The organism is Thalassospira sp. CH_XMU1458 (genome assembly GCF_037027205.1).
GTDB classification, from domain to species: Bacteria; Pseudomonadota; Alphaproteobacteria; order Rhodospirillales; family Thalassospiraceae; genus Thalassospira; species Thalassospira tepidiphila.
The window spans coordinates 1,378,853-1,436,523 of sequence record NZ_JAYMDW010000001.1; the positions used below are offsets into that span (position 1 = coordinate 1,378,853).

Sequence of the window (57,671 nt, forward strand, 5' to 3'; positions counted from 1 at the left end):
TTCCGTATTCAAGGTTGGGCCGACGCGTTGGCGCCGGGATCAATTGGGTTGTTCAAGCAGGCTGTCGGCCGCGGCACGCGCCTCTGCCGTCACGGAATGACCGGCCAGCATACGGGCGATTTCTTCGCGCCGCGCACCATCGACAAGGGCATCGACGCGGGTCACCATGGTGCCTTCTGCCTCGCGCTTGGCAATATAGAAATGCGTGCGACCACGGGCGGCGACCTGTGGGCTATGGGTGATCACAAGGATCTGGCGTTCCTGAGCCAGAAGATGCAGGCGCTGACCAATGGCCGCTGCCGTCGCGCCACCGACACCACTGTCGACCTCGTCAAAGACCAGACTGGGTACGGCAGAGACACGCGCAAGCACGACCTTGAGTGCCAGCAGGAAGCGCGAAAGCTCGCCCCCCGATGCGATTTTGTTGAGCGCGCCCGGGGGGCTTCCGGGGTTGGTCGCGACCGTGAACTGCACCCGGTCAATGCCGTCCTGACCCCATTCTGGTTCTTCAAGTTCGGCAATATCGGTCACAAAGCGCGCCTTTTCCATGCGAAGCGGCGGCAATTCGGCATTGATCGCGCCATCAAGCTTGGCGGCCGCTTCCTTGCGCGCCGCATGAAGCTTTTCGCCCGCTTCGATATAGGCTTTGCGATATTCGCTTACGGCGGCGGTCAGACGGCTCAGTTCCTTCTCGCCGAATTCAAGCTGATCGATCTGGGACCGGAAATCCTTCATCAGCGCATTCAGCCCATCGACCGGAACATTGTATTTGCGGGCGGCTGCGCGCAGGGCAAACAGGCGTTCCTCGACATTTTCCTGATGACCGGTATCAAGATTAAGATCAGCCAAGGTGGCCGAGATCGCCCTGTTGGCTTCTTCAAGCTCGATCGCGGCACGATCAAGGGCTTCGATAATCGGTTCAAACCGGCCATCGGCCTTTTCAAGTTCACGTTCAAGGCACCGCTGTGCACTGCGAAGGGCACTTTCGGCACCCTTGCCACGCGAAAGTTCCGTGCCGGCATCATTCAGGGCGGCAACCAGCTTTTCACCATGCATCAGGAATTGGCGTTCCTCGGCAAGGCGTTCTTCTTCGCCTTCTTCGGGGGAGAGCTTTTCAAGCTCATCGACGGCGTGGCGCAGCCATTCCTCTTCCTCGCGCGCCTTGTCAATTCGGGCGCGGGCGGCATTGAGTTCCTTTTGGGTTTCACGCCAGGCGCGCCAATGGTCGCGCACGGTCATGGCAAGGTTGCCAAGATTGCCGTGGGCATCAAGTGTCGCGCGGTGGGTGGTGGGATCAAGAAGGCCGTGCTGATCAAACTGGCCCTGAATTTCGACGCAGTAATCACCAACATCACGCAGCAGCCCGACCGAGACGGACTGGTCATTCACATAGGCGCGCGACCGGCCATCTGACGTTACCACCCGTCGGACAACAAGGTCTTCGCCCTCAAGATCAATATCCTGATCTGACAGCAGTCCGAAAACCGGGTGGCCCTGCGGCAGATTGAAGGTTGCGGTGACACTGCACTTATCGCAGCCATGGCGGACAAGGCCGCTATCGGCGCGCGCACCCAGGGCGAGGCCAAGGGAGTCAAGCAGGATCGATTTACCGGCACCCGTTTCACCTGTGAGCACGCTGAGCCCGTCGTGAAAATCGAGATCCAGTTTGTCGATAAGGACTACATTCCGAATGCTGAGGCGTCGAAGCATTGCTGGGTACTGATGTTGTTAACGGAGCAGCAGACAGGTACAGCCAAACTTGTTTGTGAATGTGCAGAGTGCCCAATCCCGCCCTGCCTTGCAAGCCTTGCGAAGGCGAAACGACATTCAATCATGTCGTCCCAAGGGCGTTTGATCAAAACGCAGTGATATCAGACATTAACCGCAAGTTGTTCTTTTTTTGTTCTATCTTGTCGCAAGGCGGATTGTCAAGCAAACCCTTGGCCTTGCGAGGGTTTGCTTGATTGAAATCAGAACAGGCTGGATATGGCGTTGGTCGTGTCATCCCACCAACTGCTGTCTTCGCGCTCCGGTGCGTCTTCACCAAGCATGAGACTATAGGACTCGCTGTAATATTCACTGCCCGGGAAGTTGTGACCAAGCACGGCCGCGGTCCGTTTGGCTTCGCCTTCAAGACCAAGCGCGAGATAGCATTCGGTCAGGCGTGCAAGGGCTTCTGGCACGTGGGTGGTGGTCTGATAATTTTCGATCACCGATTTGAAACGGTTGATTGCCGCCAGATATTCGCTGCGGTCCTGATAATAGCGCCCGACATCCATTTCCTTGCCCGCAAGGTGATCGACCGTCAGGTCCTTTTTCAGCTTGGCATCGCGAGCATATTTGCTGTCAGGGAAGCGGCGAATGACGTCGTCAAGCGCATCCATCGCGTGCTGGGTCATCTGCTGATCGCGGCCGACGTCGGAAATCTGTTCGTAATAGGACAGCGCCTTGAGGTAATAGGCATATGGCACATCCGGGTTGGCCGGATGCAACGAGATAAAGCGATCCAGTGCGTTGATCGCATCATCGTATTTGTTGTCCTGGTAATAGGCATAAGCCGACATCAGGGTCGCCTTGGTCGCCCAGACCGAATAGGGGTGCTGACGTTCGACTTCGTCAAATGCCTCGGCCGCCTGTTGGTATTCCTTGGCGTCAAGCAGATCCTGCGCGCCGTTATACAGTTCGGAAACCGGACGTTCTACATATTCCGGCGCATCATTGCTTGAACATGCCGCAAGCATCAGCGACAGGCCGAGAGTTGCAATGACGTGTTTGGCGCGAACGGTACTTAGCACTGTGACGTATCCTCGAAATTTTTGACGCACTCACCGTAAAATCCGCCGGACTATATCATGCGAAGGGCGTGCTTGGGCAAGTAGTTGTGTCGTCAAATGCCGACTTTTATTCCATGTTAAATGCTGTGACACGGATCAGAACACTGAAAACCAACGCCGAAAACAAAAAAGGCGACCACGCGGGCCGCCATTTTCATAATTTGGATACCAGTGACGCCTGATTTCAGGCGGTGGCAAGCATTGGCTCGGAAACGCCGCGCAAGGCCGCCTTGGTCAGCGGAACAACACGATAAGCGTCTTCGTCGGCCAGCAACGCCTGCAGCAGCAGATTGTTGACATGGTGACCAGATTTGTACGCGGTGACCTTGCCCTGCAACTGGTTGCCGGCGGTATAAAGATCGCCCAGCGCATCAAGGATCTTGTGGCGGACGAATTCGTCTTCGTAACGCAGGCCTTCCTCGTTCATGACTTCGTCACCGGAAAGAACAACCGCGTTATCAAGCGAACCACCACGGGCAAGACCGGCAGAACGCATGGCTTCAACTTCATGCAGGAAGCCAAAGGTGCGCGCACGTGCGATGTCGGCCACAAACACACCGTCATCGAACTTTACGGACATGCGCTGGTTGGCAATGGCCTTGCTGGCGAAATCGATTTCGAAATCGATCTCGAACCCGTTGGCCGGTTCAACGCGTGCGGTGCAGCCGTTATATTCGACTTCAACCGGTTTCAGGACTTCAATGACCTGACGCGGGGCATCAAGTTCTTCGATGCCAACGCAATCAATCAGGAAGTTAAACGGGGCGGAACTGCCATCCATGACCGGAACTTCGTCGGCATCGATATCGATGAGCACGTTATCAATGCGCGTACCGGCAAGGGCGGCCATCAGATGTTCGATGGTCCCGATCTTGATGCCCCGGGCTGCATCACCAAGGCAGGTGCAAAGACGGGTATCGATCACGCCATCGTAACGTGCCGGAAACAGCGGCTGGTCATCCAGGTCCGTGCGGCGGAATACAATGCCATGATCGGCAGGGGCAGGGTGAAGGGTAATGCGAATCTTCTGACCGGAATGCAGACCAACACCGGCACAGCCGATAGAGGCTTTGAGCGTGCGCTGGAGCACATAACCGTCGCCGGAAAAGCCAGTCTGCGTGATAGCAGAACCAAGATCGGCAATATTGTTCACAGGAACCCCCAAATCAGGTCAGTCAGTTTGTCATCAATCAACGTCAAAGCATGTTCAAAGCCACCTTCAAATTGGTTGGCCCCTGCTTTGTTAGTTTGGAACACTACTGTTGATCGAACAATCACTCAAATCACTCTTTGTTACGCTTTGTAAACTTCATAGTACTTTGAAATTAATAAATAAAATGCATTTCTGCTGGGTATTTTGAGCCGGTTGTAACCGTTTGGCTTACGGGCTTTGGTCACAATTGCCGAATTACAGCGTCATCCAAGCTGGTGCGTCCAAAAAAAAGGGGAAGGCATTAAGCCTTCCCCATCTTCGCGCGGAGATCGTCGTCAGTTGGCCTGACGACGAAGGAAGGCCGGAATTTCAAGAAGGTCGTCAGACGCGCCTTGCGCCTTGCCCCGGGAAGCAGGCTCCTTCTTCATGACATGTTCGCTGTCCTCGCCAAGCGGCATCTCGGTCTGGCGTGGCGCAGGAGCCTGCGGCTGCGAGACTTTCGGCTCCGCATAGCTATGCGGTTCCTTGGCGGTCTTGTTCTTGCCAAACAGGCTGCTCAGAACAGAACGCGGCGAGGTTGCATTCTGGGCATCAGCTGCCTCGAATACGTCCGGGCTGTGCTGAGCATGCTCGGCTTCGCTTGGCGTTACAGCACGCGGCGGAATGAAAGCCATGTCGCCGTTGCTGGTGGGTTTCTGGACCGGCTTGTCTGCACGCAGAACGGGTTTCGGTTTCAGGACCGTCTGGCCCATTTCAATCGACCCGGTTTCCTGTGCTTCGGCCTGATGGCTGATTTCCGGCTGCTGTGCGCTACCGGTTGCAGCAAAGCGATCAGCAGGAATGTGATCAACCGACGCACCACCCGCATAGTCACCAGCACCCGTGTTGTGGGCAGCAGCGGCTGCTGCGTTGCCTGCGCCATGTTGTGCGAAGGACGGTGCCGCGGCAGGCTGTTCTGCCGGTTTCTGGGAAACAGGCTGTGCAACAGAAACAGTGGTCGGTTGCGGACGGCGAACTTCTTCGGCGTCTATACCGGTTGCAACAACAGAAACGCGAAGCGCACCTTCGATGGTCGGATCGAAGGTCGAACCGAAGATGATGTTGGCTTCGGATGCAACTTCCTCGCGGATGCGGTTGGCGGCTTCGTCAACTTCATACAGCGCCATATCCATGCCGCCGGTGATGTTGATAAGAACCGCACGGGCACCCTTCATCGAGGCATCTTCAAGAAGCGGATTGGCTATTGCAGCCTCGGCAGCCTCAAGTGCACGTTTTTCACCCGATGCTTCACCGGTGCCCATCATGGCTTTGCCCATCTCGCTCATGACAGTGCGGATATCGGCAAAGTCAAGGTTCACAAGACCCGGGACCATCATAAGGTCGGTAATCGAACGGACACCGTTGCGCAGAACGTCATCAGCCATCTGGAAGGCATCTGCGAAGGTTGTTTTTTCATTCGCGACCCGGAACAGGTTCTGGTTCGGAATGATAATCAGGGTGTCGACATACTGCTGAAGCTGTTCGATACCCTGTTCGGCGGTGCGCATGCGGCGCGTGCCTTCGAAATGGAACGGCTTGGTAACAACACCAACGGTCAGAATGCCGGCTTCTTTGGCCGCACGTGCAATGACCGGGGCTGCACCGGTACCCGTACCACCGCCCATACCGGCGGTGATGAATACCATGTGGCTGCCTTCAAGCTGCGCCTGAATTTCTTCAATGGATTCTTCGGCGGCGGCACTACCCGCATCCGGACGTGCGCCTGCACCCAGCCCCTGGGTAATCTTGCGACCAAGCTGCATCTTGCGTGTTGCTTTTGCTTGGGTCAGGGCCTGAGAATCGGTGTTGGCAACAACAAAGTCACATCCTTCAAGTTCGGATGCGATCATGTTGTTAACGGCGTTGCCGCCGGCACCACCGACACCGATAACGGTGATCTTTGGTTTTAGGTTTTCTTCCGTTTCAGGAACGGAAAAACTGATTGTACTCATTGTTTGCTCTTCCTCTCCGCGCTTTAGAGCTGAGGGTCCTACACAAGCCTTCCCTTTGCCTGTGCGTGCCAGAAATACTTCGGGCACAAAGACCTCCGAGTCCGTTTTAGCTGGCAAAGAGTTATTGCCTTCTTAATGCGGCTAAAAGTTTTCGGGAAAATGGATAAAAAAAGTGCGTTTGGGGGTGCGAACTAGAAGTTCTCTTTGAACCAGGCACCCAAACGGCCCCAACGCCCACCCGATTGACGGATTTGCGCCATGGCTTCGCTCAGGGGGTCGTTCTGTTGTGCAACAGCGCGCAACAGCAGCCCCGAACAGGCCGAAAAAGCAGGTCCGGCGGTGGCTTCGGCAAGGCCCGAAACACCGTGCGGCAGGGCAATCGTGGCCGGACGTTCAAACATCTGACTGGCCAGATCGGCAATCGCGTTCAATTGGCTGGCACCACCGGTCAGAACGATGCTGCGACCACCGATTTGCGACAAGCCGTGTTCTTCCAACTGATCGCGGATCAATTCGAACGTTTCTTCAAGTCTCGGCTTGATGATGTTGATCAGCATCGAGCGCGGCACATGATTGAAATTGTTTTCGTCTTCATCGCCGATGGTCGGAACCGCGAGGATTTCCTGATCATCGGACGGCGAGGTCAAAGCACTGCCATGCAGGGTTTTCATGCGTTCGGCATGATTAAGCGACGTATTGAGCCCATAGGCGATATCGCGCGTGACATGAGCACCACCGACCGGGATCGAGGTGGTGTAGACCACCTGACCGGCATTAAAGACCGCCACACTTGTGGTGCCTGCGCCCATATCAATCACGGTCGCGCCCAGATCGCGCTGATCGGCTGTCAGGGCCGACAGACCCGATGCCAGCGGGGTGACGACCGTTTCCTCAATCGCAAGGTGGCAACGCGCCAGAAGGGTGCCAAGATTGCGCAAGGGTGCGGTTTGCGTTCGTACAAAATGCAGATCAAGACCAAGGGTCGATCCATACATGCCGCGCGGATCATTCATGGTGTTGGCACCGTCAAGGCGGAACCCCAATGGGACAGTATGGATCAGCTCATCACCGGCCTGACGCAGAAGGGCTTCCTTCTGATCATTGAGTTTTCGGATCTCAAGATTGCCAATCGGGCGGGAGCCAAGCGGAAGCTCAACCGTGTGGGTTTCGGATTCCGGTCGACCGCCAGACAGATTGACAATGACTGAGTCGATGGTCTGACCCGCCATTTTTTCAGCGGCGTTGACCGCGGCAAGCACGACTTCCTGTGCGGCATCAAGATTGGAAATTGATCCACTTTGCAGGCCCTTGGACATGTTGTGACCAATGCCGATGATTTTCGGCGGTTGGTCCTTTTCACGTCGTGCAATAAAGCAGCAGACCTTGGACGTTCCAATGTCCAATGCCGCAATCAATCCTGATCTGGTTTTGCCGCGTGCCAATTGAATGCTCTGAATTTTTATGGGTTATGTGGTCGGACTTTTTTTGACCGTACCTTATTAAGCCTGTTTTCGACCAAAAGCGGTTGCAATTTGGTTAAGGCAGACCGTCGCATAACGCATCTTCATGCGAAACTACGCAAAGAAGGTGGAAAAACAATCATGATATTGCGCAAGTCAGTGCTTTATGCGTCTGAAACGGGGCGCAGGATGGGGAGGGTATCGGGGCGGTCAGTTCAGACCGCGCCCTCCTTCTTTGGCGGATTACGCCTTTGTTCTGCGGCACCGGGTGTGAGGCGGACAAATGTGCGGTCGGGCAGGCGCAAATCAACAATCAGAACATCGCGATCAAGGATGCTGTGTTCGCGATCAAGGACTTCGAGGCGCTGCCATGCCTTTTCCATGTTTTCCTCAGGCAGGCGAATGAACATGCCGTTGGCAAGCTGGATGTTCCAGCGACGATGCCCGATGCGCTGGGCACCGGTGATCTGTTCATAAAGGTGCGGAATGGATTGCAGGGTGGTCAGCATTTCCGCCGCACTTTTCGGTGCATCGTCACCGACAAGAACTGGCAGATCAAGGTAATCACCAAGTTCGTAATTCTGAAGTTGCTCGCCATCGCCATCGATCAACACATGGTCGCGGCCCTCGGTTTGCCAGATCGCCAGTGGTTTGCGTTCAACAACCGAGACGATGAGGGTGTCGGGCAACTGGCGTTCGACGGTAGCACTTCGGATCCATGAAAGCTCTTCGATGCGTTCGCGGGCGGCGTCGACATCAAATGTAATGATCGGCGTGCCCGGTTTCTGTCCGATGGCCGCCAAAAGGGCATTCGGGTCGGTTTTTTCGCGACCTGAAACTTCGATATTCTTGACCGTCATGCCAAACGCGGCAGAAAGCCGAACACTTTCCTGCGTCGCCAGTCTCATCCATTTATCGGCCTTGCCGGTATAAACAAGGGCTGTCGGAACAATCACGATGGCACCAATGAAGCCGGTCCACCACATGACCCGCGCGATCTTTTTGACGTTGGTGCCAACGCTATGTTGTTTATCAAGCTTCTCGCGCCGTTCGCGGGCCTGTTCTTCTAGCGTTCGCACGATGCATCCTCCACCATCCATGCAACGATGTCGGCAAAGCTCATGCCGTCATGGCGTGCGGCATCCGGGACCAGTGATGTCGGCGTCATGCCCGGTTGGGTGTTAATCTCAAGGATTACCAAACGGTCGTTTTCCGGGTCATAGCGGAAATCGGCGCGTGCCACACCCCGGCAGCCAAGCGCCTTATAAGCTTCTTCGGCGTGACGTTGCAGACGATCGCGCAAATCGCCTTCGATGTCGGCAGGAACGATATGTTCTGAGCCGCCCTGGGCATATTTGGATTCAAAGTCATAAAATGCGTGATTGCCGGTCAGGATTTCGATGACTTCCATCGCCTCGCCGTCCTTGACGGCAACGGTCATTTCGCGCCCGGGAATGAATTCTTCCTGCATGACGCCTTCACCATGGACCCAATCACGGGCCAGCATGTTTTGTTCTTCCTCGACCGTCAGGATGATTTCAACCCCGACCGAGGATCCCTCGTTATTGGGTTTCAAAACATAGGGCGGCGGCAATGCCTTGCCAGATGCGATGTCTTGGCGCGTGACCCAGACATGACGGGCGCAGGGAATTTCGTATTCGGCAAACATCGCCTTGGCGGACATCTTGTCCATAGCAATTGCCGATGCCCGAACACCGGAATGGGTATAGGGGATGTTCATGATTTCAAGCAGGCCCTGAACCGCGCCATCTTCGCCCCAGCGGCCATGCAGGGCATTGAAAATCACGTCCGGTTTGGGATCAAGGGCCGCCAATTGATGGGCGAGATCACGGTTTGCGTCGATTTCGGTGACTTTATAGCCCTTCTCGCGCAACGCCTTGGCGCATTCGCGCCCCGAGGACAGGGAAACTTCCCGTTCTGCTGACCAACCGCCCAGAATGACAGCGACATGTTTGTTCATGCGTCTTTTCCTATGATCGAGTGGCCAAGGCGTTCGCCAATGCGCCGGATTTCCCAGCGCAGCTCAACGCCGCTGTGTTCTTTGACCCGCCTGCGGACCTCTTCGCCCAACTGTTCAAGATCAAGGGCGGAGGCATCGCCCTTATTGATCATGAAGTTGCAATGCTGTTCGGACATCTGCGCGCCACCGATGGTAAGTCCCCGGCATCCGGCGGCATCAATCAATTCCCAGGCGCGATCAGGCACCGGATTGGCAAAGGTCGATCCACCGGTGCGTGATTTGATCGGTTGCGATTCCGCGCGCGCCTTCTGGATTTCATCCATGCGTTTGGCGATGTCTTCGGGATCACCGGACGATGCGCGCAAGATTGCGGATGTGAAAATCCAGTCTTCCGGAAGCCCGCAGTGGCGATAGGTCATATTCATTTCATCTGGCGTGACGGTGTGAATGTTGCCGCTGCCGTCAATTGCGGTTGCCGATACAAGGACATCCTTGATCTCGGTGCCATAGGCCCCGGCATTCATGCATAAGGCCCCACCGATGGTGCCGGGAATTCCAGACAGAAATTCCAGACCGGCAATGCCGTTCATCTGTGCGGTTTGCGCAACATTGAGGTCAAGCGCGCCGGCACCGGCGTGAACCGCGCCATCTTCAACCACCACGTCGGTAAACGGGCGACCAAGGCGGATGACAACCCCACGAATGCCGCCATCGCGCACCAAAAGGTTCGAGCCAACGCCGATCACGGTTACTGGCATATCCGCCGGTTTGCCTTTCAGGAAGGCGGCAAGGTCGGCTTCGTCTTCTGGGCGAAACATCACGTCTGCCGGGCCACCAACCTGAAACCAGGTGACTTTGGCAAGTTGTGCGCCTTCGCGCAGCTTGCCACGCACCTTGGGCAGGCGGTCGATCAGGGGCGTATGGTGTTTCGGCGTGCTCATATCTGCCTCAGTTCTTGATCGCTTCAAGTTGGGCGGGCAGGGCATTTGCCCATGCGCTGATGGAACCAGCACCAAGGCAAACAACAAGATCGCCCGGCTTTGCTTCGGCTTTGATGACTTCGGCCAGTTTTTCCGGCCCTGCAAGTGCGCTGACATGGCGATGGCCACGGTTGCGCAGGCCTTCAACAAGGGCATCACGCGATGCGCCTTCAATCGGGCTTTCACCGGCTTCGTAAACGTCGGCAACAATCACACTGTCAGCATCGTTAAAGCAGGTGCAGAAATCTTCAAACAGGTCATGCAGGCGCGAATAACGGTGCGGCTGAACCACAGCAATCACGTTGTTCTGGGTTGCCTGACGGGCGGCCTTCAGCACCGCCTTGATTTCAACCGGGTGGTGACCATAATCGTCGATAATGGTGACACCATCGACTTCACCGGTTTTGGTGAAGCGACGTTTAACGCCGGTAAAGCCATCAAAGGCGGATACGATTTTCTCATCCGGGATGCCAAGTTCAAGCGCGACCGTGATCGCCGCCAACGAGTTCGAAACGTTATGATCGCCTACCATCGGTAAACGGACATCCTTGATCACGCGTTCTTCGCTATCGACGCGTTCGCGGATCACGACATCAAATACGGTGTCGCCGATATTGGTGCGCACATTAACCGCACGGACATCGGCCTGCGGCGAAAAGCCGAACGTGAAAATGCGGCGATCCGTGACGCGCCCGATAAGGGCCTGGACTTCGGGATGGTCGATGCACAGAACGGCAAAGCCATAGAACGGGATGTTCTGAACGAAGTTCTTGAAGGCTTCGCGCAGTTGATCGAAATCTTTCCAGTGATCCAGATGTTCCGGGTCAATGTTGGTCACGACTGAAATCGTCGACGGTACTTTGACAAAGGTACCATCAGACTCATCGGCCTCAACCACCATCCAGTCGCCTTCGCCAAGGCGGGCATTGGTGCCGTATGAATTAATGATCCCGCCATTGATCACTGTAGGATCAAGGCCAGCCGCATCCAGCATGGTCGCAACCAGCGATGTGGTCGTGGTTTTGCCGTGCGTGCCGCCAATCGCAATGGCGGCCTTAAGACGCATCAATTCGGCCAGCATTTCAGCACGACGCACGACCGGGATCATCGCGGCACGCGCGGCAACGACTTCGGGGTTGGTCGGCTTGACGGCGGTTGAAATCACAACAACCTTGGCGTCTTCGACGTTTTCTTCCTTGTGGCCGACAAAGACCTTGATGCCAAGGGCGCGCAGGCGCTGCACATTGGCATTGTCTGAAATGTCCGACCCCTGAACGGAATAGCCGAGGTTATTGAGGATTTCGGCAATACCGGACATGCCGATGCCACCAATACCGACAAAGTGGATGGTGCCGATGTTGAGCGGCAGGGTGTTCATTGAGAGTCTCCTCGGTCTTGCGTCATGTTTTTGTTATCCGGGCTTCCTGCCGGGTTCAGGCCCAGCATATCAAGCACCATGTCAGCCAAACGCTCTGCGGCATTGGCGCGCCCACTGCTTTTGGCGGCTTTTGCCGCACGGGTAAGCGCCGCGGAGTTGGTTAAAAGTTTTGCCAGGCGATCTGTGACGGCCTCACTGCTAAAACGTTCTTGTGGCATCAGCCACGCACCACCAGAATCTTCGATCTGCTGGGCATTGTAACGCTGATGATCATCAATGGCATGGGGCAGGGGTACGAGAAAACCAGGACGTCCAGCCGCGGTCAGTTCCGCCACAGTCGACGCCCCCGAACGGGCAATTACCAGATGGCAATCGCGCAGGCGTTCGGGGATATCACTGATGAAGGATGCCAGGGTCACGTCGATTTGCGATCCGTCATAGGTCTTGCGTACCGTATCGATATCTTCTTCTCGCGCCTGTTGGGTAACAATCAGGCGTTTGCGGATGGCCTCCGGCAGGTTGACCAGTGCGGTTGGCAGAACTTCCGACAGGATGCGTGCGCCTTGTGATCCGCCCGTGATCAGAAGGCGGATCGGACCGTCGCTGGTCGGGGCCTCGTACTCGGTTGCGGCAAGGGCTGCGACCTCGGCACGGACAGGATTGCCCGTCCAGATCACTTTGGCCTCGTCACTTGATGCAATCATCGTGACCTTGGCAAAGGATGTCGCGATGCGCTGTGCGTTGCTGGCAACAAGACGGTTAGCACGGCCCAAAACCGCGTTTTGTTCATGAATGGCATAGGGAATGCCAAGCCACTTGGCCGACATGGTCGCCGGGATAGAGGCATAACCACCAAAGCCGATCACGGCCGCGGGTTTGGTCTTTTTGATCCGTTTGCGGGCCTTGAGCGTGCCAAGGCCAAGCCGGGCGGCCCCGATCAGGCGGCCTTTGATGCCTTTGCCGGCAATGCCGCCGGCCGGCAGGATGACGGTTTCGACGCCGTCAACGCCCTCGGTATAGCGTGCGGCACGGGCATCGGTGAAAAACAGGACCTTTGCACCACGACGCACCAGCGATTTGGACAAGGCAACAGCCGGAAACATATGCCCGCCAGTGCCACCGGATGTTACGGCGATCACCTGACCTGCGAGCGGTGTCTCGACGGCAGAAAGTTCTGGGTTAGCGAAGTCAGTCATCTTGTCCACATCTAAAACGACGGCAGTGCGGGGAGGGTCCCCGACAGTTACCCCCATCAGAACCCGACAAAGGTTAATATCCCTTCAAACCGGGCGTGGAATATCACCTGATTTTGTCGTTTTGATGCAGAAAGTTTTAAAGGGGTGATGGCAATTATTCGCCGGGTCGTTTTCGCGTTAGTGCCAGAACAAATCCCATGCCAATCGCAATCCCGATCGTGGCCGACCCGCCATAGGAAACAAACGGCAACGTCATGCCCTTTGGCGGGACCAACTGCAGGGTGGAAGCCATGTTGATCACGGCCTGCAAGCCGAACTGAACCAGAATGCCGGTGACGGCCAGAACGACAAACAGGTTGCGTTCCCCCATCAGGCGCGAAAGACCGCGCATGATGATGAAGGTAAAGACACCGACAACCAGCACACAGAACAGAAGACCGAATTCCTCGCCAGCGACGGCAAAGATGAAGTCGGAATGGGCATCCGGGATGGAGTTCTTGACCCAGCCTTCTCCCGGGCCACGGCCCATGATGCCACCACTCATGAAGGCTTCCATGGATCGTTCGATCTGATAGCTGTCACCAGATGCCGGATCAAGGAAGCGGTCCACACGCGACTGAACGTGCGGCAAGATCAGATAGGCCGTAACGGCCAGTCCAACGGCGCCAAGCCCAAGACAGAACACCAGAATGATCGGAAGTCCGGCAAGGAAGATCTGCACCGACCAGATCGAGGTGATGACAACGGTCTGACCAAAGTCCGGCTGGATCATCAGAAGGAAGATACAAACAGCCAGCATCAGGCTTGAAACGATATAGCCCGGGAAATTGGGGTTGAGACGCCCTTCGGCAAACATCCAGGCAATGACAACCGCAAAGGCCGGTTTGAGGAATTCGGACGGTTGCAGGTTGATCCCGGCAACGTTGATCCAGCGTACTGCACCCTTGATGTCTGATCCGATGAACGGGGTGATGATCAGCAAAAAGAGCACACCCAGAAACATGAAGGACGCCAGACGCCGCACCCATTTCACCGGCAACAGCGAAATGGCAAACATGCAGACTGTCGCCATGCCAAGGAAAACGAACTGGCGGGTGACAAAGTGGAAACTGTCAACATTGATGCGATCAGCAACCGGCGGACTTGCCGACATCACCAGAAGCGCGCCAATCCCCATCAGAAGGATGATGGCCGCCAGCAACCAGCGATCGACCGTCCACCACCAGATCCCCAGAACCGAGGTATCGGCACGCGAAAAGGCGATATTCGTGTTATGACCAAACAGGGACTTCATGCGTTTGCCTTCCCGGTCATGTCACCACTCGCCAATGCGTTGTACAGATCGCGGAAGGCATCGCCGCGCGCCTCAAAGCTTTTAAACTGATCAAACGATGCGCAGGCCGGGGTGAGCATCACCACCGGTTTGTGATCACCGCTGGACTTGGCGTCGGCAAAGGCCATTTTGGTTGCGACATCAAGGGTTTCGCATTTCTCCCATGGCAGATCATCACCAAGGGTTTCGGCAAATTCGTTGGTCGCGGCACCGATCAGATAGGCTTTCTTGATGTGGGGATAGAATTCCTGCAATCCCTCAATTCCGCCTTCCTTGGGTTTACCACCGGCAATCCAGTAGATGTTGTGATAGGCCGAAAGCGCCTTTTCTGATGCCTCGGCATTGGTGGCCTTGCTGTCATTGATAAACACCACGCCATCAATGGTGCCGAGCAATTCCTGTCGATGTGCCAGACCCGGGAAGGACATGATCCCGTCAATGATCCGGGTGGCATCCACACCGCGCGCACGGCAGAGCCCATATGCAAAGGCAATGTTTTGCCAGTTGTGGCGTCCGGGCATCTGGTTGACGGTCGCAAGGTCCAGAATACGGGTTTGCGCGCCGGTCATGTCATCAATCAGCCAGCCATCCGCATCAACATAGATGCCGTGATCGACCGGTTGCTTGACGGAAACCTCGATGATGTGCCGACCGCCTTCACGGGCCAGTTCAACCGCCATTTTGGTACACGGCTCGTCATCAATGGAAATGATCGCCCATTTCGGCCCCTTTGCACGGGCAAAGATCAGGTGCTTGGCGCCGATATAGCCATCCAGTCCGCCATGACGATCCAGATGATCCGGCGTGATGTTCAAAAGCGCACAGGCATCAAAGGCCGCATGTTCCAGCAGTTCAAGCTGATAGGATGACAGTTCAAGAACCAGACAATCATCGGCGGTGGAGGGTTCAAGCCCTAGGGCCGCATTGCCAAGGTTGCCGCCCGCCTGCGTCTTGATCCCGGCCTGCCCGATGATGTGGGCGGTCAGTGCTGTGGTGGTTGATTTGCCGTTGGTGCCGGTGATGGCAAGTGTGGGCACATCAGGCTGCGCCACACAAAGCAACTCGACGTCGCAAATGATCGGTTTGCCCGCACGGCGTGCCTTTTCAGCCGCCGGATGCGGGGTCGGGAAGGTGGACGGAATACCCGGGCTGATCACCAGCATGTCGGGTTCTGTCCAGTCACATTCCGCCAGATTAATCGGGGCAAGGCCAAGCGGTTCAAGCTGTTCACGTGATGATGCGTTGTCATCCCACGCCCAGACGATGGCACCTGCATTGATCAATGCCTTCACACTGGCAAGTCCGGATTTCCCAAGACCCAGAACCGTGATGGTTTTGCCGCGCAGATGTGAAAGATCAATCAATTCAGTATGTCCTTAACGAAGCTTCAGGGTTGCAAGTCCAACCAGGGCAAGGATCACAGCAATGATCCAGAACCGGATCACGATGGTCGGTTCCTGCCAGCCCTTTTTCTCGAAATGGTGATGAAGCGGGGCCATGCGGAACACGCGTTTGCCAGTCAGTTTGTAGGACCCGACCTGAATGATTACCGACAGGGTTTCCAGAACAAACAGGCCACCAATGATCGCCAGAACCAGTTCGTGCTTGGTGACAACCGAAACCGCACCCAAAGCACCACCAAGGGCAAGGGATCCGGTATCCCCCATGAATACCATCGCAGGCGGCGCGTTGTACCAAAGGAATCCAAGGCCGGCACCAACCAGGGCGCCAAGGAAAATGGTCAACTCACCAGAACCGGCAACGTAATGGACCTGCAGGTATTCGGCGAACTGAACGTTACCGATCAGATAGGTAATCAGCGCGAAGCTGGCCGCGGCAATCATCACCGGCACAATCGCCAGACCATCAAGGCCATCCGTCAGGTTCACCGAGTTCGAAGCACCGACCATGACAAACATGGCAAACGGCACAAAGAACCAGCCCAGATCCAAAAGGAAATTCTTCAAGAACGGGAAGGCAAGTGCGGTCGAAAGCGGATCGGCGGTGTTATACGAAATCCACCATGCGGCAAGGGCCGCGATGGAAAACTGCCCAAGAAGTTTGAGCTTACCCGGAAGGCCTTTGGTGTTGCGCTTGGAAACTTTCAGGAAGTCATCAAGGAAACCAAGGAAGCCATAGCCGATGGTGACCAGCAAAACCGCCCAGACATAAGGGTTGGTGAGGTCGGCCCAAAGCAGGGTGGCAATCGATGTTGACAGCAACAACAAAAGCCCGCCCATGGTCGGCGTGCCTTTTTTGGTCAAAAGGTGGCTTTCAGGGCCGTCTTCGCGGATCGGTTGGCCTTCGCTTTGTTTGGAACGCAACCAGTTGATCAGGTGCGGGCCGATCACAAAGGCAAGCACAAGCGACGTGATGATCGCACCACCCGTACGGAAGGTGATATACCGAAACAGGTTCAGTACCGGCATCTGATCAGCAAATTGATAAAGCAGATTATAGAGCATTGCTCTGGTCGTTCCTTTTGCGACTTATCCTGTTGCGGTTGTGGATTATTCCACCACGCCACAGGATTTTAAGGCCGATACAATTTTCGAAACGTAAATGCCAAGCGATCCTTTGACCAAAACCACATCGCCATCGCGCAAATCGGCCTTTATTGGCTCAATTGCGTCTTCGGCTGTGTCAAAATGGCCAGCATTTCGTTCGGAAGGCAGGGTTTTATCGAGTTCAGCCATCATCGGCCCAACCGAGTAAACCCGATCAATTTCAAGTGCGGTCAGCGGTTGATGCAAATCGGCATGCATTTTGGGTGCGATATCGCCGAGTTCGCGCATTTCGCCCAGAACGGCAATCCTGCGTCCGCCGTCACCCGGTTTGGTCTGTGACAGGACCTTAATCCCCGCCATCATCGAGGTCGGATTGGCGTTATAGGCATCATCAATCAGGGTAAAGGTTCCATCGCCGGAGGGCAGCTTGACCGTGTGTGTTTCACCACGACCGGCAGGCGGTGTAACATCCGCCAGATCCTGCGCGGCACGTACCGGGTCAGCGCCAATCGCGTCAACACATCCGAGCACCGCAAGCGAATTCAGAACCCAGTGTTCACCGGGGCAGCCGATGAAATATTCAAGGTCGCGTCCACCGACACGTGCGCGGACGGCACTGCCATCGGTGACGATGTTGGCTTCAAACAGGCGATAGTTCGCCATGGCATCGGTGCCAAAGCACTTGATGTTGCCAAGGCCAAGTTCCTTGGCACGCCGGGCAAGGGCGAAGTAATGCATGTTGTCGCGGTTCAGAATGACCGTGCCATCCTGATCAAGGCCATCGAAAATCTCGGCCTTGGCCATGGCAATTTCGGCTTCGTCCTTGAAAAATTCGGTGTGGGCGCCGACCACCGTTGTGATCACGGCTACACTTGGCTTGACCATTTTGACAAGCTTGCTGATTTCGCCCGGATGGTTCATGCCGATTTCAAAAACACCAAAGTCGGCATCGGCGGGCAGGGTTGCCAGAGTAATCGGCACGCCCCAATGATTGTTGAAGCTGGCCGGGCTGGCATGGGTTTTCCCCTGCTGGGACAGAACGTATTTCAGGGCTTCCTTGGTGCCGGTTTTGCCGACACTGCCGGTGATGGCAACGATTTTGGCTTTGCTGCGCGCTCGTCCGGCAAGGCCAAGGCGCTCAAGGGCTGCCATCGTGTCATCAACCAGCAGAACCTTGTCGGTATCGGTGATGCCTTTGGCATCCGAGACCATGACGGCATGTGCGCCGGCATCAAGGGCGGCCTGGGCGAATTTGTGACCGTCGAAATTCGGGCCTTTAAGGGCGATGAAAAGATCGCCTTCGCTGACTTTGCGGCTGTCAATCGAGATGCCGGTTACCGTCCAGTCCCCTGTGGTTTTGCCACCGGTTGCACTCGCGGCATCCTGTGCGGTCCATAAAACAGCCTGCGTCATAACGTCACTTTCTTTTCGCTCAGACCATCACGGCCAAAGCGCCGTAACGGGAATTAAGGTCAGTTGCCACCCGCAAGAATGCTGCGGGCAACGGATGCATCATCGAATGGAAGGACCGTATCACCGACAACCTGGCCTCTTTCATGGCCTTTTCCAGCAATAATCAGCACATCGTTGCGCTGAAGAATGCCAATGCCGCGTTTGATCGCTTCGGCGCGATCACCGATCTCGACGGCACCTTCGCACTTGACCTTGATCGCCGCCCGAATGGTGGCCGGATCTTCGCTGCGCGGGTTGTCATCGGTGATGATGGCAATATCGGCAAAGTCGTGGGCAACCTGTCCCATCAACGGGCGTTTGCCGACGTCACGGTCTCCACCGGCCCCGAATACACAAACAAGGCGGCCTTTGCAATGCGGACGGACGGCCTTGATCACGGTTTCAAGCGCATCTGGCGTATGGGCATAATCAACAAAGACCGGTGCGCCAAAGCTGGTTTTGCCAACCAGCTCAAGACGACCACGCACACCTTCAAGCTTTTCAAGCGCAAGGACTGCCTGATCAAGGTCAGCACCCGATGCCACCACGATGGAAAGGGCGGCCAGTGCATTCATCACCTGGAAGCTGCCCATCAGCGGCAGGTGGATGTTGTATTCGCCCTTGTTGGCAGCAAGGCTGATCTGGGTGCCGGTGCTGTCAGGGGTTGCCTTGATCAGTTTGATGTCATCGGCATTCTGGCCATAGGACATCACATTGATGCCGCGCTTGGCGCAAAGTTCTTTCAGAAGGCCGAACTGTTCGACATCGGCATTAAGCACTGCCGTGCCGTCTGCGACCAGAAGGTCCGAGAACAGGCGGGCCTTGGCGGCAAAGTATTTTTCAAACGTGCCATGATAGTCCAGATGATCACGCGACAGGTTGGTAAAGGCGGCCACCGTGACCTTCACGCCATCGAGGCGGTATTGATCCAGCCCGTGCGAGCTTGCCTCCATCGCGACATGTGTAACACCAATGCCACACATTTCATCAAGGCTTTGGTGCAGGGCAACCGGATCGGGCGTGGTCAGCGATCCGGGGATCTTTGCCCCAGCGGCCCGAATGCCAAGCGTTCCGATCGATCCCGACATGTTGCCAAGGATCGTCCAGAGCTGCTCGGTAAAGATCGCCGTGGATGTTTTGCCGTTGGTACCCGTGATCGCCGCGATGTTTGCCGGCTGCTTGCCATAGAAACGGGCGGCAAGCTGGGCATAACGTTTGCGCGGGTTTTCCACCGGGATCAGCGGAACCGTGGGGGCTGCCGGTCTTGGCGTTCCATCCTTTGCAAGGATGGCCGCGGCACCAAGCTTGATCGCATCGGCGATATACTTGGAACCGTCATCGCGTGCACCGGACAGGGCGGCAAACATATAGCCATCCTTCACGGTGCGTGAGTCTGCTGTCAGGCCCGTGATATCCGGGTCCTGTCCTTCGGCATGTTTCAATGCCGCTTGATCACCTGCCATGAGCTCAGAAAGACGCAAGTTTGCGTTCCCCCTTGCGAAGTTCGATCTGCAGCGCTTGCTCAATCTCCGGCGCCTTCGCATTCGCCGGTTCAATGCCCAAAAGGGGAGCAATACGTGTCACAACCTTGCCAACTGCAGGGGCGGACACCCAACCTGCTGTGGCAAATCCATAAGTTTCTTTAGTGCCTTTGGGCTCGTCCAACGTCACCAGAACCACATATTTCGGGTCCTGCATCGGGAAGGCGGCGACAAAGGTCGACATGCGGGCGTTCTTGACATAGCGCCCGTTCACGAGTTTTTCCGAAGTCCCGGTCTTCCCGCCAAGGAAGTAACCCGCCACTTCGGCGTTCTTGCCAGAACCGTCGGTTACGACCAGTCGCATCAGGCGACGCAGCAGTTCCGACGTTTTCTGGGAAAATACACGTTCGCCTGCCGGTGCGCCGTCCTGTTTGAGGATGGTCGCAGGGCGGCGAATACCACCATTCACAAGGGTGGAAATGCCACTGACAACCTGAAGCGGGGTCACGGCCAGACCATGACCGAATGAAATCGTCATGGTGTTGATGTCGCGCCACGGATTGGGCACAAGCGGTCCGCCAACTTCAGGAAGCTCGATCTGCGGTTTGTCGAGCATGCCAAGCTTTTTAAGGTATTTTTGCTGGGTCTCGCCGCCAAATGCCATTGCCATGCGGGCTGACCCGATGTTCGAGCTGTGAACAAGGATTTCCGGCAGGGTCAGCCAGCGATTCTCGCCGTGATAGTCACGAATGCGGAACCCGCCAATTGCCAGCGGTTCAGTCGCGTCATAGACCGAATTCAGCGTCGATGTGCCGGTTTCAAGCGCGATGGCCGTGTTAAACAGCTTGAACACCGAACCCATTTCGTAAACGCCAAGCGTGGATCGGTTAAAGCGTGCATCGGCTGGTGCCTGGCCCGGGCGATGGGGGTCAAAGTTCGGAAGCGATGTCATCGCAACGACTTCGCCGGTATAGACATCCATCACAAGGCCTGCCGCACCAACCGCGCTGTAGGTTTCCATCGCGTTTTCGACTTCTTCGGCAAGCGCGTATTGCACGCGGGTATCAAGCGAAAGTTCCAGTGGGCCGTTATTGATGCGCAATTCGTTGTCAAATTCGCGCTCAGCCCCGGCGATGCCGTTATTGTCGATGTCGGTGAAGCCCAGAACATGTGACAGAAGACGCCCATGCGGATAAACGCGGCGTTCTTCACGCTGGAAATTCAATCCCGGAATGCCAAGCGAGTTGACGTCATATTGCTGTTCCGGCGTCAGGTTACGGCGCAGCCATACGAATGCCTTGCGCGAACTCAGATGACGGATCAGTGAATCGCGGTCCAGATCAGGCAATACGGTCAACAAAAGGTCGGCGGACTCAACCGGGTCCTTGACGACACGGGCATCGGCATAAAGCGAATTGGTCGGAAGGTCGGTCGCCAGCAACATACCGTTGCGATCAACGATATCGGCGCGCTCGGTCTTGAGTTCACGGGTATCGGTTCCGGATGCGACAGCCGGTTCATTGCCCTGACGCAGAACCGATGCATCAATCAGGCCATAGGTGATCCAGCAAAAACCGATGATGAACATCGCGCCGGTGATAAAGATACGGTTGCGCGCGGTTTCAAGCGCAAGACGTTCGCGCTGATCCGGGCCCAGTTCCGGACGGTCGCCACGCAGCCAGTATGAAAAACGGGTCAGGCTCATTGTGCGCCTCCCGTTTCGGTCGCGACGGACGGGGCATCAATGATCATGGTATCAGCCGCCTCGTCATACATCAGATCACCCGGACGGGCGCGCGGGACGGGCATGAAGGCAACCGCCTCGCCAAACTTGTTGATGCGATACTGATGCAGATCGGCGTCTTCGGGCAGATCGTCGATGCTTGCCATCTGAAGCACGTCAATCTGGGCAAGGCTCAGATACTGTCTGGACAGGCGTTCGATACGTTCCGGATTGTTCAGATAGCTCCATTCGGCCTGAAGAACATGGATGCTTTCCTGTTCGGCCAGAATGTCGGACTGAATATCTGCATAACGTTTTTCAAGACGTTCGACCTGATGGCTGACCCAATAGGTGCCGGTGCCGATCAGGATGGTCAAAACAAGGCCAATGATGGTTACCGCACGGGTCATTTGCGACCTCCCTGCGATGTAGCCGGTTGGTCGTTGCGCGCAACAGCGCGCAGTTTTGCCGAACGTGCGCGCGGGTTGGCGCGAATTTCATCTTTCTGACCGGTGACGGCCTTGCGTGTAATTGTCGTAAAGGTCGGAATGGCGACTTCCGGTTCACCGGGCAGGCGACGTGACATCTTGTTTGGATCGCCAGAGCGTTCCTTCATGAATGTTTTGACCTGCCGGTCTTCAAGCGAATGGAAAGTCACAACCACCAGACGGCCACCCGGTTTCAGCAGCGTTTCAGCGGCATCCATGGCGCGTTCAAGTTCGCCAAGCTCATCATTGACGTAAATACGCAGCGCCTGGAACGTCCGTGTGGCGGGATCAATGCCGTCCTTGGATTTGCGCACCACAGAACGCACGGCACGGGCGAGCTGGGATGTGGTGGTAAAGGGTTCCTCTGCGCGCATTTCGATAATCTTGCGCGCGACCTTGCGCGATGCGCGTTCCTCGCCATAGCGGTAAACGACGTTGGCGATGTCTTCTTCTTCGGCGGTATTGACGAAATCGGCCGCCGTCGGTCCAGACATCGACATGCGCATATCAAGCGGACCGTCTTCGCGGAACGAAAATCCGCGATCGGCCTGATCAAGCTGCATCGACGAAACGCCAATATCAAGAACGATACCATCGACCTGCTGCGCACCTGCCGCCGGGACAAGTTTGGCCATATCGCCAAAGCAGCCCTCGACCATGTGGAAGCGGCCGTCATATTCGGCTTCAAGCTTTTTGCCGGTGGCAACAGCGGTCGGGTCGCGGTCGATGCCGTAAAGTTCGCAGTTGGCAGAGTCAAGAATGGCGCGGGAGTAACCGCCTGCGCCAAAGGTACCGTCAACCATGATCTCGCCGTCACGCGGTGCAAGGGCTTCTAGGACCTCGCGGAGCAGGACCGGCTTGTGCGGACGATCTTCAGTGGCAAAGCTTAGGTCATTGCTGCTCATGATGCGTCCTCCTCCGTTGCGGTGCCGGGACGTGCACCTCTGGGGAGTTCAGTCATCGGTTTGAGCTTCAATGTCGCACCACGGTTAAGCGTGCGGGTCCGGCTGGCTTCTTGCAGGGGCTTGAAGATGTCAGGGTTCCACAGGCGGAAGGTGCGACCACGGCCGACAAAGGCGACCTGATCTTCGATGCGGGCGAACTCGATCAATTCTGCGGGCAGAATGATGCGGCCTTCGCCGTCGTAAGGAAGCATATGCGAGGAGCCAAGGATGGTGTCTGCCAGATCGTCGGCCTCGTCAGAAAACATGTCGAGTTCATCAAGCGATGCGGCAATGCGCTCCATATGGCTGTGGCTGCAGCCTTCAAGTGCGCTTTCCTTGTGGGATTGATACAGGTAGATGCCGGCGAATTCTTCGGTATCGAGGGCCGCACGGAACCGTTTGGGGACGGATACGCGTCCCTTCCGGTCCAGCTTGTGAATGTGCGTCCCTGTGAACAGCACTTCGCCATTCCCCTGATCAAAAAACCGATCTCAGAACACTGGCCCTCATGGGCTGTCTTGCGACTGTCGTGTGTCTGAAATGGATATGCCCCGCGTGGCACGGAATTTGTGCCTCTTTATGGGGTACCATGGGAAATCATGGGGGTCAATGGGATTTGATGGGCAAGAATGTGACGTTTTGGCACTTCCCGAGGGTTTCCGCGGTATATGCAGAAAGGCTGAAATCGGCCAAAAATGCGAGAAAACCGGCGGCGATCCATCTTCTGCCCATAAAATCCCAATTCCGTTCCATGGGGACCCATGGGAAGACCATCGAAAAACCGGATTTTGGGTTTTGATGGACCAGTTCAAGAATTGGATCTGAATGGGGTTGTCGAAGACAATTTGCGATTTGATGGCCAATCGGGTTTGATGCGCGGGCAAACTCCTGCAAAATGTCGAAATGATCTCTGATGGTTTTGATCGGCCATCACGAATGAAAATGTCCCCGAATGGGGCGTGGTCCTCTGGCGCGGGGCAGCGTCAGTGAAACGAAGGAAGCGATTGTTGCGGATAAAAGCTGCCATTCTATTAATGGGTTGTGCATTTTCCTGGACCGTTTTGGTTCCCGGGCTGAACACCGTTACGGGTGGGGTGGCCACGGCACAGGGGCTCAGTCTTGACCCGGCCGGTGGCGGATCAAATTCGCCCGAAGTTTCATCACCACAGATGCGTGAATTGCTGCCCTTGATCATGCAACAACTGCAAAACAATCCGGAACTGATGTCGCAGTTTGGACTGGGCGGGCTTTCGGGGCTAAATGGCCTGAATGGGGATGGTTCTGGTGCAGGTGCCAGCGTTCCCAGTATGACAGGCGACGGTGTGTCGAACATCCCCGGATTGAATGAGGCCATCGCAAAGGCGCTAGCCCAGCAAAATGGGGGCGCGGGCGTCGCCCCATCGGGCATTCCAGAACAGGTCAAAGTCTATCGCGAACAATACCACCCGGTTGATATCGACCAGGATGGTCGTATCAGCGCGGATGAGGCTGCCGCATATGCCAGCTGGATGTTCCGGCGGCGCGATATCACTGGCGATAATGTTTTGGTGGCGCGCGAATTTGCCGCGGTTGAAAAATTGCCGGGTTCTTCGGATGCCAATCGACAAAGATTGCGCACCGAAAGCCGCCGACTTGAATTGCTGTTTCCGGAATTTGATGCCGATGGCGACAAGATGATCAGCAAGGAAGAATTCATGGCGCAGGTGCATGCGACCTATGATGAAAAGCGCGGAGCGGAAGCGGATATTGATCCGTTTTCGTTCCAGACGGTTTTGCCATTCTAGGGCTGCGTTACTTGGAAACGCATTCATCACATGACAAGCATTCAATAAACTGGCATCCGTAACCATCGGCAAGCAGGAAGAGACGGAGAGGCTCATGGACACCAACGAATTCTTTGCCCCGGTGCGCGCAAACACCGACAGCGGCAATACCGCCAGTCCGGCTGCTTCTGATAGCGCCGTCGGTGACAGCGGGCAGGCAGCCGAGGCCGCAAACACGCCTTCTGAACAATCTGCCGCCAAACCGGCTGCTGCCAAGGCCGAACGTCTTCCGGTTTGGGTCGATTTGCATGCCCCGACGCCCGATGAAATTCACGAGATCGAAGAACGTTTTGGCATTGAAATACCGACGCGCGAAGAAATGCAGGAAATCGAACTTTCATCGCGCTTGTATGACGAAGACGGTGCGTTGTTCATGACGGTTTCGGTTCTGACCAAGGCAACCACCGATGCGCCGCAAACCACGGCGGTGACATTTATTCTGGTCAAGAAAACCCTGATCACTGTGCGTTATGCCGATCCAGTACCGTTCAAGACCTTCATCCGTCGTGTGAAACGCAGCCCGTCGCTTGCCAATAGCGCCGAGGCCGTTCTGTTTGGTCTGCTTGAACAGATTGTTGATCGACTTGCCGACCTGATGGAGCAAACGGCGACCGATCTTGAAGGCCTGTCCAATCAGGTCTTTATCAGCCCCGACGAGAATAGCTCGGATGCGGATCACCGCGAAACCCTGCGTCAGATCGGGCGTACCGGTAACCTGTCGGGCAAGGCCAAGGACAGCCTTTTGAACCTGCATCGCCTGGGATTGTTCCTCTCAACGCAGGCGCGGCTTAAAAAGGATGCCAAGGCGCGGCTCAAGATCCTGTCACGTGACATTGTCTCGATTACCGAGCACGCCAATTTTATCGCCAACAAGGTGACCTTCCTGCTTGATGCGACACTTGGCATGATCAGCCTTGAGCAGAACAACATCATCAAGATCTTCTCGGTCGCCGCCGCCGCCTTCCTGCCGCCGACCCTGATTGCCAGCATCTATGGCATGAACTTCGAATTCATGCCGGAACTGGGGTGGGAGTTCGGCTATCCGGTCGCAATCGGCCTGATGGTGCTGTCAGCCGTCCTGCCGCTGCTGTATTTCAAGCGCAAAGGATGGCTTTGAGCCAAATGGCGAAATGCGTGGGGCTTCTGTCCTTTTAGACAGTCTTTGCGCTGCTAGATTGGCCAGCACATTCACCAACCATCGGAGCCCCACAAATGAGCAAGACCGCCCTGATCCTGATTGATTGGCAGAAGGGATTTGATGACCCTGAATATTGGGGTAATCGCAATAACCCCGACGCCGAAGCCAACGGCGAAAAACTGCTCGCACACTGGCGCGCCAAAGGTTGGCCTGTGTTTCATGCCAAGCATAATTCCACAGAGCCGCAATCGCGCCTGCATCCCGACCATCCCGGTAACGCTTTCAAGCCGGGTTTTGCGCCCAAGGATGATGAGCCGGTCTATGGCAAGAACGTCAATTCTGCCTTGATCGGCACGGACCTTGAGGCCGATCTGCGTGCGCAAGGCATTTCGAAACTGGTTCTGTGCGGGATAACCACGGATCATTGCGTGAACACGACCACCCGCATGGCGGCCAATCTTGGATTTGATGCCACCATTGCGGCGGATGCCTGTGCGACCTTTGATCGCAGCTTGCCAGACGGGCGGGTTTTCCCGGCCCAGATGGTTCACGATGTTGCACTCGCCAGCCTGAATGGCGAGTTTGCAGCGGTGAAAACAGTCGCGGAAATTATTGCGGACTAATCGGCAATTGACTTGCGTTCGCAACTAAAGCAGTTTCTGCCCTCGTTTCTCGCCAAAGGTAATCTGCAATGACCAAAATCGATACTCAGGAAAAGCTCCGCGCCATATACGGAGAGCCGCTTGGACTTGCTGTCAGCAAATGTTTGCCGGCACTTGATCCGCACTGCAAGCACTTCATATCGCTTGCGCCCTTTGCGGTCATTTCCTCGTCAGATACCAATGGCAATGCAGATGTCAGCCCGCGTGGTGATGGCCCGGGTTTCATCAAGGTTGTTGATGACAAAACGCTGGTCATGCCGGATCGTCCGGGCAACAACCGGGTCGATACCCTGTCAAACATCGTCGACAACCCGAAAGTCGGGATGCTGTTTTTCGTGCCGGGCGTGAACGAAACGCTGCGCATCAATGGTGTTGCTGAAATCAGCACCGACCCGACTTTGTTGGGGCTGTTTGCCGATACGCCCAAGGCACCGATTGCCGCGATCAAGGTCACGGTTGAGGAAGCCTTCCTGCATTGCGCAAAGGCGCTGATGCGTTCCAAGCTGTGGGATCCGGAAACCCGGATCGAACGCAAAACGCTTCCGACCTTAGGCAAGATGATCAAGGATCAGACAGCGTCCGATATCCCCGAAAGCACGCAGGAAGAAGTAGACAAGTATTTCGCGCAATCCATTGCCGAGCGCGGCTGATCTGCTGTTCATGGTTTGAACGCATTTGGTCCGGGCGATGACGGGAAACTGTCATCGCCTTTTTTCTGTCTGAAAAGATAATACCAGATGGCCTGTAAGCCGGGTTCTGTCCATGCGGCGAACCGCACTGGATGACTATTCATCTGGGACGTCCGTCGCCGAACGCCTCCTGCAACCAACCCGAATGGTGGTGCGAAAACTCACCTGCCGACAATGCCGAAGCATCCGGCCGACCATTCCTATTAGGTTTTGCTCCCGGTGGGGTTTACCATGCGTCCCGCATTGCTGAAGGACCGGTGCGCTCTTACCGCACCCTTTCACCCTTACCGGATGGCTTGCGCGATCCGGCGGTATCCTCTCTGTGGCACTTTCCCTAGGGTCGCCCCCGCCAGACGTTATCTGGCACCGTGTTTCCGTGGAGCCCGGACTTTCCTCCCCGATTGCGAACAATCAGGGCAGCCATCCGGCCATCTGGTGATCGGGATGTAGGTCACATCCATGGTGGCGTCAAGAAAAAGCAGTGCAGGCAGGGATGCCTAGCGGGTGATCGCGCTGGCAAGCACCTTGGCAATGGCAACGCATTCGCCGTCGACTTGACCGGAAATGTCGTTTTGCCGCCAATGACGCTGGAACGCGATGGTGCGTTTGGCTTTATCTTCGTCGTTGTCTGCCGCGCCATAACCAATCGTCTCAAGCAGGCGATAGAACTCATCCGGGCTGGCAGCTGTGCCGGAAATACCGGAACTGATTTCAGCAACGCCATGGCATCCGGGCCATAGACCGATGCCGTGTTCGGCCAGCTGTTGCCACGGGAACAGTTCGCCCGGGTCTTCCTTGCGGTACGGGGCCATATCGGAATGAGCGATAATGCGGCTGGCGGGTATCTCATGGCGTTTGAGGATGTCTTGCGTCAGATCTATAACGGATTTGATCTGGATTTCCGGAAACGGGCGATAGCCATATTCATGTCCCGGATTGACGATTTCGATCCCGATGGAGTGGGAATTCACATCGCTACAATCTTGCCAAATGCCAAGCCCTGCGTGCCAGGCGCGTTTGTCTTCATCAACCAACTGAAAGATGCGGCCATCTTCCTCGATCAGGTAATGACTTGATACTGAGCTTTCCGGATCACACAGGCGTTCAAGTGCGTCGGCACCTGATTGCATGCCGGTGTAATGCAGGACGAGAGTATCAATAGGGCATCCATCCGGACGATCACCGAAATTGGGGGAGGGGTGGGAAATGATGTTTCCCGCTGATCGCGTTTTGGTGATCTTTTCCCCCATGCGGATCAATCCATTCCCTGTGCTTTGCGTTGAACCGGCTTGCGCAGCATGATGACCGCCACACCGCACAGAACGACTATGCCACCAATGATTTTAAGCAGCGAGAACGGCTCGTCAAATACAAGGAACGAACCCATCACACTGATCACCGGTGCCAACAGGGTCCAGGGCACAACAACATTTACATCCTGCGTCTTCAGCAAATGATACCAGAAGCCATACGCAACAATCGATGACATCACGACCGTAAAGGCAAGGTTTGCATATGCCACCCAGCTTGCGTTCATCACCGCTTCAAACCCGTTCGGCTCAAAAATCAGGGACATGATCAGCAATTGCGGGGCCGCCATCAGCGCCATCCAGCCATTCAGTTGGAAGGTATCAATGTCACCAAGCTTCTTGATCATGACATTGGCAACCGCCCACATGAAGGATGCAAACACCACGAGTAGCAGTGGTAATTGCAGTTCGGTCATGGTCGGGTCCCAGAACATGATGGTGACACCGATAAACGCCAGCGCCATACCCGAAAGCCGTTTCCAGCCCAGCCGGTCATTAAAGAAATAGGTCGCAAGCATCGACGAAAACGGCACGCCCAAAAGAATGATGATGGCGACCGGTCCGGCATCAATCATTGAAAGGGCATAGAACAGAACCCCGAAATGCAAACCGCCAAAGGTCACCGAGATCAGCGCAAGTTTGCCAAAACGTCCGCGCGGAACTTGCGTGAACGGGATCAACAGGATCGCCACAGCCGCAAAACGCATCGCTGTCAGGATGAAAGGCGGGATTTCACCAACCGCCCCTTTGACGGTCAGCATGTTCACGCCCCAAATGACGGCAACGGAAAAGGCCATAATTACGGCTTTGATCGGCATGACGGGGCCTTTCGGCAATAAGGGGCATTATAATGACCCCAAGAATATCAGATAGATACGCAACCCCGCCCAAGTTTTTTAGACGGGTTCCAGTCCCTTGATCCGATGTTTCAGCCCAAAGCACAAATGAGTTGTTTTCAACTCATGCCTAAACTGTCTTGAAATTCGCGTAAGCTTGGTCAGCCCTGACCAAGTTCCTCGCGCAGCATTTCAAGTTCCAGCCAGCGTTCTTCGGATGCTTCAAGTTCTGAGCGCGCAGCATCCAGTCGATCCACCTTTTTCTGGAAACCGTTCGGGTCCTTGGTGAACAGGCTGCTGTCAGAAAGCGCGTCCTCAAGGGTGGCGATTTCGGCTTCCAGTTTGGCCATCGCAGCAGGCAGATTGTCGTATTCGCGCTGATCCTTATAGCTCAGCTTGCCCGTCGGTTTTGATTTCGGTGCAGATGCCTGTGCGGCTTTTTTGACCTGTTTGGCCGCGGCCTTTTCTTCCTTGGCGGCCTCGGCGCGCGAAAGTCTGCGTTGGGCAATGTAATCGGAATAACCACCGGCATATTCAATGGCAGTCCCATCGCCTTCCATGACGATGGATGATGTCACAACGCGATCAAGGAAGTCACGATCGTGGCTGACCAAAAGAAGCGTGCCTTCATAGTCGCTCAGCATTTCCTGAAGCAGATCCAGTGTATCCATATCAAGATCGTTGGTCGGCTCATCCATGATCAGAAGGTTGGTCGGCTTGGCCAATTGTTTGGCCAGCAACAGCCGATTGCGTTCACCGCCTGAAAGCGCGCCGACCGGGCTTCTGGCCTGTTTTTCATCAAACAGGAAATCACGCAGATAGCTGACAACATGGCGCGGATTGCCGCGCACCATGACCTGATCGCCACCAACATCACACAGCGTATCCCAAAGGGTCTTGCTGTCATCAAGGGCGGCGCGTTTCTGATCGAAATAGCTTGGATTAAGGTTGGTGCCGATCTTGATCGTGCCGCTGTCAGGTTCGATCTGACCGGTCAGCATTTTCAAAAGCGTGGTTTTACCAGCCCCGTTCGGGCCGATAATGCCAACCTTGTCGCCACGTAAAATACGGGTCGAGAAATCAGCGATGATCTGACGGTCGCCAAATGATTTGGCGATATCGGTCGCTTCGATCACGACCTTGCCGGATGTCTCACCGGCATCGGCCGCAAGCGACACGTTGCCGATGCGGTCAACCTGTTGGGAACGCTGGGCGCGCATGTCATAAAGACGGCGCAGACGGCCCTGGTTCCGTTTGCGGCGGGCTGAAATACCCTGCACCGACCAGACGGTTTCCTGCGCAATCAGTTTATCAAGCTTGGCGCGTTCCTCGGCTTCCTTGCGATAGATTTCCTCGGACCATTCCTCGAACTGGGAAAAGTTGATCGCACCCTGATGCATCACACCACGATCAAGCCACAGCACACCATTCGATACGGCATTCAGGAATGCACGGTCGTGCGAGATCACCACAACAGCACCGCGGAAATTCTTGATTTCGCCCTCAAGCCATTCAATCGTCGGCAAATCAAGGTGGTTGGTGGGCTCGTCAAGCAACAGAACCTGCGGATCGGCAATCAGTGCACGCGCAATCGCGGCCCGGCGGCCTTCACCACCTGAAAGCTGTTTGGGGTCCGACTTCGGATCAATATCAACCGATGCCAGCAACATGTCGGATCGATAGGCATAATCCTGTTCATGGTCATCAAGGGCCGAAAGCACAAAATCCTCGACCGTGTCATAGCCGTCGAATTTCGGTTCCTGATTAAGGTAGGCCACCTTGCAGCCTGGCTGAACAAAGCGTTCGCCGCCATCGGGTTCGATTTCACCAGCGATGATTTTCAAAAGAGTCGATTTGCCACCACCATTGCGCCCGACAAGGCACAGGCGATCACGGTCGCCAATGGCAAATGACACATCAGAAAACAGATCATTCCCGCCAAAGGTCAGGTGAATGTCATTAATATTGATCAGCGGTGGCGCCATGGAAAAACCGACAAGTTTGAAAACAAAACAGGGTCACAGTGACCGGCCCCCTGCAAACAGCAATTCGCGCACCGTTGCAAGGGAAATCAACTTTGACAGAGATAATCGCGAAGATCGAACGCGCTAGCGGATACCGCGCTCTTTGCGGATTTGATCCCAGGCCGCATTGATCCGCGCCATCTTTTCGTTGGCCTGTTCGATGAATTCCGGCGGCATGCCCTTGGCCATCAGGGTGTCAGGATGGTTTTCGCGCGACAATTTCCGATGGGCCGATTTCAGGTCATCGTCACTGGCATCACGCGTCAGGCCAAGCTGCTCATAGGGATCCGGGCCGTCTGACGCGGTGAAGGCATGATGAACCCGTTCAAAGTCGACCTCGGCAAAGCCAAAGATATTGGCGACCTTTTTAAGGTAATCCTGTTCGGCCGGGTGCAGTTCGCCGTCGGCCATGGCGATTTGATAAAGCGCCTCGAGTACACCTTCAAGGATGGCACGTTCACCGCGAAACATGGTGGCTATCTGATGGGCATAAACCTCAAACCCGTCTGACGACGACCGCGCCATGTCAAAGATGCGACCGACATTCTTTTCTTCGCCCGGCGGGATATGGAACACGCGTTTGAAGGCGTTGACTTCATCGCGGCTGACATGCCCGTCAACCTTCGCCATCTTGGCGGCCAGCACGACCACACCGGTTGCAAAGGCGATCTGGCGGGGATCATGCCCGCCAATTTGCGGCCCGCGTGCATTGCTTTTGATCTTGTCAACGACATGACCGGCCGCCGCGCCGAGAATTGCACCCAATGGTCCGCCCAGGGCAAAGCCTGCAGTTCCGCCAATAATTTTGCCCCAGATGCTCATGGGTGATCTTCATCCTGTTTGTTGTAATCCGGCGCGGTCGATTGGCTGAATGGATAGGTGATTAATCGGTACCAATACCCGCGCAAAGCACAAACATAGTGCGCAGATGATGAAAAGAAATGACCTAATTTGCGGGAATTTTCGCCAAAGGTAGAGGGAATTAGTAATTAGTCTATACTTTAGTCTTTATATATCTACTGATGGTAGAATGTTTTATGGTTCTGAAAAACAAAATATAAAACCAAGAACCGGAAAATGAGGGGTGGAAGCATGTCTTTCTTGTCGCGAATGAAGCTGGTTTACCAGATCTCGCTGCTGAGCATCGTTGCTCTGGTGATTTTCGCTATTGTCGGGATCACACAATTCGTCGCCGATCAACAGCGCCAATCCGCGCAACTTCTTGCCAAGGCCGCGAGTGAAGACTCCCGGACTGTAAGTACCGTATCGCGCGCATTCCTTGATGCGCGTAGGCACGAGAAAGACTTTGTTATTCGACGAAGCGAGGAATATGTCACTGCCCACGCCGAAGCCGCCGCACAAATCCGGGCCGGTCTGGAAAAGCTTTCCGCGCGTGAAGAACTTGGTGACCTTCTTGAGCAGGTCGAGCAGGTCCAGACAGCCGTCAATAATTATGTGTCGGAATTCGCCACTGTCGTTGAACTGCAGCGCAAGGTTGGTCTAGACGAGAGTTCGGGCTTGCTTGGCGAAATGCGCAGTGCTGCTTCCGAAGTCGAAACTGCTTTGGCAGAAGTGGCCAAGCTTGAGGCGATGCTGGGACTGAGTGGCACCAAGGACCTGTCGATTGCCGTTTTACAGATGCGTCGCGATGAAAAGGATTTTCTCGCCCGTCTGGATCCGGCCTACGTCGAAAGTGTCGAAGCAACTTCCAAGCAGTTCTCGGCTGCGCTTGAGCGCGCCGGCAGCATTCAGGATGAAAAGAAACAGCAGCTTGGCAAGCTGATGGATTCATATCTGGCGGATTTCAAAACCCTTGCCGATGCCGTTCTTGAACGTGAAGAATCCCTGGAACGCCTCAGTGCATATTACGCTGCCGTCGAGCCGGTTCTGGAAACATTGGGCAATGAAGTCCGGACCGTTGCCGAAAACATGCAACAACGTGCCGAACAAATCGCGCATAGAGGGGTTCAGGTTACCTTTGCGATCTTTATCGCTGGTGCGATCATCATGATCCTGATGTCGATGGTACTTGCGCGTGCCATCGTGCGGGCTATCACCGGGTTGACCGACAAGATGGCCCGTTTGGCCAAGAACGATTTTGACGTCAAACTGGATGAAGCCGACCGCAAGGATGAGATCGGCGAAATGGGCCGGTCTGTGGTTGTCTTCCGCGAAAACGGTCTGGAGCGGCAAAAGCTTGAAGCCCAGCAACGCGAACTTGACGAAAAACAGCGCCAGCGCATTGAAAAGCAGGAGCAGCACATTCGCGAATTTGACGATGATGTCGTCGCAATGATGAGCGAAGTGGGGACTGCCGTTCAACAGCTGCATTCCGTCTCCGAAGTTCTGCGCAACAGTGCGGCCACAGCCAATGAACAGTCGACAACTGTTTCTGCGGGCAGCGAAGAAGCATCGTCAAACGTGCAACTTGTTGCAACGGCGGCGACGGAGCTTTCGGCGTCTATCCACGAAATTGCCGGTCAGATCAGCGATACTTCGAAAATGGCGGCGACGGCGAGTGATCGTGCCCAGACAACCAACGATGACATTCAGGGCCTGAATGCGGCCGCAGTCCGCATTGGCGAGGTCATCAATCTGATCAGCGATATCGCCGAACAAACCAACCTTCTGGCGTTGAACGCCACGATCGAAGCCGCCCGTGCCGGTGATGCTGGCAAGGGCTTTGCCGTGGTTGCCAGCGAGGTCAAAAACCTTGCCAATCAGACCGCCAAGGCGACCGAGGACATTTCAAGCCAGATCAATGATATCCAGCAAGCCACACAGTCGGCCGTCGATGCAATTGATAGCATCGTTCAGATGATCAAGGATATCAGCGAACGGGCATCTGCGGTGGCCGCGGCCGTCGAACAACAGACCGTTGCGACCAGCGAGATTTCCCAGAATGTCGAACAGGCCGCATCGGCAACCACCGAAATCTCAAACGCGATGCAGGGGGTTTCGTCGGCGGTGGCAGAAACCACCGAGGCTGCCGATGATGTGCGTGGTTCGGCCGATAACCTGGGTCGTCAAAGTGATGGTCTGAGTGAACGTATCGATAACTTCCTTGCAAGGATGCGCTCGATTTCATAGGCCGTCTGCAACAAGCATCATTTCACGTCTGCAACTGGAACAAGAGGAAAGAGCAATCTTTCCTCTTGTTTTGTTGTGCCTCACACCAAATGTGATTCAGTTGAGTAAGAAACAGGCACCGGGCAAGCATCAATTATGTCTTGCCACGGCTTAGAGGCCGAAATGGTTTCCCGACATATGGGGCAAGGTTCCCCGATTTGATCTGGCGGGCGCAATAGGTGTCTTCATTTCGTTGTTGAATAGAAACCTGCGCTGATGCCAGCGGGAGAACAGCTGTGGCAAAGGCGAGGCAACTGCTTGGGGGCCAAGATGAACTTTCTTTCCCGAATGAGACTTCTCTATCAAATATCGCTGATCGGCGGGGTGGCACTTTTGATCTTTATCGTCGTTGGTGCTGTGCAATTCATTGCCGAGCAACAAAGACGGGCCGCCGAAGAGGTTGCCGAGAGTGCGCTGGAGAACAAACTGGTTGCTGACGCTGTTTCGCGTGAATTCCTGAATGCACGTCGGCGGGAAAAGGACTTCCTGCTGCGCATGGATGAAAAATATGTTTCCCAGCATGCCAGTGTCGTCCAAGACGTCAATGCAGGCCTTGAGCAGCTTGAACAGGCGCCGGAACTGAGCGCGTTTGATGCGCAGCTCCAGGAAATCGTGACAGCCTTTGCCAACTATGACGCGAAGTTCGCAGTGGTTGTCGGTTTGCAGCGAGAAATCGGGTTGAACGAGGAAGAAGGGCTTCTGGGACGGTTACGTTCCTCGGTGCACAATGTCGAAGAGGCGCTCAAGAAATATAACGCCGACAATCTTACCGTAATCATGTTGATGATGCGCCGCCACGAGAAGGACTTTTTGGCACGCCTTGATCCAAAGTATGTCGGTCGGATCGATGACCGCCTTGCCGAGTTCGGACCGGCATTGGCCGCCTCAAACATTCCCGCCGACGAGCAGGATAAAATCACCGACTTGATGAAGTCATATGTTGCGGACTTCAAGGCCCTGTCTGAAAAGATCCTGCAACGCGAAGCAGAGCTCGGCTTTTTGTCCGACTATTATGCCGAGGCTGAGCCGATCCTTAATGAGCTCAGTCAGTCGATTGGCGAAATCGCACAGACCCAAAAGCAAAGAGCTGACAGCATTGCAGAAACCAGTCTGACAGTTTCGGTCATTATGTATTCAATCGGCGTTCTGGCGTTAATGGGGCTCTCGTTCTTGTTGGCACGCGCCATTGTCAGCGCGATCAGCGGTTTGACCAACAAAATGACTCGACTGGCTGAAAACGACTTTGATGTCGATATCAACGAAGTGAAGCGGGCGGACGAAATCGGCGAGATGGGGCGTGCGGTTCTGGTGTTCCGCGAAAACGGTATCGAACGCATCAAGCTTGAAGCAGCGCAAAAGGCAGAGGACGAGAAACGCCGCAAACGCATGGAGACTCAGGAACGCTATATTCAGGAATTTGATCAGGCGGTGGTTGCCGTCATGGCCGATGTCGGAATAGCGGTGGAGCAACTCCATCAGGTGTCGAACGTATTACGTAACAGTGCTGAGACAGCAACCAACCAGTCGATGGCAGTGTCTTCCGGTGCCGAAGAAGCCTCTTCGAATGTGCAGTTGGTTGCCACGGCCGCAACCGAACTTTCGGCATCTATCAACGAGATTTCCGGTCAGGTCACGGAAACGTCAACCATGGCACAGTCCGCAACCGAGCGGGCCCGCAATACCAACGACAATATACAGGGGCTTAATGATTCTGCGATCAAGATTGGCGAAGTCATCAGCCTGATCAGTGATATCGCCGAACAAACCAACTTGCTGGCGCTTAATGCAACGATTGAGGCCGCCCGGGCGGGGGACGCAGGCAAGGGCTTTGCCGTCGTCGCAAGCGAGGTGAAAAACCTTGCCAATCAGACGGGCAAGGCAACCGAGGAAATTACATCCCAGATCAACGATATCCAGCAGGCGACAAGCCTTGCCGTTGATGCAATCGACGAGATTGTCAAAATGATCTCCGACATCAGCGAACGTGCAGCTGCGGTGGCGGCCGCGGTCGAACAGCAAACCGTCGCCACCAGCGAGATTTCGCAGAACGTGGAGCAAGCCGCCGCCGGGACAGAGGAAATCTCGGCTGCCATGCAAGGAGTGTCTGCAGCTGTCAATGAAACCAACGAAGCGGCTGGTAACGTCAATGTTTCGGCCAACAACCTTGGTCAACAAAGCGGTGACTTGCGGTCGCAGATTGATGGTTTTCTCGAACGGATGCGCACACTTTAACGGTGAATTGCCGATAAGTATAAGGCGGCAGGGGCTTTACCTTGTCGCCTTTATCGCGATAAAATGCCGACAAACTTCCAATGAACCTGGTCGGAACCTATCTTGGTGACCGGGAATACTGCATTACAGGGAACGTCGGATGGCTGATAAAACACGTATCGTCTCATCGTCACATCTTGTCTCGGAACGCGCAGCCGAACTGTCGGAACTTGAATTTGCGTTGATCCTGTCAGGTAACGCATTTAACCGCTGGATGGTGCGGTGCATGCGTGCGGCGGGTATGCCCGATGTGTCGGTTCTCGATATTCTGGTGCTGCACAATGTCAATTCCCGTGAGCGGGAAAAAAGTCTGTCTGAAGTCTGCTTTGTCCTGAATGTCGAGGACAGCCATCTTGTGAACTATTCCCTTAAAAAGCTCCGCAAGCTTGGACTTGTCGAGGGTGTCAAACGCGGCAAGGAAGTGCATTACGCGACCACCAAGGACGGCCGTGAAATGTGCGAAAAATACCGTCAGGTCCGCGAGGATTGCCTGATTGAGACTTTCCAGCGGCTTGGCGTCAACAGCGAGGAAGTCGGGGATGTCGCCAAGACCCTTCGCGCAATTTCCGGCGTCTATGACCAGGCATCACGTGCCGCAAGTGCGATGTAAACCGCGCTGCTGCTGGTACTGGCGCTAAGGCTTGTCCTTCGCATCCCCGATGTCTGGGAGCAACACCTAGGGCTGAATTGGCAGCAGGGTGCGATTGTAGGTCGGGGACATCACGATTTCGTTGAAGCAAACCCGCATGGGTGCCCCGACGACATAAGTCACGATTTCTGCAAGATCGCTTGGCTTTAAAAGACGATCAAGTTCTTCCTGCTCTATCGGTACCGGTCGTTGCTGAAGGATCGGGGTGGCAACCTCGCCCGGCGAAATGCAGCAACAGCGGATGTTGTTGTGCAGTTCTTCCTGATTGATGCTGTGGGACAACTCCACGACACCGCGCTTGGAGGCAATATAGGCAGGACCTGCGACCGGGAATTCATGCTTTGCGGCCCACGATGAAATATTGATGATCAGTCCGTCTTGTTGATCGCGCATCAAGGGCAGGGTCGCACAAACGGTGTTGGCAACACCGTTCAGGTTGACGGCGACGATACGCTGCCAGTCTTTGATATCAAGATCGCGCCAATGCCGTTTCGGGGTGTTCACGCCAGCACAGTTGATCAGCACATCAATTTTGCCCATCGCGCTTTTGATTTTCGCGACCGTTTCAAAAACCTTTTCGCTGTCACTGATGTCGAGCGGGTGAATTTCAACTTTTCCCCCGCTTGCCGCAATGTCATCTGCAACTTGCCGAAGTGTCTCTTCGCGCCGAGCCGAAAGGGCAACGTGCGCCCCGCCAGCCGCCAGAGATTTGGCAACTGCCTCACCGATGCCGCTACCGGCACCTGTAATCCAGACAGACTTCCCCGAAAGATCAGACATTGGATTTTCCCCACTTGTTATTTGTTTGATCGCTAGTTGAATGCCCCCGGCAGGCAACAATAACAACAAAAATATCAGACGAATGGTCGGTTTTTGCGGGTTCACGCAGCCGGGGTTCCGCGGTGTTGTCTCCCGGATTGTGCATATCTGCTATGAATTAAAGTTGACAATTTGTCGGCAAAATGTGATCAATGTGTCGGGAGGCTACTTTGGAGTCTCGATACGCGATAGCGTGTATCGGCTTGCATCACACACAGGGAGACTTGAAAAATGTTGAAAAAAGCACTTTCGACTGTCGCAGTCGCAGCGATCACCATGTCAGCCGGCTTTGCATCCGCTGAAGAAACCTGGGACATGGCAACGCCATATCCTGACGCGACTTTCCACACCCAGAACATCATTGAATTTGCCAAGGATGTGAATGAAGCATCTGGCGGTGAGCTGAGCATCACCGTTCATTCCGGTGGTTCGCTGTTCAAGCATGCTGACATCAAACGTTCGGTGCAGCGCGGCCTGGTGCCGATCGGCGAAACCCTGATTTCGCTGCTGGCCAACGAAAACCCGATCTACACCGTTGACGCGATCCCGTTCCTCGCGACGTCTTATGAAGACGCCAAGAAGCTTTGGGAAGTATCGCGCGAAGGCATCGAAGCAGCCCTCGCAAAAGACGGTCTTAAAGTTCTTTATGCTGTTCCGTGGCCGGCACAGGGCCTTTACACCGCAAACGAAGTTAACAGCGTTGCTGACCTCGATGGTGTCAAGTTCCGTGCCTATAACGCCACCACGTCCGAACTGGCATCGCTGACCGGCATGGTCGCGACCCAGGTTGAAGTTCCGGAAATCCCGACCGCCTTTGCAACCGGCATTGTCGAAGCGATGATCACGTCGCCGTCGACCGGTGCCAACTCCAAGGCATGGGACTTTGTTTCGAACTTCTATGACGTTCAGGCATGGCTTCCGAAAAACATGGTTATCGTAAGCGAAAGCGCATTCGATGGCCTGTCTGCTGACGTTCAGGCTGCTGTTCTTGAAGCGGCTACCAAAGCCGAAACCCGCGGCTGGGAAATGAGCATGGCAGAAGCCGAAGAGAAAAAGAAAATTCTCTCTGAAAACGGCATGAACGTTGCTGCGCCGAGTGCAGAACTCAAAGACGGTCTCGCAGCAGCTGGTGACAAAATGGTCGCTGGTTGGCTGGAAAAAACCGGCGATGAAGGCCAGGCCATCATCGACGCGTTCAAGAACTAAGCACCAGTTCTTGCCAATTGTCGGGGCCGGACGGCTGTCGTCCTCCGTTCGGTCCCGGACAATCCGCACATTTTAATGTTACTGTCCGTTAGGTACGATACGTCGCTTTGGGGATGATCGTTGGCGGAAAGGGGGACTGCTGTGCGCAGACTGCTAGATTATTTATTCAAATTCAGTGCCGTTTTGGCGGCCGCGTTCCTGGTAATCATTGCGCTGCTGATTCTCGCCCAGTCCTTGGGGCGTCTTGTCGGGATCGCCGTTCACGATGCCAATGAACTGGCCGGGTTCTCGCTTGCTGCCGGTACGTTCCTTGCCCTGGGTCCGGCGCTGCGCGCGGGCACTCACATCCGGGTCATGATCGTCCTTTCGCACCTTAAAGGCCGTGTCCGCCGAACAATGGAAGCGATCACGCTGTTGGCTGCGATCTATCTTGCCGGTTACTTCGCCTGGTGGATGGCGGTTCTGGCCGAGGAAAGCTTTTCGTATGGCGATACCTCGCCCGGCGTTCTGGCCTTCCCACTATGGATCCCGCAAACCGCCATGGCCTTTGGACTGGTTGTCTTTACCATCGCTCTGCTCGAAGCATTTGTTGATCTTCTGGCTGGCCGCGAACCCGCTTTTGTCGGCGGCGAAGCGAACGAACTGAACGAGTAGGGGGCGGTCATGGACGTACTTCAAATCGGTCTTATCCTGATGGGCCTGCTGTTCCTGTTTCTGGGCGCTGGTCTGTGGGTTGCACTTGCACTTTTTGCCATTGGCGTCTTTGCCATTGATGTTTTCACCAGTGCACAAACCGGTCCGATCATCGCGACCACAGCATGGTCAAGCCTTGCGACCTGGTCACTGGCACCGCTGCCACTGTTTATCTGGATGGGTGAAATCCTGTTTCGGTCCCGCCTGTCCGAAGACATGTTCACAGGTCTTGCCCCGTGGCTGAACAAACTTCCGGGTCGGTTGTTGCATGTAAATATTCTGGGCTGTGGTATCTTTGCCGCGGTGTCGGGGTCGTCGGCGGCAACGGCGGCCACCATCGGGCGCATGTCGATCCCGGAACTGCGTAAACAGGGCTATGCCGACAGCCTGATCCTTGGAACCCTTGCCGGTTCCGGTACACTGGGGCTTCTGATCCCGCCGTCGATCATTTTGATTGTCTATGGTGTTTCGGCTGAACTTTCGATCGCCCGTCTTTTCATTGCCGGCGTGATCCCCGGTGTCATGCTGATCATCATGTTCATGAGCTTCGTTGGCATATGGGCAACGATCAACAAGGACAAGATGCCTGAAGCGGCCCCCAGCATTCCGTTTGCTGAAAAGATCCGTGCATCCGGTCGCCTGATCCCGGTCATCGTTCTGATTGCGGCTGTCATCGGTTCGATCTATGGCGGGGTGGCAACCCCGACAGAGGCCGCGGCATTCGGTGTGGTCGGTGCGTTGATCCTCTCAGCGCTTAGCGGGTCGCTTTCCAAGGAAAGCCTGCTTGATGGCATCATGGGTGCCACCCGGACATCCTGCATGATCTGCTTTATCCTTGCGGGTGCCGCGGTGCTGACGGTTGCCATGGGCTTTACCGGTGTACCGCGTGAACTGGCAGCATGGATCGCCCAGATGGAGCTGTCGCCTTATGCGTTGCTCGGTGCGCTGACGATCTTCTTTATCGTTCTGGGATGTTTCCTGGACGGTATTTCGGTGGTGGTTCTGACAACCTCTGTGATCCTGCCGATGGTGCAGGCCGCTGGCATCGACCTTTTGTGGTTCGGCATCTATGTCGTGCTGGTGGTCGAAATGTCACAGATCACGCCACCGGTCGGCTTTAACCTTTTCGTTCTGCAAGGCCTGACAGGCAAGAACCTGTTCAAGATTGCAGTTGCTGCCTTGCCATTCTTCTTCCTGCTGTTGTTTGCCGCCCTTTTGATCACCGTATTTCCGGGGATCGTCACCTGGCTGCCAACGCAAATGAGTGGCTAACAGTTCATGATTTGAACTGACCAAAATACTCGAATTTTCTGACTACAGATGCCTGAAGGAGTGAGCATCATGGCCCCGCTCGACCAAAATTCGCCCGCCTCGCAGACCACCGGACAGCCGAAATGGCAGTTCTGGATCGATCGCGGCGGCACATTTACCGATATCGTTGCCCGCAAACCCAATGGCGCGCTTGTCACCCACAAACTGCTGTCGGAAAACCCCGAACGGTATAAGGACGCCGCCATTCAGGGCATCCGCGAACTGCTTGAAGTTGCCGACGGCGAAAAAATCCCGGCCGAGAAAATCGAAGCGGTCAAAATGGGCACCACGGTTGCAACCAACGCCCTGCTTGAACGCAAAGGCGACCGCACGGTTCTGGTCACCAACAAGGGCTTCCGCGATGCGCTGCGTCTGGCCTATCAGAACCGCCCGCGCCTGTTTGATCGCAACATCATTCTGCCCGAAACGCTTTATGAAACCGTGATCGAAACCGCTGGCCGTTTTGACGCACAGGGTCATGAACTCGAAGGGATGGACCTTGATACCCTTCGGGCCGACTTGCAGAAAGTCTATGACAGCGGCATTCGTGCCTGTGCCATCGTGTTCATGCATGGTTATCGCTATACCGCGCATGAACTGGCCGCCGAAAAGGTCGCCCGTGACATCGGCTTTACCCAGGTTTCTGTCAGCCATCAGGTCAGCCCGCTGATGAAGCTGGTATCGCGCGGCGATACCACGGTGGTGGATGCCTACCTGTCGCCGATCCTGCGTCGTTATGTTGATCAGGTCGCCTCCGAACTGGGTGGCGTGAAATTGATGTTCATGCAGTCCAATGGCGGTTTGACCGATGCGGTCAAGTTCCAGGGCAAGGATGCAATCTTGTCCGGTCCGGCTGGCGGTGTTGTCGGCATGGTCCGTACGGCAGAAATGGATGGCTTCAAACAGGTCATCGGTTTTGATATGGGCGGCACATCGACCGACGTTTCGCACTATGACGGCGAATACGAACGTGATTTCGAAACCCAGGTCGCCGGTGTGCGCATGCGCGCGCCGATGATGAAAATCCACACGGTTGCGGCCGGTGGCGGCTCGATCCTGCATTTCGATGGTGCGCGTTTCCGTGTTGGTCCGGACAGTGCCGGTGCAAACCCGGGACCAGCGGCCTATCGCCGTGGCGGTCCGCTGGCGGTAACTGATATCAACGTCATGCTGGGCAAGGTCCAGCCGGACTTCTTCCCGAATGTCTTTGGCCCCGAAGGCGACGAGCCACTTAATGCCGATGCGGTTCGCAAGGGCTTTGAGGAAATGGCGGCTGACATCGAAAAGAACACCGGCCAGATCCGCACCCCCGAAGAAGTCGCCGAAGGCTTCCTGCGCATTGCCGTAGAAAACATGGCAAACGCCATCAAGCAGATCTCGGTCCAGCGCGGCTATGACGTCAGCGACTATATCCTGCAGTGCTTTGGCGGTGCAGGTGGTCAGCATGCCTGTCAGGTTGCCGATACCCTTGGCATGACGAAGGTCTTTGTCCATCCGTTCGCCGGTGTTCTGTCGGCCTATGGCATGGGCCTTGCCGATATCCGTGCGATGCGTGAACAGGCGGTTGAGGGCAAACTTGCCGCCGAAGGCCTTGCAGATCTGGATAAGCAGCTTGATGCCTTGGCCGTTGATGCCTTGGCAGAACTGAAAGAACAGGGCATTTCGGATGACAAGATCAGCCTGCTGAAACGCCTGCATCTGCGCTATGACGGTACCGACACCCCGCTGATTGTTGATTTCGGCGATGTCGATGCCATCACGGCCCAGTTCGAAGAACAGCACAAACAGCGCTACGGCTTTGTCATGACCGGAAAGCCACTGGTGGTCGAGGCCGTCGCGGTTGAGGCGATTGGCGAAACCCAAAGCCTTCCGGCGTCGTCGGCTGAGCTTGATGGTGCGGAAGTTATGCTCAAGCCGCTTGCGACCCGTCCGGTCGTCTTTGATGGCAAAACCGAACAGACCCCGTTCTACAAACGAGAAAACCTGAAACCCGGTGCGACGGTCCGCGGCCCGGCTGTGATTGTGGAGCCGGTTGGCACCACCGTGATCGATCCGGGCTGGGAAGCCAAGGTCAACGGCCTTGATCATCTAATCCTGAACCGTGTCGTGCCGATGAAACGTTCAGAGGCGATTGGCACCCAGGCTGATCCAGTGATGCTTGAAGTGTTCAACAACCTGTTCATGAACATTGCCGAACAGATGGGTGTGACGCTTGCCAACACCTCATACTCGGTCAACATCAAGGAACGTCTGGACTTCTCATGTGCGGTGTTTGATCAGGAAGGCCTTCTGATCGCCAACGCCCCGCATATGCCCGTCCACCTTGGCTCAATGGGTGAGTCGGTTCAGGCGGTGATCAAAAACAACGACGGCAAAATGAAGCCGGGCGATGTTTATATGCTCAATGACCCGTATAACGGCGGTACGCACCTGCCTGACATCACACTGATTACCCCGGTGTTTGGCGATGATGGCAAGGAAGTGCTGTTCTATGTCGCATCGCGTGGTCACCACGCCGATGTTGGCGGCATTACGCCGGGCTCGATGGCGCCGAATTCGCGCGTTCTTGAAGAAGAAGGCGTTCTGATCAACAACTTCAAGCTGGTTGATCAGGGCACGTTCGATGAAAAAGGCCTGACCGATCTTCTTGAAGGTGCGAAATATCCGGCACGTAACCCCTATCAGAACATCGCCGATCTGCGCGCCCAGATCGCGGCCAATGAAAAGGGTGTGCAGGAACTGCGCAAGATGGTCGATCACTTTGGTCTTGATGTGGTGCATGCCTATATGCAGCACGTTCAGGACAACGCCGAAGAAAGCGTGCGTCGCGTGATTGATGTCCTGAAAGACGGCGAATATGCCTATGAAATGGACAATGGTGCGGTTGTCCGCGTCAAGGTGACTATCGACAAGGCAACCCGTTCGGCGACGGTTGATTTCACCGGCACGTCCGATCAGCTTGATAACAACTTCAACGCCCCGTCGGCTGTGACCCGCGCGGCTGTGTTGTATGTCTTCAGAACGCTTGTTGATGATGACATTCCGCTCAATGCCGGGTGCCTGAAGCCGGTCAATCTGATCGTGCCCGAAGGATCGATGCTTAACCCGCGTTATCCGGCCGCCGTTGTCGCCGGTAACGTTGAAACCAGCATGCATGTCACCGATACGCTCTATGCAGCCCTTGGCGTGCTTTCCGGTGGTCAGGGCACGATGAACAACTTCACCTGGGGCAACGATACGCACCAGTATTACGAAACCATCTGTGGCGGTACCGGTGCCGGTCCCGACTTTGATGGTACGGCAGCTGTTCATTCGCACATGACCAACTCGCGCCTGACCGATCCGGAAGTCCTTGAATGGCGCTTCCCGGTTCTGCTCGAAAGCTTTGAAATCCGGAAAGGATCAGGTGGTAAAGGCAAACACAAGGGTGGCGATGGTGCGATCCGTCGTGTGCGCTTCCTCGAAGACATGACCGCATCAATCCTGTCCAACCACCGTCGCGTGCCGGTTCAGGCCTGTGCAGGCGGGGAGCCCGGCCAGCTTGGCCGCAATGCCGTCGAACGCATCGATGGCACCGTGATCGAGCTTAAGGGCACCGATGGTGCGGAAATGCATCGGGGGGATGTCTTTGTCATTGAAACCCCGGGTGGTGGGGGCTACGGCAAGGCCTGATCGGCCCCTGCATTTTCAGATATCGCGGATCGGGAACGTGTTCCCCCCTTAAACACCTGTTTGTTTCCGGTCCCCAAAGCCGCCTTGCTTCCCTGTTGCAAGGCGGCTTTTTCATAGTAACGACCCGAAAAAATTCCCTTGAGCTTCGTTTGCAGTTGCTTCCTTCCAGAACTTCAATGCTAACTGGTGTTTGGCGACGATTAGCAGCCAGTATAGGTGTTGGTTCCTGCTTCCAGTGATAAGTTTCACATCAAGTGATGGGTCAAGTCCGACCTCTGCAACCATGTCTCGCCAAAGTTCAAAAATTTGCCTGCGCACATCGGGCATAGGACGGTTTTGGTCAATACGGTCTCGCCATCCGGGAACTAAGGCATCAAAATCAGATTTTTCGGATGTCAGGTTAAGTCCCAAGTTCCTCTGATGGTCCATTTTGCTGAAATGAATCAGCATATCAATACGCTTCAGCTGCGATAAAGTTTGAATGATTTCAAAGCTAAGAGTGCCCAGGCTAAAAGGGTCAATAAATGCGAAGTTCAACCCATATTCATTTACGGCTTGAACGTATTGTTTGGCCGCTGCTACAGCATCTCCCTCTAACTCAACAACTGGAGCCCCCAGTCTTCTCAAGCGTTCTGCACATGCGGAACGCAGTGTTGGGTCAATGTCAGAGATGTAAACTGTACTGAATGGGGCTTCGCCCTTGCGGCTGATTTTCCATGCAGCTACGGCACTTCCATCAACCCATTCGTTGGTGTTGCGTATTCTCGCTCGACCAGACCCACAGAACAAATCAACAAATGTCGCCGATTTTGCACGACCAGATAGGAACTTCTGCCGAGCTTTCCGAGAAATGTTAAGGTATCGGCTGAGGTAGTCATGTTTCTCGCAGGCCCACACGCCCACTTCTGATGCTGGTAGCCCATCATCAGCTTCAAAGATCTTACTTGTTTGGCTCATTCCCCCTCTCTAATGTTTAGGGTGTCATTTGAGCCAAGCGATTATCCCACTCAATACGCGTATTGGGGCATTTCATCCCAAGTTTGGCCTCTATAAATACGGCCGTTAGCTTTTTTGGAGCGACGTTTGTTGTCTGCTCCCCAAGTTCCCCACTGCTTAAAGAAAAAGGCAGTATTGTAGCTGCTGCAGTGTTTGTGAATTTCGTCCACCCACGCTTCTTTAATTGGTCGAGCGGAAGGACCGCTTTCTCCGCCCACGATTGCCCAATGAATATCCCGGAGGTTCACGCTCCCAACAGGTCCGATCAGCGGTTCAAACGAGACGAAACGTATAGCGGCAGGTACCTCACGAAGCTCTTGAATGCGGTGTGTTACGTTTTCATTTTCCACACTCGTTCCAAGCCATACATTTGGAAGTACGTTGGTAGTCCTAGAGCCAACAATCTCTAGCATCCTGTCGGGACGTTTTGTAAGTATTTGATAGTTGTGCCAGGGAGTTTCGCTCATTACCTCCCAAACTTTGAGAATGAAGTCTTCGCTAACACCTTCATGAAAAAGATCGCTCATGGAATTAACAAATATCTTTCTGGGCTTTTTCCAAGAGTAAGGTGTTTTCAAAGACTGATGGTCTTCAAATATCTCACCAGTCCAAACGGCTTTGCGGTTTATTGTTTTAGTTAATCCACGGTACTTATCCACTCGCATTGCGTCTAAGCGTTTAGCCATTCGCATCGCATAGCAGTTAGTGCAGCCAGCGGACATGACCGAGCAGCCTGCCACAGGGTTCCAAGTGGCGTCAGTCCATTCTATTTCGGTTTCAGCCATTGTTTATAACCTCGGGTTTAACAGGCGAGATAAATATAATTCTAAAATATTAACTCTAAACATTTTCGGTTTTCTTAATGTCGAATTATTTTGCAAGTCTTGGCGTTTATCTTCCTTATAAACCCCTGTTTTTCTTGATGTTGGTTCAAACGTTCCCACATTCAGATCAAATGGGGGGCAATTAGGGTTTAGACCCTGAAATCAACGACATTGCCATTGAGGCCCGTGATCAAATCAACGATGATCATGGATGTTGCTGCTATCTCGGATACGAAGGGTCAGATGCCTGCCCGCACAAGGCGGCTTTTCGTGGATCAGATCGGCCTGAACAGGACAGGAAGAGAGCACCGTGAAATTCTTCATTTTGAACCAGCGCTACTTCGTGATGACGGGTGTTGTGGTTTTGGCTTTGGCCTCTGTGATCTTGGCGTCGGCCGTTGATGTCTGGTTCTGGGTGCCTGCGGTGATTTTCGGGTTGCTGGTGCTGGTTGGTATTCACGACCTGTATCAGAACAAGCATTCCATCCTGCGCAACTACCCGATCAGTGCGCATATCCGCTTCATCCTCGAAAGCTTCCGTCCGGAAATCCGACAATACCTGCTTGAAAGCGATCAGGACGAAATCCCGTTCAGCCGTCAGGCACGCGGTCTTGTCTATCAGCGCGCCAAGGGTGTCGAAGACAAACGCCCGTTCGGCACGATCGAGGAAGTCTATAAATCCGGCTATTCATGGATCACCCATTCCGTCGCACCCAAGCACATCACCGATACCGATTTTCGGGTGCGCGTCGGCGGTCCGCATTGCAAGCAGCCCTATGATTGCAGCCTGTATAATATCTCTGCCATGAGCTTCGGTGCACTTTCCGGCAACGCAATCCTGGCGCTTAACAAGGGTGCCAAAAAGGGCGGCTTTGCCCATGATACCGGCGAAGGCAGCATTTCGCGCTATCACCGCGAAGGCGGTGGTGATCTGATCTATCAGGTGGCCTCGGGTTATTTCGGGGCGCGCAACGAAGATGGCAGTTTTTCCGAGGAAAAATTTGCCATAACCGCCGCCGACCCGCAGGTCAAAATGATCGAGGTCAAGCTCAGTCAGGGCGCAAAGCCCGGCCATGGTGGCATGTTGCCATCGGCCAAAATTACCGCCGAAATTGCCGAGGCGCGCGGTATCCCGATGGGGCAGGATTGCGTGTCGCCCGCGGCCCACAGTGTTTTCTCAACCCCGATTGGGCTGATGGAATTCATTGGCCGGTTGCGTGACCTTTCGGGGGGGAAGCCGGTTGGCTTTAAGCTCTGCATCGGGCACCGCCGCGAATTCATGTCGATCATAAAGGCGATGTTGAAAACCGGCATCACGCCCGATTTCATCGTCGTGGATGGCAAGGAAGGTGGTACCGGTGCCGCCCCGGTCGAATTTGCCAACCGGGTTGGGATGCCGATGCAAGAAGGCCTGACCTTTGTCCACAATGCCCTGCGGGGTGCTGGTGTCCGCGATCAGATCAAGATTGGTGCTGCCGGCAAGATCGTCTCGGCCTTTGATATTGCCCGTACCCTGGCGCTGGGCGCGGACTGGTGTAATGCCGCGCGTGGTTTCATGTTTGCTTTGGGCTGTATTCAAGCCCAAAGCTGCCATACCAACTGCTGCCCGGTCGGGATCGCAACACAGGATAAAATCCGCCAACGCGCCCTTGATCCGGGTGACAAAAGCGAACGTGTCGCACGCTTCCACAAAAATACCATGCATGCACTCGCCGAAATTACCGGTGCGGCCGGTTTGACTGATCCGCGCAACTTCATGCCCTATCACTTTATGGTGCGTCAGAAAGACAACGAGTTTGTTGATGGCAACGAAGCCTATCCCTACCTGCCCGAAGGCTTCCTGTTGCAAGATACCGAACTTCCGGAACTCCACGAATGGCATTCCCGTTGGGAACGTGCATCCGCTGAAACCTTCGATCCCAAGGAAATCCCGTTCGGCCCCTATAAACGGGCACAGGCGATTGCAGGGGAAAAAGCCGCGCAGTAGCATGGTTGCGAACCACGCCACCCAAACGGAGAGGACCAGATAGCACCAATGGTTGTTAAACGGATTGTCTCAAACTTTGCTGTGGATGATATCGCCAAGGCAGTTGCCTTCTACGAGGGCATTTTAGGCCTTGATACCGTAATGGATCATGGCTGGATCAGGACTTTTGCGGCAGCAGACCAAACCATGACCACACAGGTCAGTTTCGCCACCGAAGGTGGATCGGGGACACCCGTTCCCGACATGTCTATCGAGGTCGATAACCTTGATGATGTCCTTGGTAAAATGAAGGATGCCGGGATCGCAATCGAATATGGCCCGGCAGAAGAACCATGGGGTGTCAGGCGGTTTTACGTCCGCGACCCGTTTGGCAAGCTGGTCAATATTCTTGAGCACAAATGATCAAAACCCGGCTTTTGGGGCCGGGCTTTGCTACTAGCGTTGACATAGTTCTGCGCGAACCGCGAGCAATCCTTCACGGGTAATGCGGTAAGGTCCGCCGCGTTGTGATCGGATCAGTCGGCGTTTGCGCAGCTTCTTGAAGACTTCAAGCGTACAGGCGGTCAGAAACCAGCCGTCGCGGGTAATGCAATCTGCTTCAAGAACATGGTTTTTGCCGTCCTTGATCACTTTGATCAGGCCGCCTTGTGCGAGTGCATGCAACACGCGCTGTTCGTTCTTTGAAATATTCATCGGTCAGAGTCCGAAAACCAGTTGGGAAAACGGTTTTCGATCGGGACGGGCACAACAGTACCGGTCACGCGCACCCGGTTTAAGGTCGGGCAGGCGGTCCGATCTGCTGATCAGCGGTCTGGAAGCAGGAAAGACGCAAGGCTGTCAAACCGCGATCAGCGGCTGTGCCGGGACTCTGACATAAAATCTCCGATTAAGGTTCGGACGAAAAATTGTCCGATTGCGCGCATTTGTCAAGCGGCACGCTGCATTTCAATCATCGGGACTTTCTGGTCATTGATCGGGCCGGTGACCATAAAGCCGAACTTGCGGTAAAACGCCTTGGCGCGTTCATTGGCCGCCGGGACGGTCAGGCGCACATTGCTGCGCACACCGCGTTCGGCCAGGGCATCAAGGGCGGCAATCATCAATGCCTTGCCCGCACCAGTGCCTTGTGCTGCGGGATCAACAACGATCCAGCGGATTTCAGGGGCATCATGGATGGCAATGACATAGCCCAGAAGATTATCGTCGCGGGCGGCGACATAGACCGAGTGATTGTCAGACTGCACACTGGCGGAAAAGGCATCAACCGCCAATTCAATCACACTGCGGGCATGGATGCTGGTTGTCTCATCAAGGTCTTCGACCAGACAGCCGAGCTCTATCGTGCGTTCGGAAATCGCACGTATTTCAGGCAGGTCGTCTGCGGTGCCTTTGCGTATTTGCATGTCGTGCGCTCTAAGTCATTGTTCTTTCGGGTCAGACCCTTTGAGATCAGTTTCACTTAAAAACAATACCGGGAGGTTAATGACATACTGCCTTCAAGGGTGGGGATGACAGTTCGGATATGCGCAGGCAGTCGCTGGGCCAAGCGTTGGTGGGCGATTATTTGCGGCGGCTTTTTTTGTCGCGATACATCTCGAGATCGGCAATCGCCATCATGTCCTCAAGGCTTTTATCAAGCGGCTCGAAGAAGACCGACGCACCGGAACTGATTTGCGGTGTTTCGCGGATCGGGGATTTGGCGGTCGGCACGGTAAGTTTGACGTGATCAAGGGCGTTGCGCACACGGGTGACAATGGTCGTCAGATCGCCGCGATTGCGCACATAGCCGAGAACAGCGAATTCATCCCCGCCGATGCGCCCGCAAATATCAACCTCGCGGATGCTGTCTGTGATCGCCTTGCCAACGGCACGAAGGGCAGCATCCCCGGCGGCATGGCCGTAATCATCGTTCCAGTGTTTCATGTCATCAAGATCGATAAAGATGATCCCGATATTGTGGTGATAGCGTTTGGCGATGCGGATTTTCTGATGGGCCAGCATCTCAAACCCGGCGCGGTTGTTCATGCCGGTCAGCGGATCGGTCATCGAGAGGTTGCGCATGATTTCGTATTGCTCGTACAGGCGCAAATCGGCTTCGATCAGGTCGCGAAAGACCTCCATCAATTCCTGCAACGGGTTTTCATACTGCGTGGCTTTGGTGTCAAACACGCAAAGGGTCCCGAAAACCAGGCCATTTGGCCACAAAAGCGGCACCCCGAAATAGGAAATATAGCCTTCCTCGACGACTTCGGGATTGTCGGCCCATTCGGGCTTGTTGCTGGCGTCGGGTTCGTAAAAGGCTGACTTTGTGGCAACCACCCGGCGGCAATACAAATTGGCGTCAAGCGATTGCGGTTTTCCCGAAACTTCGGGAAACGGATTTTCCGGGTTCTTGCTTGTCAGGGCGGCGCGAAAACCGATCTTGTCATTATATTCGACAACATATCCGGCCGTGGCACCAAGAAGCTGCGTCATCAGGTCGACGACACGTTGCCACTTATCAAGCGACGCCTTCATCACCTCGTCCTGAGTGATCCAGTCGAATTTCCTAAGCAAGACCATCGCAAGTGCCTTTGTCCGAAGCCGATCAATCATCCTGATCGCCGTAATATACATTATAGCATGGTATTATTAGGACTATACGAAACCTCTTAACAAAATGCTTTCGCTTCAACATCTTGACGAGGGTGTTTCAGTCTCACGTATAGTTCTGCAAAATTGATGGTCTTTGGTGACTTTGGGGGCGCTTGTCGTGTTTTTGCCCCTTTTTCTTGCGATTGAAACCGCGAGGTTCCAAACTTGGCCGTAAAGCACGGTTAGTTCAGAAAAGCAGGAGACGCCCAGATGGCAGACGTGATCGATTATACGATCCATGGCGAAGAGATGCAGCTGGTTGAAATCGAACTCGATCCGGGCGAGGGCGTCCGGGCAGAAGCTGGCGCCATGATGTATATGAGCGATGGCATCGCCATGCAGACCGGTACCGGTGGCGGGCTGTTTTCCGGCTTCAAGCGCATGCTGACGGGCGAGGGATTCTTTATCACAAGCTTTGTCCATGAAGGATCGGGCAAGGGGCATGTCGCCTTTGCCGCCCCCTATCCGGGCAAGGTGGTGCTGCTTGATCTGGGTGAACATGGTGGTGAGATTATCTGTCAGAAGGATGCGTTTCTGTGCGCGGCATCGGGCATAGATATTGATATCGCCTTTTCCAAAAAACTCGGCGCAGGTCTTTTCGGTGGGGAGGGCTTTATCCTTCAACGGCTGAGCGGCGATGGCCTGGCCTTCATGCATGCGGGCGGCACGATTATTCGCAAGGATCTTAAGCCGGGCCAGACGCTTCGGGTGGATACCGGTGCGTTGGTCGCGATGACGCCATCGGTTGATTATTCGATCAAGTTTGTTGGCGGGTTTACCAACGCGCTGTTCGGCGGCGAAGGCCTGTTCGTCACGACCCTGGAAGGGCCGGGGACAGTTTGGCTGCAAAGCCTGCCATTCGCGCGTCTGGCAGACCGGATTGCCGCCGCCCTGCCACAGGATCGCAACAAGGGCTAGGGCATCGGGCCCTGCGTAATCCGATGCCGTTTCATGGTGTCAAAAACGGGTGGAGATATCGCCAGAACTTGGGCTTGCGCGATATCTCCACATCCTTTTCAGATCCCGACCGTAAGAATTTTTTGCAAGGTTTGGGCAAAAGGTAATACCAATTTCGGGCATCTCGGCGTAGGGTGTTTGCCAAATTTCTATCCGGTGCTGTCTTCCCCACAGATTTGAGGCGCACCGGGAAGCGACAGCCGCCATCAGGACCACACAGGCCGAAAGAGTAAAATCATGTCAGTTCGTGAATATGAACGTATCGAAACCCCGGAAAGTCTGATCAACGCCTTGCGCGAGATGCTTGGTGATCGGCTTTCGACGGCCGCATCCGTGCTTGAACAGCATGGCAAGGACGAAAGCTGGCATGAAGCATCGCCACCGGATGCTGTGGTCTTTGCCCACTCGACCGAGGAAGTGGCCGAGGTGGTCAAGCTGTGTGCTGCGCACGAAGTTCCGATTGTGCCGTTTGGTACCGGTTCGTCGCTTGAAGGGCATGTCGCCGCCCTGCGTGGGGGTATCTGCATTGACGTTTCACAGATGAACAACATCCTTGAGGTTAATAACGAGGATCTTGATTGCCGCGTTCAGGCCGGTGTGACCCGTGAACAGCTGAATGATCATCTGCGCGATACCGGGTTGTTCTTCCCGATTGATCCGGGTGCCAATGCCTCCATCGGCGGGATGACGGCGACCCGTGCGTCAGGTACCAATGCGGTGCGATATGGCACGATGCGTGAAAACGTCCTTAGCCTGACCGTGGTGACCCCGGATGGCAAAATCATCAAAACGGCCAACCGCGCGCGTAAATCATCAGCCGGTTATGACCTGACCCGTCTGTTTGTCGGTTCCGAAGGAACGCTGGGTGTTATCACCGAAATCGGCCTGAAGCTGTATGGTATCCCCGAGGCGATGTCGGCCGCCGTCTGCGCCTTCCCGACGGTGGAAGATGCGGTTAACACCGTCATCCTGACCATCCAGGCTGGCATTCCTGTCGCCCGTATCGAGTTCCTTGATCCGTTGCAGGTCCGTGCAGTGAATAACTATTCCAAGCTGGACCACAAGGAAGCCCCGACCCTGTTCTTCGAATTCCATGGCACCGAAGCCGGGGTGAAGGAACAGGCAGAATTCGTCCAATCGGTTGCCGAGGAATTCGGTGCCGAGGAATTCCAGTGGGCCACCCGCCAGGAAGACCGCAACAAGCTTTGGGCCGCACGTCACAAGGCCTATTACGCGTCGCTTCAGCTTGAACCGGGCAAGGCCGGCATGCCGACCGATGTCTGTGTGCCGATTTCCAAACTGGCCGAGGCAATTTCTGAAACCCGTGCTGATTGCGATGCCAGCCCGCTGACCTGCACGATCATCGGTCATGTCGGCGATGGCAACTTCCACACCCTGATCCTGCTGGATCCCGAGGATCCGGCCCAGATGGAAGAAGCCAACCGTCTGCACAAGCGCATGGTCGAACGGGCGCTTAAACTTGGCGGCACCTGCACCGGCGAACATGGCATTGGCTATGGCAAGCTTGATTTCATGGTGACAGAGCATGGCGAAGACACCATTGCCGTCATGCGGGCGATCAAAAACGCCCTTGATCCCAAAGGTCTGATGAATCCGGGCAAGCTGATCCCGGGTCTTTGATATCATCAGACCAATAGGGATATCTCATTGAAAACGGGGCCATTTGGCCCCGTTTTTGTTTTCGGATCAGAACCGGAAGGAAAGCGAAAGCGACCCGAACTGGTCCGCCCCGCTTTGGGCGGTGAATTCCGGGGTGCGATAAACATGGGTGTAGGTCAGGCGCGCCTGACCGATGATCACGGCAAGACCGATCTGCAAATCACCAACCCATGGTTCCTTATCGACCGAAGCACTGTCAGCAAAGGTGTTGCCATCAAGGGTGATGTCACGCGCCACATAACGCCCGGCAAAACCGGCAAAGACATAACCGCTCAGCGGGAAGCCTTCGGTGTCGGGAACAAAGAAATCCGATCCCGGCAGGCTGGGGCGGATGCGCGGCGGGCCATAATCAGCCGGCAGGTCAAAGCCCATCCGGAACATCGTGCCCAGTTCCGCATTGGTAAAGGCGTTGCCCAGCGTCACGGCCCCGTGCGGGGTGGCGTCAAATTCAACACCCAACAGATCGGCTTCGAACCAGCCACGATATTTCCGTTCATAGGTCAGGCCAATTATCGGTTCGTTCTTGATCTGATTGTCCCAGCCTTCGGGGTGGGGGCTATTGATTTGCTTATGCACAAACGACTGCGTTTCATCGGCAAGCGATGCCGGACCAACCACGCCAAGGGTCAGTTCCAGCGTATCAATGCGCGAATAGTTACTATCCGATCCATTTTTCTGCAGACCAGTATCCGACAAAAGCCCCGCCGTGCCATACAGCATCCCGGCCCATGGGCGGTCATTGGGCTGATTTTCAGCAACCGTGATGTCGTCGGGCGTGTACATGGTCTGGCCCAAAGAATAGCTGGTGCGAATGCGCCCCTCGGATGCGAAAAACGGGATTTGCTTGGCAACGTTCAGAAAGCTCGCCGGGGCATTATCCTCTGGCGAGATAAAGGCAAGCCGCACACCGTTGGTGTAATGCTGATCACTGTTTGTCGGCGTGAACAGATCGTTTTCAACCGAAAGCGATACACCCCATTTGTCATCCGGGGTCCGGGTAGATTGCGGGCCATCGGCTGTATTGGTTTGTGCAAAAGCCCCTTGGGTACCCGCAAGCAGCGCGAACAGGGATGCGGAAACGGCGATAACGTGGCGGAGCGCACGGGCTTGATGCATGATCAAAAATAACTCGTAAATGCAGATGGTTGCCAGATGCTGATCTGTTGCCGACTGATCTTGGACAATTTATGGCAACGACGCCAGTGAAGTTTGCGGGTGCGTGATCGATATCTCGCTGCCTTATACGCAGGTCAATCGCCACAAAGCTTAAACTGCTGGTCGAGATATTTGTTCCCATGCATGCGTCGGTTCTGCGCAAATAATTTGCGCAACAAAAAACGCCGCCCTTGGAATGGGCGGCGTTTACAGATCAGTTAGCAGAAAGATGCTTACGGAACCTGACGGCGCAGGCGGGCGACTTCAGCCTGACTTTCATCGATGATCCCGCGATAGGCATGCCAGCTTGAAAAGCCCAGAAGCGGCATGGTGATGGCAAGCCCGAACAGGAAGACGACCATCCCGCAAGCAGACAGGATGGCAATCACGGCCCCCCATCCAATCAAAACCTTCCAGTTTTTGCGAAACGCCGAAACGCTGATGATAACGGCGGTAATCACATCGACATCGCGATCAACCAGAAGCGGGATCGATACCACCGATACCGCAAAGGCAATCACCGCCAACACCCCACCCAGCAAACCGCCGGTAATCAGGAAGGTGATTGCATCGCGCGAGAAGAAGGTTTGCCAGACCAGCACATCAAGCGATGGCATGGTGCCGTTGTAAAACAGGGCAAAAAGCAACATCGCAATGCGTGTCCACGCCAAAAAGAACAACATCAGCAAAACACCGATGGCGCCGATCTGGCCGGGATTGCGACGAAAACCATTCAGGCTGTGCCACAGGGTAACGTTTTCGCCCATCTCAAGACGGCGACTGGTTTCATAAAGTCCAACCGCAAGCACAGGTGCCAACAGCATAAAGCCCGCCGCAAGTGGCAAGGTCAGATAAGGTTCACCAGAACGGAAAATGCTGAGCACGATCAGCCAACCGGCAATGGTGCAAAACGCCCCATAGGTCAGGCCGATGGCCGGGGTTCGTTTGAAATCGCGCCAGCCTGCTTGCAGCCAGGCGCCTGATTGGTCGGTGGTGATGGTGCGTACAACGATTCCGCGTTGACCGGCGTCGACCGCTTTTTCCGGCGTTTCGATTATTGTATCGGTCATTTTAATCCTCCCTGTCGCGATTGCGTACAACGATCATCCGGGTGGAATGAAAGTCAGGATTGAATTCTTTTTCTGTTTTATAAAATGTATCATTTCGGAGGCCGATTTCCACCATCCAATTGATTTTAAACTACGTATTTCGCCGTTTGGTAAATTCGCAAATGGCGTTAAAGGTTTTCTTTCCGGGTATTCCGGTTCTATTTTTAATTTTTCAAAACAGTGCAATATCTGCCCGATGCTTGATCAAAGCCCTGCTTTGACACACATGAAGATGGTGCCGATGGAACTCATCGCACGATCCCGGCGTTACGGATGGATCAAGCTTGCCTGAAATTAGCTTTAATCTTTGGCCATTTTCTGTTGCGAGAGTCATCACGAGCCTTATGCTTTCGAACAAGAAATCAAACCTTTGTGGGTCGCGGCCTTTTTGGGCGGGGCGACCATGCGATCTAGCGGAGCCTGACTGTTGAAAAAAATCCTTGTCGCAATTGGTGCACTTCTCGTGGTTCTTGTCGCCGCGTTGCTGATCATTCCGTCATTGATTGACTGGAATGGCTATAAGGCCGAGGTCAGCCAGGCTGTTCGCGAGGCGACCGGACGTGAGCTTGATCTTGCGGGCGATCTGTCGATGTCGCTGATCCCGTCACCATCCCTGTCGGCAACGGATGTCAGCCTTGGCAATGTACCGGGCGCACAGGATGCCGAAATGGTGTCGATTGACGAGGTCCGGGTTTCCGTTGCGCTGATGCCGCTTTTGACCGGCAATGTGCAGGTGACCGAAGTCAGCCTGATCAATCCGGTGATCGCGATTGAGACCTTTGAAGATGGTTCGAACAATCTGGTATTTGACCCAGCGCAGGCCGCACGTTCCGGCCCGGACGCGGGAACGATCAGCACGCCGGGTACAGGTACTGAAACCACCCCGGCACCAGCCGAGAGCGCCGAGGGCAAGGCTGATGCTACGGACAGCACCGACAGTGATTTCGCCAGCACCATTCAGGTCGACCGTCTGGAAATTGAAAACGCGACCATCATCTATCGCGCGCCGGGCTCCGAAGAACGGATCGAGGGGCTTACCCTTGGCATATCGGCAGAGACCCTGAATGGCCCGATGGAGGGTGAAGGGTATGTTTTCTATCGCGGTATTCCGCTAACATTTGCGATGAATGTCGGGCAGATCAGCCAGACTGCACCGTTCCCGGTTAGCCTGAAACTGGGCATTGACGAGGTCGATG

The 57,671-nt window shown here is 55.0% G+C and carries 48 protein-coding genes and 1 other RNA gene (1 of these 49 cut by a window edge); 17 read left to right on the plus strand and 32 right to left on the minus strand.

Going from position 1 to position 57,671, the window contains the following annotated elements; genetic code table 11:
- Positions 1-39: 39 nt before the first annotated feature.
- From recN to WBY09_RS06245, 19 genes are all read right to left on the minus strand, one after another.
- Complete coding sequence (recN, locus tag WBY09_RS06155) at positions 40-1,710, minus strand: DNA repair protein RecN (protein WP_197145610.1); 1,671 nt, start codon at positions 1,708-1,710, stop codon at positions 40-42.
- Positions 1,711-1,970: 260 nt separating this feature from the next.
- Complete coding sequence (locus WBY09_RS06160; protein ID WP_197145609.1) at positions 1,971-2,795, minus strand: outer membrane protein assembly factor BamD; 825 nt, start codon at positions 2,793-2,795, stop codon at positions 1,971-1,973.
- Between the two features lie 223 nt (positions 2,796-3,018).
- Positions 3,019-3,987 carry a UDP-3-O-acyl-N-acetylglucosamine deacetylase gene (gene lpxC, locus WBY09_RS06165; RefSeq protein WP_083996922.1) on the minus strand — a complete coding sequence of 323 codons (969 nt, stop codon included), beginning with the start codon at positions 3,985-3,987 and terminating at the stop codon, positions 3,019-3,021.
- Positions 3,988-4,322: 335 nt separating this feature from the next.
- Entirely contained in the window at positions 4,323-5,978 is a 1,656-nt protein-coding gene (gene ftsZ, locus WBY09_RS06170; protein WP_197145608.1) for a cell division protein FtsZ, read from the minus strand.
- Positions 5,979-6,169: 191 nt separating this feature from the next.
- On the minus strand, positions 6,170-7,381 hold the full coding sequence (ftsA, locus tag WBY09_RS06175) for a cell division protein FtsA (RefSeq protein ID WP_231959745.1): 1,212 nt from the start codon (positions 7,379-7,381) through the stop codon (positions 6,170-6,172).
- A 272-nt stretch (positions 7,382-7,653) separates the two neighbouring features.
- The gene (locus WBY09_RS06180) at positions 7,654-8,517 is read right to left on the minus strand and encodes a cell division protein FtsQ/DivIB (RefSeq protein ID WP_197145606.1); all 864 of its coding nucleotides are present in this window, start codon (positions 8,515-8,517) and stop codon (positions 7,654-7,656) included.
- Entirely contained in the window at positions 8,505-9,419 is a 915-nt protein-coding gene (locus tag WBY09_RS06185; protein ID WP_286791635.1) for a D-alanine--D-alanine ligase, read from the minus strand. Before WBY09_RS06185 ends, WBY09_RS06180 begins: the two co-directional genes overlap by 13 nt.
- On the minus strand, positions 9,416-10,360 hold the full coding sequence (gene murB, locus WBY09_RS06190) for a UDP-N-acetylmuramate dehydrogenase (RefSeq protein WP_336232267.1): 945 nt from the start codon (positions 10,358-10,360) through the stop codon (positions 9,416-9,418). Before murB ends, WBY09_RS06185 begins: the two co-directional genes overlap by 4 nt.
- A gap of 7 nt (positions 10,361-10,367) precedes the next feature.
- Entirely contained in the window at positions 10,368-11,777 is a 1,410-nt protein-coding gene (murC, locus tag WBY09_RS06195; protein WP_197145603.1) for a UDP-N-acetylmuramate--L-alanine ligase, read from the minus strand.
- On the minus strand, positions 11,774-12,973 hold the full coding sequence (gene murG, locus WBY09_RS06200) for an undecaprenyldiphospho-muramoylpentapeptide beta-N-acetylglucosaminyltransferase (RefSeq protein WP_197145602.1): 1,200 nt from the start codon (positions 12,971-12,973) through the stop codon (positions 11,774-11,776). Before murG ends, murC begins: the two co-directional genes overlap by 4 nt.
- 154 nt (positions 12,974-13,127) lie before the next feature.
- Positions 13,128-14,267: a putative lipid II flippase FtsW gene (gene ftsW, locus WBY09_RS06205; protein WP_008889595.1), complete on the minus strand. Its 1,140-nt coding sequence runs from the start codon at positions 14,265-14,267 to the stop codon at positions 13,128-13,130.
- Complete coding sequence (gene murD / locus WBY09_RS06210; RefSeq protein WP_197145601.1) at positions 14,264-15,670, minus strand: UDP-N-acetylmuramoyl-L-alanine--D-glutamate ligase; 1,407 nt, start codon at positions 15,668-15,670, stop codon at positions 14,264-14,266. Before murD ends, ftsW begins: the two co-directional genes overlap by 4 nt.
- A gap of 12 nt (positions 15,671-15,682) precedes the next feature.
- Entirely contained in the window at positions 15,683-16,771 is a 1,089-nt protein-coding gene (mraY, locus tag WBY09_RS06215; RefSeq protein ID WP_197145600.1) for a phospho-N-acetylmuramoyl-pentapeptide-transferase, read from the minus strand.
- Between the two features lie 45 nt (positions 16,772-16,816).
- Positions 16,817-18,226 carry a UDP-N-acetylmuramoyl-tripeptide--D-alanyl-D-alanine ligase gene (locus tag WBY09_RS06220; protein WP_197145599.1) on the minus strand — a complete coding sequence of 470 codons (1,410 nt, stop codon included), beginning with the start codon at positions 18,224-18,226 and terminating at the stop codon, positions 16,817-16,819.
- A gap of 59 nt (positions 18,227-18,285) precedes the next feature.
- Positions 18,286-19,746: a UDP-N-acetylmuramoyl-L-alanyl-D-glutamate--2,6-diaminopimelate ligase gene (locus WBY09_RS06225; RefSeq protein ID WP_197145598.1), complete on the minus strand. Its 1,461-nt coding sequence runs from the start codon at positions 19,744-19,746 to the stop codon at positions 18,286-18,288.
- Positions 19,733-21,451, minus strand: a complete 1,719-nt coding sequence (locus tag WBY09_RS06230; protein WP_008889600.1) for a peptidoglycan D,D-transpeptidase FtsI family protein — start codon at positions 21,449-21,451, stop codon at positions 19,733-19,735. Before WBY09_RS06230 ends, WBY09_RS06225 begins: the two co-directional genes overlap by 14 nt.
- Complete coding sequence (gene ftsL / locus WBY09_RS06235; RefSeq protein WP_064779592.1) at positions 21,448-21,879, minus strand: cell division protein FtsL; 432 nt, start codon at positions 21,877-21,879, stop codon at positions 21,448-21,450. The genes WBY09_RS06230 and ftsL overlap by 4 nt, the downstream gene beginning before the upstream one ends.
- On the minus strand, positions 21,876-22,862 hold the full coding sequence (rsmH, locus tag WBY09_RS06240) for a 16S rRNA (cytosine(1402)-N(4))-methyltransferase RsmH (RefSeq protein WP_197145597.1): 987 nt from the start codon (positions 22,860-22,862) through the stop codon (positions 21,876-21,878). The genes ftsL and rsmH overlap by 4 nt, the downstream gene beginning before the upstream one ends.
- Positions 22,859-23,362 (minus strand): division/cell wall cluster transcriptional repressor MraZ, encoded by a 504-nt coding sequence (locus WBY09_RS06245; RefSeq protein WP_064779590.1) that lies wholly within the window; start codon positions 23,360-23,362, stop codon positions 22,859-22,861. Before WBY09_RS06245 ends, rsmH begins: the two co-directional genes overlap by 4 nt.
- Before the next feature lie 546 nt (positions 23,363-23,908).
- Between WBY09_RS06245 and WBY09_RS06250 the strand changes: the two genes are divergently transcribed.
- From WBY09_RS06250 to WBY09_RS06265, 4 genes are all read left to right on the plus strand, one after another.
- A complete protein-coding gene (locus WBY09_RS06250) occupies positions 23,909-24,685 on the plus strand; it encodes an EF-hand domain-containing protein (RefSeq protein WP_286791634.1) in 777 nt (258 codons plus the stop codon).
- A 94-nt stretch (positions 24,686-24,779) separates the two neighbouring features.
- Entirely contained in the window at positions 24,780-25,841 is a 1,062-nt protein-coding gene (gene corA / locus WBY09_RS06255; protein ID WP_197145596.1) for a magnesium/cobalt transporter CorA, read from the plus strand.
- A gap of 95 nt (positions 25,842-25,936) precedes the next feature.
- Complete coding sequence (locus tag WBY09_RS06260; RefSeq protein WP_197145595.1) at positions 25,937-26,485, plus strand: cysteine hydrolase family protein; 549 nt, start codon at positions 25,937-25,939, stop codon at positions 26,483-26,485.
- Positions 26,486-26,553: 68 nt separating this feature from the next.
- Complete coding sequence (locus WBY09_RS06265) at positions 26,554-27,174, plus strand: pyridoxamine 5'-phosphate oxidase family protein (RefSeq protein ID WP_197145594.1); 621 nt, start codon at positions 26,554-26,556, stop codon at positions 27,172-27,174.
- 79 nt (positions 27,175-27,253) lie between these two features.
- Here WBY09_RS06265 and rnpB read toward each other — a convergent pair.
- From rnpB to WBY09_RS06290, 5 genes are all read right to left on the minus strand, one after another.
- Positions 27,254-27,649, minus strand: an RNA gene (gene rnpB / locus WBY09_RS06270) — RNase P RNA component class A.
- Positions 27,650-27,710: 61 nt separating this feature from the next.
- Entirely contained in the window at positions 27,711-28,463 is a 753-nt protein-coding gene (locus WBY09_RS06275; protein ID WP_286791633.1) for an N-acetylmuramoyl-L-alanine amidase, read from the minus strand.
- A gap of 5 nt (positions 28,464-28,468) precedes the next feature.
- A complete protein-coding gene (locus WBY09_RS06280; RefSeq protein ID WP_286791632.1) occupies positions 28,469-29,341 on the minus strand; it encodes a DMT family transporter in 873 nt (290 codons plus the stop codon).
- A gap of 179 nt (positions 29,342-29,520) precedes the next feature.
- The gene (locus WBY09_RS06285) at positions 29,521-31,344 is read right to left on the minus strand and encodes an ATP-binding cassette domain-containing protein (protein ID WP_286791631.1); all 1,824 of its coding nucleotides are present in this window, start codon (positions 31,342-31,344) and stop codon (positions 29,521-29,523) included.
- Between the two features lie 123 nt (positions 31,345-31,467).
- Positions 31,468-32,205: a TerB family tellurite resistance protein gene (locus WBY09_RS06290; RefSeq protein ID WP_064779582.1), complete on the minus strand. Its 738-nt coding sequence runs from the start codon at positions 32,203-32,205 to the stop codon at positions 31,468-31,470.
- 270 nt (positions 32,206-32,475) lie between these two features.
- On the opposite strand from WBY09_RS06290, the gene WBY09_RS06295 reads away from it, so the two are divergent.
- The 3 genes from WBY09_RS06295 to WBY09_RS06305 all read left to right on the plus strand — a co-directional run bounded on the left by WBY09_RS06295 (position 32,476) and on the right by WBY09_RS06305 (position 37,393).
- Positions 32,476-34,473 (plus strand): methyl-accepting chemotaxis protein, encoded by a 1,998-nt coding sequence (locus WBY09_RS06295; protein WP_286791630.1) that lies wholly within the window; start codon positions 32,476-32,478, stop codon positions 34,471-34,473.
- A gap of 309 nt (positions 34,474-34,782) precedes the next feature.
- Positions 34,783-36,744 (plus strand): methyl-accepting chemotaxis protein, encoded by a 1,962-nt coding sequence (locus WBY09_RS06300; protein WP_336232269.1) that lies wholly within the window; start codon positions 34,783-34,785, stop codon positions 36,742-36,744.
- Positions 36,745-36,883: 139 nt separating this feature from the next.
- Complete coding sequence (locus tag WBY09_RS06305) at positions 36,884-37,393, plus strand: winged helix DNA-binding protein (protein ID WP_063088853.1); 510 nt, start codon at positions 36,884-36,886, stop codon at positions 37,391-37,393.
- Positions 37,394-37,459: 66 nt separating this feature from the next.
- On the opposite strand, the gene WBY09_RS06310 is transcribed toward WBY09_RS06305, so the two are convergent.
- Entirely contained in the window at positions 37,460-38,212 is a 753-nt protein-coding gene (locus tag WBY09_RS06310; RefSeq protein WP_336232270.1) for an SDR family oxidoreductase, read from the minus strand.
- A gap of 270 nt (positions 38,213-38,482) precedes the next feature.
- Here WBY09_RS06310 and WBY09_RS06315 point away from each other — a divergent pair, with 270 nt between their 5' ends.
- The 4 genes from WBY09_RS06315 (at position 38,483) to WBY09_RS06330 (ending at position 45,133) form a co-directional block, all read left to right on the plus strand.
- Entirely contained in the window at positions 38,483-39,457 is a 975-nt protein-coding gene (locus WBY09_RS06315; protein WP_336232271.1) for a TRAP transporter substrate-binding protein, read from the plus strand.
- A 141-nt stretch (positions 39,458-39,598) separates the two neighbouring features.
- Positions 39,599-40,111 (plus strand): TRAP transporter small permease, encoded by a 513-nt coding sequence (locus tag WBY09_RS06320; protein ID WP_063088856.1) that lies wholly within the window; start codon positions 39,599-39,601, stop codon positions 40,109-40,111.
- Positions 40,112-40,120: 9 nt separating this feature from the next.
- The gene (locus tag WBY09_RS06325; protein ID WP_008889618.1) at positions 40,121-41,422 is read left to right on the plus strand and encodes a TRAP transporter large permease; all 1,302 of its coding nucleotides are present in this window, start codon (positions 40,121-40,123) and stop codon (positions 41,420-41,422) included.
- A 69-nt stretch (positions 41,423-41,491) separates the two neighbouring features.
- On the plus strand, positions 41,492-45,133 hold the full coding sequence (locus WBY09_RS06330; protein WP_063088857.1) for a hydantoinase B/oxoprolinase family protein: 3,642 nt from the start codon (positions 41,492-41,494) through the stop codon (positions 45,131-45,133).
- 111 nt (positions 45,134-45,244) lie between these two features.
- Here WBY09_RS06330 and WBY09_RS06335 read toward each other — a convergent pair whose 3' ends face one another.
- Together WBY09_RS06335 and WBY09_RS06340 are read right to left on the minus strand one after the other, a co-directional pair.
- Positions 45,245-46,090 carry a three-Cys-motif partner protein TcmP gene (locus tag WBY09_RS06335; protein WP_336232272.1) on the minus strand — a complete coding sequence of 282 codons (846 nt, stop codon included), beginning with the start codon at positions 46,088-46,090 and terminating at the stop codon, positions 45,245-45,247.
- A gap of 50 nt (positions 46,091-46,140) precedes the next feature.
- A complete protein-coding gene (locus tag WBY09_RS06340) occupies positions 46,141-46,914 on the minus strand; it encodes a DUF5131 family protein (RefSeq protein ID WP_336232273.1) in 774 nt (257 codons plus the stop codon).
- A gap of 349 nt (positions 46,915-47,263) precedes the next feature.
- On the opposite strand from WBY09_RS06340, the gene WBY09_RS06345 reads away from it, so the two are divergent.
- Both WBY09_RS06345 and WBY09_RS06350 read left to right on the plus strand, forming a co-directional pair.
- Positions 47,264-48,940, plus strand: a complete 1,677-nt coding sequence (locus WBY09_RS06345) for an FMN-binding glutamate synthase family protein (protein ID WP_008889620.1) — start codon at positions 47,264-47,266, stop codon at positions 48,938-48,940.
- 48 nt (positions 48,941-48,988) lie between these two features.
- On the plus strand, positions 48,989-49,342 hold the full coding sequence (locus WBY09_RS06350) for a VOC family protein (RefSeq protein ID WP_197145583.1): 354 nt from the start codon (positions 48,989-48,991) through the stop codon (positions 49,340-49,342).
- Between the two features lie 33 nt (positions 49,343-49,375).
- On the opposite strand, the gene WBY09_RS06355 is transcribed toward WBY09_RS06350, so the two are convergent.
- The 3 genes from WBY09_RS06355 to WBY09_RS06365 all read right to left on the minus strand — a co-directional run bounded on the left by WBY09_RS06355 (position 49,376) and on the right by WBY09_RS06365 (position 51,535).
- Positions 49,376-49,633 carry a YjhX family toxin gene (locus WBY09_RS06355; protein WP_197145582.1) on the minus strand — a complete coding sequence of 86 codons (258 nt, stop codon included), beginning with the start codon at positions 49,631-49,633 and terminating at the stop codon, positions 49,376-49,378.
- A gap of 233 nt (positions 49,634-49,866) precedes the next feature.
- Complete coding sequence (locus WBY09_RS06360) at positions 49,867-50,343, minus strand: GNAT family N-acetyltransferase (protein ID WP_197145581.1); 477 nt, start codon at positions 50,341-50,343, stop codon at positions 49,867-49,869.
- 157 nt (positions 50,344-50,500) lie between these two features.
- Complete coding sequence (locus tag WBY09_RS06365; protein WP_252723964.1) at positions 50,501-51,535, minus strand: sensor domain-containing diguanylate cyclase; 1,035 nt, start codon at positions 51,533-51,535, stop codon at positions 50,501-50,503.
- 249 nt (positions 51,536-51,784) lie between these two features.
- Between WBY09_RS06365 and WBY09_RS06370 the strand changes: the two genes are divergently transcribed.
- Both WBY09_RS06370 and WBY09_RS06375 read left to right on the plus strand, forming a co-directional pair.
- Positions 51,785-52,492, plus strand: coding sequence for a TIGR00266 family protein (locus WBY09_RS06370; RefSeq protein ID WP_336232275.1), 708 nt, complete (start codon positions 51,785-51,787; stop codon positions 52,490-52,492).
- Between the two features lie 276 nt (positions 52,493-52,768).
- Positions 52,769-54,172 carry an FAD-linked oxidase C-terminal domain-containing protein gene (locus tag WBY09_RS06375; protein ID WP_197145580.1) on the plus strand — a complete coding sequence of 468 codons (1,404 nt, stop codon included), beginning with the start codon at positions 52,769-52,771 and terminating at the stop codon, positions 54,170-54,172.
- A gap of 66 nt (positions 54,173-54,238) precedes the next feature.
- Here WBY09_RS06375 and WBY09_RS06380 read toward each other — a convergent pair whose 3' ends face one another.
- Together WBY09_RS06380 and WBY09_RS06385 are read right to left on the minus strand one after the other, a co-directional pair.
- On the minus strand, positions 54,239-55,327 hold the full coding sequence (locus WBY09_RS06380; RefSeq protein WP_197145579.1) for a lipid A deacylase LpxR family protein: 1,089 nt from the start codon (positions 55,325-55,327) through the stop codon (positions 54,239-54,241).
- Positions 55,328-55,599: 272 nt separating this feature from the next.
- Positions 55,600-56,436 (minus strand): DUF2189 domain-containing protein, encoded by an 837-nt coding sequence (locus tag WBY09_RS06385; RefSeq protein ID WP_120224508.1) that lies wholly within the window; start codon positions 56,434-56,436, stop codon positions 55,600-55,602.
- Positions 56,437-56,482: 46 nt separating this feature from the next.
- On the opposite strand from WBY09_RS06385, the gene WBY09_RS06390 reads away from it, so the two are divergent.
- Together WBY09_RS06390 and WBY09_RS06395 are read left to right on the plus strand one after the other, a co-directional pair.
- Positions 56,483-56,767, plus strand: a complete 285-nt coding sequence (locus tag WBY09_RS06390) for a hypothetical protein (RefSeq protein ID WP_197145577.1) — start codon at positions 56,483-56,485, stop codon at positions 56,765-56,767.
- Positions 56,768-56,902: 135 nt separating this feature from the next.
- Positions 56,903-57,671, plus strand: partial view of an AsmA family protein gene (locus WBY09_RS06395; protein ID WP_197145576.1) — the 5' end (the start) only. 2,810 nt of this gene lie beyond the right edge of the window; the window shows 769 of its 3,579 coding nt (coding positions 1-769); its start codon is at positions 56,903-56,905; its stop codon lies beyond the right edge, outside the window.

What these genes read in the sequence shown, in the direction of transcription:
- recN (WP_197145610.1), bottom strand. Translation starts at nt 1,710, where the DNA reads ATGCTTCGACGCCTCAGCATTCGGAATGTAGTCCTTATCGACAAACTG.
- ftsZ (WP_197145608.1), bottom strand. Translation starts at nt 5,978, where the DNA reads ATGAGTACAATCAGTTTTTCCGTTCCTGAAACGGAAGAAAACCTAAAA.
- WBY09_RS06185 (WP_286791635.1), bottom strand. Translation starts at nt 9,419, where the DNA reads ATGAACAAACATGTCGCTGTCATTCTGGGCGGTTGGTCAGCAGAACGG.
- murB (WP_336232267.1), bottom strand. Translation starts at nt 10,360, where the DNA reads ATGAGCACGCCGAAACACCATACGCCCCTGATCGACCGCCTGCCCAAG.
- murC (WP_197145603.1), bottom strand. Translation starts at nt 11,777, where the DNA reads ATGAACACCCTGCCGCTCAACATCGGCACCATCCACTTTGTCGGTATT.
- murG (WP_197145602.1), bottom strand. Translation starts at nt 12,973, where the DNA reads ATGACTGACTTCGCTAACCCAGAACTTTCTGCCGTCGAGACACCGCTC.
- ftsW (WP_008889595.1), bottom strand. Translation starts at nt 14,267, where the DNA reads ATGAAGTCCCTGTTTGGTCATAACACGAATATCGCCTTTTCGCGTGCC.
- mraY (WP_197145600.1), bottom strand. Translation starts at nt 16,771, where the DNA reads ATGCTCTATAATCTGCTTTATCAATTTGCTGATCAGATGCCGGTACTG.
- WBY09_RS06220 (WP_197145599.1), bottom strand. Translation starts at nt 18,226, where the DNA reads ATGACGCAGGCTGTTTTATGGACCGCACAGGATGCCGCGAGTGCAACC.
- WBY09_RS06230 (WP_008889600.1), bottom strand. Translation starts at nt 21,451, where the DNA reads ATGAGCCTGACCCGTTTTTCATACTGGCTGCGTGGCGACCGTCCGGAA.
- ftsL (WP_064779592.1), bottom strand. Translation starts at nt 21,879, where the DNA reads ATGACCCGTGCGGTAACCATCATTGGCCTTGTTTTGACCATCCTGATC.
- rsmH (WP_197145597.1), bottom strand. Translation starts at nt 22,862, where the DNA reads ATGAGCAGCAATGACCTAAGCTTTGCCACTGAAGATCGTCCGCACAAG.
- corA (WP_197145596.1), top strand. Translation starts at nt 24,780, where the DNA reads ATGGACACCAACGAATTCTTTGCCCCGGTGCGCGCAAACACCGACAGC.
- WBY09_RS06260 (WP_197145595.1), top strand. Translation starts at nt 25,937, where the DNA reads ATGAGCAAGACCGCCCTGATCCTGATTGATTGGCAGAAGGGATTTGAT.
- WBY09_RS06265 (WP_197145594.1), top strand. Translation starts at nt 26,554, where the DNA reads ATGACCAAAATCGATACTCAGGAAAAGCTCCGCGCCATATACGGAGAG.
- WBY09_RS06275 (WP_286791633.1), bottom strand. Translation starts at nt 28,463, where the DNA reads ATGGGGGAAAAGATCACCAAAACGCGATCAGCGGGAAACATCATTTCC.
- WBY09_RS06280 (WP_286791632.1), bottom strand. Translation starts at nt 29,341, where the DNA reads ATGCCGATCAAAGCCGTAATTATGGCCTTTTCCGTTGCCGTCATTTGG.
- WBY09_RS06285 (WP_286791631.1), bottom strand. Translation starts at nt 31,344, where the DNA reads ATGGCGCCACCGCTGATCAATATTAATGACATTCACCTGACCTTTGGC.
- WBY09_RS06290 (WP_064779582.1), bottom strand. Translation starts at nt 32,205, where the DNA reads ATGAGCATCTGGGGCAAAATTATTGGCGGAACTGCAGGCTTTGCCCTG.
- WBY09_RS06295 (WP_286791630.1), top strand. Translation starts at nt 32,476, where the DNA reads ATGTCTTTCTTGTCGCGAATGAAGCTGGTTTACCAGATCTCGCTGCTG.
- WBY09_RS06300 (WP_336232269.1), top strand. Translation starts at nt 34,783, where the DNA reads ATGAACTTTCTTTCCCGAATGAGACTTCTCTATCAAATATCGCTGATC.
- WBY09_RS06305 (WP_063088853.1), top strand. Translation starts at nt 36,884, where the DNA reads ATGGCTGATAAAACACGTATCGTCTCATCGTCACATCTTGTCTCGGAA.
- WBY09_RS06310 (WP_336232270.1), bottom strand. Translation starts at nt 38,212, where the DNA reads ATGTCTGATCTTTCGGGGAAGTCTGTCTGGATTACAGGTGCCGGTAGC.
- WBY09_RS06315 (WP_336232271.1), top strand. Translation starts at nt 38,483, where the DNA reads ATGTTGAAAAAAGCACTTTCGACTGTCGCAGTCGCAGCGATCACCATG.
- WBY09_RS06325 (WP_008889618.1), top strand. Translation starts at nt 40,121, where the DNA reads ATGGACGTACTTCAAATCGGTCTTATCCTGATGGGCCTGCTGTTCCTG.
- WBY09_RS06330 (WP_063088857.1), top strand. Translation starts at nt 41,492, where the DNA reads ATGGCCCCGCTCGACCAAAATTCGCCCGCCTCGCAGACCACCGGACAG.
- WBY09_RS06335 (WP_336232272.1), bottom strand. Translation starts at nt 46,090, where the DNA reads ATGAGCCAAACAAGTAAGATCTTTGAAGCTGATGATGGGCTACCAGCA.
- WBY09_RS06340 (WP_336232273.1), bottom strand. Translation starts at nt 46,914, where the DNA reads ATGGCTGAAACCGAAATAGAATGGACTGACGCCACTTGGAACCCTGTG.
- WBY09_RS06350 (WP_197145583.1), top strand. Translation starts at nt 48,989, where the DNA reads ATGGTTGTTAAACGGATTGTCTCAAACTTTGCTGTGGATGATATCGCC.
- WBY09_RS06355 (WP_197145582.1), bottom strand. Translation starts at nt 49,633, where the DNA reads ATGAATATTTCAAAGAACGAACAGCGCGTGTTGCATGCACTCGCACAA.
- WBY09_RS06360 (WP_197145581.1), bottom strand. Translation starts at nt 50,343, where the DNA reads ATGCAAATACGCAAAGGCACCGCAGACGACCTGCCTGAAATACGTGCG.
- WBY09_RS06365 (WP_252723964.1), bottom strand. Translation starts at nt 51,535, where the DNA reads ATGATTGATCGGCTTCGGACAAAGGCACTTGCGATGGTCTTGCTTAGG.
- WBY09_RS06370 (WP_336232275.1), top strand. Translation starts at nt 51,785, where the DNA reads ATGGCAGACGTGATCGATTATACGATCCATGGCGAAGAGATGCAGCTG.
- WBY09_RS06375 (WP_197145580.1), top strand. Translation starts at nt 52,769, where the DNA reads ATGTCAGTTCGTGAATATGAACGTATCGAAACCCCGGAAAGTCTGATC.
- WBY09_RS06380 (WP_197145579.1), bottom strand. Translation starts at nt 55,327, where the DNA reads ATGCATCAAGCCCGTGCGCTCCGCCACGTTATCGCCGTTTCCGCATCC.
- WBY09_RS06385 (WP_120224508.1), bottom strand. Translation starts at nt 56,436, where the DNA reads ATGACCGATACAATAATCGAAACGCCGGAAAAAGCGGTCGACGCCGGT.
- WBY09_RS06390 (WP_197145577.1), top strand. Translation starts at nt 56,483, where the DNA reads ATGAAAGTCAGGATTGAATTCTTTTTCTGTTTTATAAAATGTATCATT.